Below are 57,321 nucleotides of genomic sequence, written 5' to 3'. Positions count from 1 at the left end.
CACGCTTCAGGTGCTGCCATTCGCCAAGGGCGCCCACTCAGCGGCCATGGGAAGCTTCGTGATCCTCGGGGGCGCCGAGCCCTCTTTGGACGTCGTGTACGTCGATATCCACGTCGGCTCGCTCTTCATGGAGAAGGACGAGGAACTGGAGCGCTACCGGGTCGCGTTCGACTACCTTCGCGCTCAGGCGCTGGACATGGCCTCGTCCTCCGCTCTCATCGAACGCGTCCGTGAGGAGATCTGATGCGCGAGCCCTGCATATCCGACAGAGACGGTAGCTGGTTCAAGTCCTCCTACAGCGGTGCCGGCAACACCGAATGCGTCGAAGCTGCATTCCGGCCAGGCTCGACCGCCGTGCGGGACTCGAAGTATCCGGGTGGGCCCGTGATCGGGGTCTCGCATCGCGCGTGGGCGGACTTCGTGGCGGCCGTGCGGGATGGGCGGCTGGACTGAGGTCCGTTTTCGCGAAGATCTGACCGGCTACTGCGTACGTCGATCTGACTGCCCTACCAAGGCCGCTTGCCCGGGGCAGGGGCTGCGGACGATCATTCCCGGATGAGAGCCGAGGTGCGGGCGTTCGTTGCCGATGGGCCGCTTCCCGGTGTGGGGGCGAGTGGGGAAGAGATCGACAGGCGCGTCGAGCAGCTTGATGCGATCTCCAGACCGGTCACGACCCAGGAGGCCAGGGCTCTGGCTGATTGCTTTGGGCCGGACGATTGCCATGGCGTCGCCTGGACGCTGGCGCATCTCATCGAGACGGGCCCGAACCCCGTCCTCCCGTCAAGCCCGAGCCGGACGCCAACGAATGGCGGGACCGTCTCTGGACGCGGGCCGTGAATGCGGGCCTCGTGGAGGAAGGCTGACGGGTCGGCGACGGCTCCCCGCGTCTGCTGCGTAGGGTCGGGGCCAGGAGATCCTTGGAGTGGGAGGTAGCGGGATGGCTGGAGTGCCGGCGGGGGTTGTGGCTGCGGGTGGGTTGGTCGGGGGGTACGGCGTGGCTCGGTGGACCGAGAGGCGGCCCTTGGGTGGGGTTGCCCTCGCGGCCGCCGGGGCGGTGGCCGCTCGGGGGTGGCGGGAGAAGGCGGGGAACGGGACCGCCGCCGCGCTCAGTGCGGCGTACGTCGCCGCGTTCGCCGGGTCGCACCCGCTGGCGAAGAAGATCGGGGCCTGGCCGTCCGTCTTCGCCGTCGCCGGTGGTGTCGCCCTCGTGTCCTGGGCCCTCGCCGATCGGCGGTAAGGGCCCCGGGTCGTATGGGTGGCTCAGGCGGGCGGGGCTTGTTGCCCGCCCGCCGTCTTACCGTCCGCCGGGCGGTTCGCGCCCGTCCCGCCGCCTTCCGGTCAGTCCTTACGGCGCCCGTCCCGACGTCCTCCCCGCTTTCGGTCAGTCCGACGCCGACGTCAGCAGGTCCAGTTCCGGCTGGGTCAGCTTGAGGTCGACCGAGGCCAGGAGGGCGGGGAGCTGGGCGGTGGAGCTGGCGCTGGCCAGGGGGGCCGCGACCGTGGGTTGGGCCAGGAGCCAGGCCAGGGCGACCGTGGCGGGTTCGGTGCGGTGGTTGGCGGCGACGTCGTCCAGGGCGGCCAGGACCTTTTGGCCGCGCTCGGTCTCCAGGTACTTGGCCGCGCCCGTGGAGCGGGGGCTGTCGACGGCCGTGCCCGGGCGGTACTTGCCGGTGAGGAAGCCGGACGCCAGGGAGTAGTACGGGATCGTCGCCAGGTCGTGGCGGGCGGCGACCTCGGACAGCTCGCCCTCGAAGGTGTCGCGCGATACCAGGTTGTAGTGCGGCTGGAGGGCGACGTAACGGGCGAGGTTCTCGCGGGTGGAGAAGGCCAGCTGGGCCTCCAGGCGGTCCGCGCCGACGTTGGACGCGGCGATCTCGCGGACCTTGCCCTCCCTGACCAGTTCGTCCAGGGTGGTGATGATCTCCTCCACCGGCACCGACGGGTCGTCGTAGTGGGTGTAGTAGAGGTCGATGTAGTCGGTGCGCAGCCGCTGGAGGGACTCCTCGACGCCCGCTTTGATGGCGGACGAGGTCAGTCCGCGCGGCTCCGGGACGCCGGCGCCCACCTTGGTGGCGAGGACGACGTCGGAACGGTTGCCGCGGGAGGCGAACCAGTTGCCGAGGATGGTCTCGGACTCGCCGCCCTCGTTGCCCGGTACCCAGGCGGAGTAGACATCGGCGGTGTCGATGAAGTTGCCGCCCGCCGCCACGTAGGCGTCGAGCACCCGGAAGGACTCGGCCTCGTTCGCGGTCCAGCCGAAGACGTTCCCGCCGAGGGAGAGCGGGAAGACGGACAGATCACCGATCTTCTGTGTGTTGTCAGCCATACATTTTTACAACGCGTGGCTGGGCGACGTTGTTCCGGCCGGCGGGCGTTCGTGAAGGGCGGCCCCGTCGGGACGTAAACCGGCGACCCTGGCGTCAAGGGGGGAGAGAGCGCCAGGGCCGCCGGGGTATCAGGGGTTCAGCCCGTGCTGGCGCAGCCAGGGCATCGGGTCGATCGGCGAGCCGCCGCCCGGCCGGACCTCGAGGTGGAGGTGCGGACCGGTCACATTGCCGGTGGCGCCGACGCGGGCGATGACGTCGCCCGTCGACACCTTGCCGGAGGTGACCACCATCGAGGACAGATGGCAGAACCAGAGCTCGGTGCCGTCGCTCAGGGTCAGCACGATGCGGTAGCCGTACGAACCGGCCCAGCCCGCCTGGGTGATGGTGCCGCCGTGCAGCGCCTTGACCGGGGTGCCGGTCGGGGCGGCGAAGTCCTGGCCGGTGTGGTCGGCCGACCACATGTCGCCCGCCTGGCCGAAGCTGGCGGTCAGGGTGTACGAGCCGACGGGGAGGGTGTACGCGGCGGCGAGCCTGGCCTGGCGCTCGGCCGCGGCCTTCTTCTCGGCCGCCTCCTTCGCCCGCTGCTCGGCGGCCCGCTTCTCCGCCTCGGCCTCGGCCTTCCGCTTCGCGGCCGCCTCCGCGGCCTGGTCGGCGGCCTTGCCCGCGGCGGCCTTGGCGTCCTTGGCGGCGGCCTTCGCCGCGGCGGTGCGGCTGTCCTCGTCCGCCGCGTTCTGCTGGTTCTCGGCCTGCTGGAGGATGCGGGCGCGGAGCGCCTCGCCGGCGTCGGTGGTGCCGCGCTGCTCGTCCTCGCTGGTCAGACCGGCCTGGGAGAGCGGGGCGGCGGCGGTCTGCGCGTCGCTGCTGTCGTCCGACGCCCAGGAGCCGATGCCCGGCAGATCCTTGGCGGCGGGCAGGCCGGCCTTGACCTCATCGGCGACATGGCCGAGGTCCGGCATGGATATGGGGAGCGCCGGACGGTCCTTGGCGCTGGCCATACCGCCCGCACCGACCGCCGCGATCACGCCGACCCCGAGGACGGCGCCGCTGCGCGCCATGCTTCCACCCCGCTGCTTGGCCACGCGGTGCCGGCCGCGTACGGGAGCGATGGACTCCTCGGTGGGGTTCCACTCCTCCCAGGTCTCGGCCTCGAATCCGGCACCGGGGCCCTCGGAGTCGCCCTCATCCGCATAGCGGTCGTCGGTGGCGAACGCGTAGGGGTCGTCGGTGGCGAACGCGTAGGGGTCGTCGGGGGCGAACGTATAGCGGTCGTCGGGGGCGAATCGGCCGTCCCCTGAGCTCATCCCGCCGCCGGCGTCGAAGCCGGGGCCGTAGGCGGTGGCGGTCCCCAAACCGCCTCCCCGTGTGCGATACGGGGCCTCGTCCAGGACAGACCTGTTGGACGCCACGGAGGCGCACTCCTTTCCTTCCCTCTCGCCTACCGGGTTAGCTGACGGGTTCGGAGCAGGAAGGTCTCCTACGGGTCAGGTTCGACCCGATTCACCCCAAGGTTGTTGGTTCCCCGGTTCCCTTGGTGCTGCTGGTGGTGCGGTGCTGCCGCTGTGCGTACGGGATTCGGCGACGGCGCACGGTGCCGCCCTTGCGACGGTTGTGACGACCGCGCTGCGTTATCGAACGTTAATAGAGAGCGCGATGTGATTCCAAGCTGTTCCGAGGAATCCGCGCACCTTTGGCATGAACTTAGCGCTCAAGAGGGGACAGATGGGGGCGAGTCAACGCACTGGGCAAGAGTTGGCAAAACCGCATACGGATCGATCGTGCGCCAATTGTTATGCGGAGGGGGCTCGGTCGGTTACGCACGGTGTTCGGTGCGGTGCGGTGGATCGGCCGGTCGGTCGGCTATGACGGCGCGGGGGTCGGGCTGTCGTTCCCCCCGTCGTTCCGCCCGTCGTTCGCCCCGTCGTTCGCCCTGTCCTTCGCCCCGCCGTTGCCTCGCCCGTCGCCCCGCGCGTCGCCTCGCCCGTTGCCGCGGGCCGGGGTCCGTCGGACCGCCAGCAGCGCCATGTCGTCCGGCGTCCCGCCACCCGTATGGCGCTCGACATCGGCCACCAACGCGTCCAGCAGCTCCTGCGGACCGGCGAAGCTGCGGCCGCGCAGCCGCTCCTCCGGGTCGTAGAACTCGCCATGGCGGTCCCGGGCCTCCGTCACCCCGTCCGTGAACAGCAGCAGCGTCTCGCCCTCCGCGAACGCCAGCTCCATCACCCGGTCCGGCCAGCCCGCCAACTCCCCCATCCCCACCGGCAGCGCCGACGTCTCCGGCTCCAGGGCGCGCACCGCGCCGTCCTCCTCCAGGAGCAGCGGCGGCGGATGGCCGCGGTTGATCAGCCGCAGGGTGGAGCCGCCGCGCGGGATTTCGGCCACCACGGCCGTCGTGAACCCCTCGACCACCTCCAGGTCGGCCCGCCGGGCGCCCTCGCGCTGCAGCGCCCGCTCCAGGCGGCCCACCAGCGCCTCCAGGGTCGTCTCCTGCTCCGCCGCCTCCCGGAAGCAGCCCAGGAGGATCGCCACGACCTCCACGGCCCCCAGCCCCTTGCCGCGTACGTCCCCGACGGTCAGCCGTACGCCGTGCGGGGTGTCCTGGACCGCGTACAGGTCACCGCCGATCGCCGCGTACTTCTCCGCCGGCACGTAGCGCGCGGCGACCTCCAGCCCGGCGAGCCGGGCGGGCGGCGCGGGCAGGACGGCGCGCTGGGCCGCCTCCGCGACACCGCGCGCCGAGGCGAGCCGGTGGTAGCTGCGGCGTACGACGCGGTTGATCACCACCGCCAGCACGGTCACGGTCGCCACCGTGATGATCTCGGTGGCCGCCTGGGTCGGGTCCCTGACCCCGTGCAACTCCGCCAGCAGACACGTGGTGAGGACGGCGATGACGGCCGTGACGATGGTCTGACGCAGCGGTAAGAGCGCCGCGGCGACCAAAGGGGCGGCGGCGAAGAAGGGCGATGCGGTGTAGCCGGGCGGGGCGGCCAGGTCGAAGGCGATGCCGCCGAGGATGAGGATGGCGGGGACCAAGCGGGCCATACGGCGACCCGGGGGCTCGTTGTCGCTCTCATCGACCGGAGCGGGCCCCGCGGTGGGCCCGGCGGGCGCGTCGGCGGCGGCACCGGCCGGGGCACCGGTGCCGATGAGCGTACGGGCGTGGGTGGTGGGGCGGCGGCGGGCGACCGGGCGGGTCAGCCGGGACCAGGCCGTACGCCGCTCCGTACGGCCCTCCGTACGGGCGCCCGTACGAGCCCTGCTCCCTCGCACCCGCACCGGCTTCTCTCGCTTCCCTGGTCCGCGTCCCGCCGCCGTCACGGCGTCACGGCCTTGCCGCCATGGCAGCGTCACGGCCTTACCGCCGTCGCGACGTCACGGCCTTACCGTCGTCACGGCGTCACGGCCTTACCGCCGTCGCGACGTCACGGCCTTACCGTCGTCACGGCGTCACCGTGGTCACCAGGCTTCCGGCTGACGGGCCGCCAAGCGAGCCGGTGTCGGCCAAGCGGGTGCTGGACGGGTGGGGATGCGTGCCGGGCACCGTACGAGGGCGTCTCGCAGCCCCAGCGCAGACGCCATACGCCATACGCCATACGCCATACTTCATGCGCCATGTCATACGTCATGCGTCATGCGTCATGCGTCGGATGTCGCGCGTACGTCAGAGGTCGACGCCCAGCGCGCGGGCGTGGCGGTCCGCCGCGAGCTCCGCCGAGACCTCGTCGAGGTACACCTCGCACACCAGCCGGCCGTCCCGGGTCAGATTGTGCTCCAGCTCCCACAGCACGATCTCGTCCCCTCCGGCGAGCAGGAAGGCGTGCTCATAGAAGCGGCACCAGGTCGCGTCGGGACCACCGGAGCGGCGCCGGGGCTTGGGCGCGAGGGCGATGTCATGGGCGAACGCGGTGGCCAGCAGCCGTACGGTCTCCTCGCCCGGCCGGTCGGGGTTCTCCGCGCGGCGCAGGACGCGACGGGCGTGGTCGGCCGAGTTGTCGGCCACGTACGCACGGGAGTTCTCCACCGGCTCGGCCGTGTGCAGCAGCTGGTCCGGGAGCCACAGCGGTAACCCGTCGAGCTCCTCCCAGCGGGTGCCGCCGAGCCGCTCATGGACGCGGCGCTCGGCCAGCGTCAGGGCGTCCTCGTCCGCATACAGCTCGTACAGCGGGCGGCCTCCCTCGCCCGTGTTGTGCTCCAGTTCCCACAACAGCAGGCTGCTGCCGTCGGCGAGCAGGAAAACGTGCCGGTAGGTGCTGTACCCGAGCTGGCCGCACCGCTCATTGCACTGTCGACAGGACCGCAGCTCGGACTGGTGCATCAGGGCGCTGCGCGCCTGGGCCAACACCGCCTCGTCGATCTCGAAGCCGTTCTGCGCACGGGCGAGCAGCCCGTCCATCAGCTCGGCCGGGGTCCCTTCCCCTCGTGAGTGCCCCATGCCTCTCCTCCCGCCTCCCGGCGTTGATTCGCCGCGCCCCCCCGGGCGACCACTTCGCGCACTTAGCGTAGCGGCGTGAACACGCGCCGCGCTGCGGTTCGGCGAAGCTGTCGGTGTGACCGTGCCTCACTCACCCCTGCGTCGTAGAGCCTGGATGTATCACTCGTCCGACCGGTCGAACAAGCCCGTGGGGCGAGGGCAGGGGCGGGGGCGGTGCGACCCGGCCGGTCGGCGCGGCGCCACCCCCCGGCCGTCCCCCGGCCATTCCGCATCTGCCCCCCGGTCATCCCGCGGCCGCTCCCCAGCCATCCCGTGGCCGCTCCCCGGCCATCCACCAGCCGTCCCCCGCCGCCCCTCGGCCATCCCCGGCCGCCCGACAGCCGCCCTCCTCCCCCTCCCCCCTCTCATAAAAGGGGCTCAGATTCCGCTGAGCCAAATGGCGCTCGCATTGGTCCCCCTTAGCAGGATTCTCGGATAACACGCACCGGAAGAGCCGCACTATGCCGGACGGGTGAAGCTGACTGGCGGCCCGAAGCCTTAACTGATGAGCTTCGTTGTGTCATGCGTCCGTGAATTCGCGGAGCAACCCAGACGGAGGATTTAAGTGAACATCGGCAAGAAGGCAGTTCTCCTGACCGCGGCCGCCGGCGCTCTGGTCATCGGTGGCGCGGGCGGTGCCCTGGCCAACAACAACGACGACTTCATCGCGCAGTTCAACCACTGTGACACGTCCACCGGTGCCACCACCAACACCGGCGGCGCCGCTCCGACGGGCGACATCAACCTCGGCTCGGACTGTGTCAACTTCACCAACGGCAGCGGCTCGGTCGTCCAGGCCAACAAGTGCGACACGTCCACCGGCATCACGCTGATCACCGGCGCCGCCGCCCCGACGGGCGACACCAACATCGGCTCCAAGTGCGCGAACATCGCCGTCAACGAAGACAGCGGCCGCCACTGAGTCGCTGACCCTTTCATGGTGTTCCCGCCCGCGGTAACACCATGAGGCATCCCCCCGTTGGGAATCGCGGCCCTGGAAGCCTCCCTTCCAGGGCCGCTGCCATGAAAGAGGCTTTCGGCGACGGTGCTGAGCGCACCGTATCCGAAGCCCGATTGGAGGCTCTTTATGCACAAGCGCAAAAGGACGGCGCTTCTAGCGGCGACCGTGGGCGCGCTGCTCATCGGCGGTGCGGGCGGAGCCGACGCCACCGAACCCGGTCCCAGCCGCTCGGGCGGCGCCAACGGCGGGACACAGAGCAATCGCTGCACCACCAGTTCCGTCATCGGCCCCATTACCGTGGCGGCCGGCCCGACCGAGATCAGCAATCAGACCGACTGTGTCAACACCGCCGAGTCGGGTGTGACGACGCAGGAGAACCGCTGCCGTACCCACTCCGTCATCGGCCCGATCACCGTCGCGCTGGCTCCCGGATCCGAAATCAAGAACGGGACCAACTGCGTCAACGTCAGCGAGTCGGGAGGGGTCACGAAGCAGACGAACAAATGCCGCACCACCTCCGTGACGGGCCCGATCACGATCGGCCCCGGCTCCGAGATCACCAACGAGACCAACTGCGTCAATGCCGCCGGCGCCGACCCCAAGAACGAAAATCAGGGGAAGAGCGCGAACGGGACGAAGAGCGGCAAGAGCGGTGGCCAGGGAAACCGTCAGCGGTCCTGAAACACCGAATTCCGGAACCCGCCACCGAGCTCCGGAAGCATCCGCTCACCATGAACGCGGCCTTGGGGGAAATTCCCCCCGGGGCCGCGTTCATTTTTTCGTTTCCATCGACGACTGAATATACCTTTACTGTGGCGTATGGGTGATGCTTCCGATACTCCCGGATCCCGACTTGCGGAAACCTCGTTCAAGAGGTGTCTGCGGAATTTTCGCGGAGAACCCGATATGGAGGCACCAGAACAATGCAGATCGGCAAGAAGGCAGCTCTCATGGCCGCGGCGGCCGCGGGCACAATGGTGGTCGGCGGCGCCGGTAGCGCGAGTGCCCATGGCCTCTTCCCGCAGTCCAGCGGGGCTCAGCGAAACCTCTGTGACACGTCCACCGGCACCACCACCAACACCGGCGGCGCCGCTCCGACGGGCGACATCAACCTCGGCTCGGACTGCATCAACTTCGCCAGCGGCTTCAACGCCACGCCCATCCAGGCCAACGACTGCGACACGGCCACCGGCACCACGCTGATCACCGGCGGCGCCGCCCCGACGGGCGACACCAACATCGGCTCCAAGTGCGCGAACATCGCCCTCAACGAGCCGGAGCCGGTCGTCATCGTGCACAAGGAGGCGCCGAAGAAGGAGCACAAGGCGAAGGAGCAGCACAAGGCCAAGAAGCACCACAAGGCCAAGTCGGAGCACAAGGCCAAGGAGCCGCACAAGAAGGACAAGTGCGAGCACAAGGTGAAGAAGCAGCACAAGGTCAAGGTCAAGGCCAAGAAGAAGGACTGCAAGCACTGACGGTCGGTCGAGCAGGCGGTCAGGCACGCACGCGGCGCCCCCGGAAGCGCGACTTCCGGGGGCGCCGCGGCGTTCAGCCTCTTTCTTCAGCCCCTTTCTTCGGCCTCTTTACTTCAGCAGCTTTTTTCAGCAGCCCGCGAGGGCCGGTACGCACTGGTTCGGGTTGTTCCCGGTGACCGTGGTCGCGGAGAGCGCGATCGAGCCGCCGTCGGTGAAGATCCCGCCGCCCTGACCGCCATTGGCCGTATTACCGGTGACGGTGTCGCCGATCATTTGCGTGGTGCCCGCGTGCTGAAACACACCGCCGCCATTCAGCGTGGCGGTATTTCCGTTCACCGTGGTGGCCTGCACGAGCAGCGCGCTGCCCATATTGGCGATACCGCCACCGAAACTGCCGGCGGTGTTCTCGGTCACCCGGCTGCCGTTGATCGTGAGATCGCCGATGGCGGTGGAGATGCCGCCGCCCTCGAAGTTGGTGGTCTTGTTCCGCGCGATCCCGACGGCGCCCAGCAGCGTCGTTCCGAAGTTGCTGACGCCACCGCCCGAGCTGTCCGCGGTATTGTCCGAAATGTTTCCGCCCGAGACGCTGAGGGTGGCCGACGTATTGATGTGAATACCGCCGCCGTCCCCCGCGGAATTCTGCGTCACATCCGTGCCGGAAAGCACCGCCGAGCCCCCCGAGGCGATCTCGACGCCTCCGCCGACGTTGCTCGCGGTGTTGCCCGTGACCGTGGACTGGATCAGCCGCAGCGAGCCCCCGTCGAGGATGCCGCCGCCGTCGGTGCCCGCCCCCGAGGTCGCCCGGCCGCCTGAGAAGGTCACGCCGTTGACCGTAAGGCTTCCGCCGGGCGCGATCTCCGCGATCCGGAAGTCCGCCGCGGACGCACTGCGTCTGATGGTCGCCAGGGTCCCGCTGATGGTCACGTCACGGGTGATGAGCGGCAGTCCGTCGGCGCCGTTGGGACCGGTGAACGCCGCGGAGCCCAGCGTGTAGACACACCCCGTGGTCAGGGCGACGGACCCTCCCGAGGGCGAGCTGTTGGCCTCGCTCACCGCGTTGACCAGCGCCGCCGCGTCCCCGCAGGGCACCGGAGCCGCCTTCTCGCCCTCCGTGCCGCCGCCCCCCTTTCCTTCGGCGGACGCCGGAGCGGAGACCGCCCATGCCGATACCGCCAGCGCCATGACGGGGATCAAACCCCGGATCGTTGTCGCGAGTCGCACGAGGAGTCTCCTTACGCGTTTCCGAGCAGCGGACCAGACGCAGCAGGTTCAGGCTCTGCGCTCGAGTACCGTTCGGCATCCGCTCAAGCGCCGGTCGAGTGAGACTCGATCTTCCGTACGACGGGAGTGAGAACCCCCCGGTCCCAGGCCGCGGAAGACAGCGCGACGGGACCCGCGGGAACGATGAAACCGCAGGTCGCCGATGGCGCCTGCGGTTTCCGAGGTGGGTCATCAGGGGCTCGAACCCTGAACCAATGGATTAAAAGTCCACTGCTCTGCCAATTGAGCTAATGACCCGCACCCCCGCAGCATAGCTCGGCGAGGGGCCAACACCCGAGCCAATACCCTCCGGGAGCGAAAGGCCGTGCAACAGCGTGGTGTTGCACGGCCTCCAGCACGGCCCGATGAGCCGTTGCCCACGGCCCGATGAGCCGGTCGCTCACGACCCGATCAGGCGTCGCGCACGGCCCGATCAGCCGTTGCGCTTCCAGCGCGGCTTGTCGGCGCGGCGGTCGAAGGACCGGTCGTGCGAGCTGTGGGAGCGCTCGTACGGACGGCCGCCGGTGGCACCGCCCCGGTGGTCGTCACGACGGCCCGGGCGGTCGTCGCGACGGTCCCGGTTGAACGGACGGTCCCCGCCACGGTGGTTGTGGTCGCGGCGCTCGAAGGAGCGGCCGCCACGGTCGTTGTTGTCCCGGCGGTCGCGGCCGAAGCCACGGTCGTCGCGGCGCTCGTACGGACGGCTGCCGCCACGGTCGTCCCGGCGGTTGAAACCGCCACGGTCGTCCCGGCGGTCGTCCCGCCGGTCACGGTTGAACCCACGGTCGCGGCCGAAGCCACGGTCGTTGTCCCGACGGTCCCGGTCGCGGTCCCGGTCGCGGCCGAAGCGGTCGTCACGACGGTCGTCCCGGCGGTCATCGCGCCGGTCGCGGTTGAAGCCACGGTCGCGGTCGCCGTCCCGGCGGTCGTACGAACGGCCACCCCGGTCGTCACGGCGGTTGAAGCCGCCGCGGTCGTCCCGGCGGTCGTCCCGCCGGTCACGGTTGAACCCACGGTCGCGGTCGCCGTCCCGGCGGTCGAAGGAACGGCCGCCCCGGTCGTCCCGGCCCCGGTCGTTGTCCCGGCGGTCGTACGAGGAGCGGCGCGGCGCCTCGCCGTCACCCGCGCCCTCGGCGCCCTCCGCGGCCCCCGCGCCCTTCACGGCGGGCACGGTCGCGGGCTCCGCCGTGCGCTGCGCGGGCAGCGTCACAGCGGCGGCCTCGGCCACCGTCTCCGCCCCGGCCTCGGCCCCGGCCGCGGGCTCCGCCGGTGCCACGGTCTCGCCGCGCTCGCGCGCCGCCCGCGCCGTCAGACGGTCGGCCTCCTCGCGCAGTTCGACCGCGCGCCGCTGCACCCGCTCCAGCTGCCGGCTGAGGTCCTCCGCCTCGCGCTCGGCCTGCTTGGCCGCGTTCGAGGCCGCCTCCGCCTGCACCTCGGTGAGCGAACGCGCGCCCGTGATCCGTGCCACATCCTCGTCGAAGGCTCCGCCGCCACCGACGATGTGACGGGAGGCGTCGACGCCCGCGTCCTCCATCAGCCGGAAGATCTGGCGGCGCTGGTGCGGCAGGGCCAGCGAGACGACGGTGCCGCTCTGGCCCGCCCGGGCCGTACGGCCGGAGCGGTGCAGATAGTCCTTGTGGTCGCCGGCCGGGTCCACGTTCAGCACCAGGTCGATGCCGTCGACGTGGATACCGCGCGCGGCGACGTCCGTGGCGACGAGCACATTGACGTACCCGTCCTTGAAGTCGGCCAGGGTGCGGGTGCGCGCACCCTGCGTCATACCGCCGTGCAGCGCGTCGGCGCGTACGCCCGCGTCGCACAGCTGCTCGGCGACGCGGTCGGCGCCCAGCTGGGTCCGTACGAAGATGATGGTGCGGCCCTTGCGCGCCGCGATGGCGGCGGTGACCGGCGCCTTGTCCTTCGGCTTCACGACCAGCACATGGTGGGTCATGGTCGAGACGGCGCCCGCGGACGGGTCCACCTCGTGGGTGACCGGGTCGACCAGGTAGCGCTTGACCAGGGTGTCGATCTCGTTCTCGAGCGTCGCGGAGAACAGCAGCCGCTGTCCGCCCCGCGGCACCAGGTCGAGGATCTCGGTGACCTCGGGCAGGAAGCCCATGTCGGCCATCTGGTCGGCCTCGTCGAGGACCGCGATCTGCACCTTGTCCAGGGACGCGGCACCGCGCTCGATGATGTCGCGCAGCCGGCCCGGAGTGGCGACCAGGATGTCCACGCCGCGCTCCAGGGCGTAGATCTGATTGCCCATCGAGGTGCCGCCGCAGACGACCTTGAGCTTGAGGCCGAGAACATCGCCGTACGGCTGCAGCGCGTCGCTCACCTGCATCGCGAGTTCGCGGGTCGGGGTGAGGATCAGCCCACGGGGACGCTTCTTCTCGGTGTGGCCGCCGGACAGCGTGGTCAGCAGCGGAAGGCCGAACGAGAGGGTCTTGCCGGAGCCGGTACGGCCGCGGCCGAGGATGTCGCGTCCGGCGAGGGCGTCGGGGATGGTCGCGGCCTGGATCGGGAAGGGCGTGGTGACGCCGTTCTGCGCCAGCTTGCGGACGATCTGCTCGGGGAGGCCGAGGTCGGCGAATGTGATGTCGGGCGCCTTAGGGGTCTCGGGGGCTTCCGTGGCGGCTTGCGCGTCCTGCTCCGACGGCTCGAACGGCTCGGCCGGGGCGGTCAGCTGGCTCGTCTCGCTCGGCTCCTCGTGAGCGGGCATGACGGCGTGATCAGTGGAAACGGACATGCGAAATGCGAAACCTTCCGGAGTCTCGGCACGCGCCCAAACTCCGTGTGTTGTCGCAAACGACCGCCTCTATGCGGTCAGCCACGGGATGGCAAGGAACGCGCCTCGCGGCGCACTTCTACGAGGCGCCGGGCAAATGGGATCAAACGATCTACCACCATACGCACCTCCACCCCTCAAGAGCAAATTCACTCCATCCGCGCAGGCCGGCGACGACAGGGCCCTGTCCCGCGGGCCTGTCCCGTGGGCTTACCCCGTGGTCCTGTCCCGCGGGCTTATCCCGCAGGCTGGTCCGGCGAGGAGGCCGGGGCGGTCGGGGGCTCGGGGTCGGTCGGCTTCGGGTCCGGCGCGCTCGGCGGCGGGCTCGACGGCCGGGGCGCGGGCGGCGCGTCGGACGGGGTGGCGCCGCCCGGCTGCGGCGGGGCGGAGGGGGCCGGATGCTGGTGCGGGGCACCCTTCTCACCGGGCGGGGCGGAGGGCCCGGCCTCGGGGTCGGTCGCGGACGCCGAGGCCGACCGGTCCTCGCCGTCCTTCTTCTTCCCCTTCTTACCCTTCTTCCCCTTCCCGTCCTTCTCGTCCCGGTCGGAGTCCGCGTACGGCCGCCCCCTGCCGTCGGAGCGCACCACGGCGCCGCCCGTGTCCGCCGCCTCGCCCTTCTGGTGGGAGCCACGGTGTTTGTCCGGCCGCTCGGGGTCGTCGGAGATGCTCATACAGCCGCCCAGCGCCATGGCGACGGCGACGAGCGCCGCGACCGCCGCCGCCCCGCGCACGGCGGCACGGGGTGCGTGCCGGGAGCTGCGGGCGGACCGCGCGGTCCGGGAGCCCCGGGCGGCCCGTGGGGAGCGGGGGGAACGGGCGGAGCGGGCGGGGCGCGGAGCGGGGGATCCGGGCACGGGGGATCCGGGCATGCGCGGGACACCTCCAGACGACAGGGATGTGACGCCCTGCCCAACTGGCCCCGCCCCGCCCAGGACACGCATGCGGTACGGGCCCACCCCCTCGCGTGGACCGCGCGTCCGGCGTCGGTCGTAGGCGGGGGCGGATGTGGGCGGATATCGGCCGACGGACCTGGGGCCGCCGAACGGGGTCAGCCGTACCCGAGCGCGTGCAGCCGCGCGTCGTCGATCCCGAAGTGGTGCGCGATCTCATGGACCACGGTCACCTCGGTCTCCTGGACGACGTCCTCCCGGGTCTCGCTCAGCCGCAGCGTCGGCCCCCGGTAGACGGTGATCCGGTCCGGCAGGACGCCCGCGTACCACTCACCCCGGTCGGTGAGCGGCGTCCCCTCGTAGAGCCCGAGCAGCTCGGGATCGTCCGTCGGTGGCTCGTCCTCCACGAACACGGCGACGTTGTCCATGAGCCGTGTCAGCTCCGGCGGGATCCGGTCCAGCGCCTCGGCGACCAGTTCCTCGAACTCCTCGCGCGTCATCTCCAGCACGAGGCCATTGTCGGGCAGCCGGGCCCGGAAAGGAGCCGTCGGCGCCAAGCTATCCGCGCCGGACGCCTCCGGATGTCTCCGGACGCCTCGGAGGACGCCTCTGGGGACACCTCGGAGGACGCCTCCGGCCGCCCGGCGCACCGCCCCGCCCGGCGCACCGCCTCCGGCCGCCCGGCGCACCGCCACCGGGCGCGGGCCCACCGCCGCGCCGCCCCAGGCATACGCCCCCGCGCGCCCAGCATACGCCCCCGCGCGGCCGGGCATACGGGACCAATGGCCCGCGAACCGCTCCGGCTGCTCCGTGCCACCGCTCAGCGCGCGGGCACCGCGGCCGTCTCCCCTCTTCGCCGCTTCCGCCGCTCTTCCCCTCACCGCTTCCGCCGCCCTTCCCCCCGCCACTTCCGCCGCCCTTCCCTTCGCCCCTTCCGCCGCCCCTCCCCTCACCGCTTCCGCCGCCCCTCGCAGACCCCCTCCCCCGCCGCTTCCTTCGACCCCACGGGGCTCGACCCCACCGCGCGCCGCCGCCCCCTCGTCCGCGCCACCGGGCTGGCCGCCGTGACCGTCCTCGGCGCCTGGATCGGACTGCTGGTGGTCGGCAGCGTCCACATCTCCGTGGGCCCGATGGACACGCGGATGGCGCTGCGGCCGTCCCTCACCGGCGGCACCAAGATCAACGTGGCCCCGCTGGGCTCGCTCGAGCTGAACAGCCACCACGCCCCGCTCCGCCTGGACGTGGACGTGGACCGGCTCGACCCCATCCGGTCCCAGTCCCTCGTCGACCACCCCGAGCGGCTCTCCGGGCTGCAGGAGGAGGTCGCGACCGATGTCACCCGCGGCACCCTCGGCCTCGCGGTCCGCTCCTGCGTCGCCGTGGTCTTCGGCGCCACCGCGCTGGGCCTGGCGGTCTACCGCCGCCCCCGCCGGGCGCTGGCCGCCGGAGGGCTCGCGCTGACGCTGCTGACCGCCTCCGGCGGCGCCGTCTACGCGACCTGGAACCCGAATTCCGTCCTGGAACCGCGCTACTCCGGGCTGCTCTCCAGCGCCCCCTCGGTGGTGGGCAACGCGCGCAGCATCGTGACCGACTTCGACGTCTATCAGCGGGAGTTGGCCCGGCTGGTGACCAATGTCACCCAGCTCTACGAGGCGACCTCGACGCTCCCCGCGTATCAGCCCGATCCGACCACCATGCGGGTGCTGCACATCTCGGACGTCCATCTCAATCCGGCCGCGTGGCACATCGTGCAGTCGCTGGTGCGGCAGTACAAGGTCAGCGTGATCCTCGACACGGGCGACACGATGGACCACGGCACCTCCGCCGAGAACGGCTTCCTCGACCCCGTCTCCGACCTCGGCGCCCCCTACGTCTGGGTGCGCGGCAACCACGACTCGGCGTCGACCCAGCGCTACCTGGCCAAGCGCAAGGGGGCGCATGTGGTGGACAACGGCGACGTGATCTCCGTCGCCGGGCTGCGGATCGCGGGCATCGGCGATCCGCAGTTCACCCCCGACCGCTCCGCCGCGGCCGCCGGTGACGCGGCCGAGCACAGCGCCGGACGGCGGCTCGCCGAGGCGATCCGGGACCGCAAGGCCGCCGGCGCCCCGGTCGACATCGCCCTCGCCCACAACCCGATCGCCGCCCGGGAGACCGACGGCACCGTGCCGCTCGCCCTCACCGGCCATGTCCATCACCGCCGTACGGAGGTGCTCCCCGGCGGCACCCGGCTGATGACCGAGGGGTCGACGGGCGGCAGCGGGCTGCGCGCGGTGGACGACGGCACACCGGACACGGTGCAGGCGTCGGTCCTCTACCTGGACCGCGACACGCGACGGCTCCAGGCGTGGGACGAGATCGATCTGGGCGGTCTGGGCCTGGCGAAGGCCGAGGTCAGCCGTCATCTGCCGGCCGAGAACCGCCCGGGCGCGACACCGACGCCCACCACTCCGTAAACCGTTTTGGCGAACCTCGCCGGCATCCCATATGCTTCTCGCGTCCCCGAAAGCGCCGCAAGGCGCCCAGGTGGGCCATCGGCCCTCATCGTCTAGTGGCCCAGGACGCCGCCCTTTCAAGGCGGTAGCACGGGTTCGAATCCCGTTGGGGGCACCACTTTCTTTGAGTCACCGCAGGTCGAAACGTACCTGCTGGTGACTTTTTTCGTATGCGCGGCCGGCACGGCGGGCCCCCAGAACTCCCCAGCCCCCGGCTCCTGCGACTCCCCCGGCTCCCCCGGCTCCCCCGGCTCCCGGAATGTCTCCGTCCCCGAAGCGGTTGTACGTACCCGACGGCACCCGACCTCGAGGGAGCGCAGATGACCGTCCAGGACATCGACCGGGCGAGCTTCGCCGAGGAGTGGGAGCGCTGGCACCGCGCCCATGAGCAGGCACTCGCCGACCCCCACGGATTCCTCGCGATCACCAGCCTGCGCTGGCTGAGCCCCGAGCCGACCCGCTTCGAGGACGCCCCCGGGGCCTGGTCCAGCGGCCCGGAGGGCGTGGTGGTCGAGCTGGCCGACGGCGAGGAGCTGACCATCGACGGCACGGCGGTGCACGGGCGGTACGTCTTCGGAACGATCGCCGAGCGGGCCAGCCTGTACGCGGGGTACGGCGACGCGGTGATCGAGGTCGCCAAGCGCGGCGGCCACGACATCGTCCGCCCCCGACACCCCGGCAACCCCCTCCGCACCGACTTCACCCACACCCCGGCCTACGCCCCCGACCCCCGCTGGCTCCGCACCGGCCGCTACCTCCCCTTCGACGAGCCGCGCGCGATCACCGTGGGCGCCGTGGCGGAGGGTCTGGAGCACGTCTACGACGCACCGGGCCAGGTCGAGTTCGAGCTGGCCGGCGAGACGTTCCGGCTCACCGCCTTCAACGGCAAGCGGCCCGGCAGCCTGATGGTGCTCCTCACCGACGCGACCTCCGGCGTGACCACGTACGCCGCGAACCGCTCCCTCCAGATCGACGCCCCCGACGAGGCCGGCCGCGTCACCCTCGACTTCAACCGCGCCACCAACCTCCCCTGCGCCTACACCGACCTCGCGACCTGCCCCCTGCCGCCCACCGAGAACCGGTTGCCGGTCGCGATCGAGGCGGGCGAAAGGATCCCGCTGGAGCGCGGCGGCCGCCCCTGACCCGGGCCGGGAGCGACGTAGTCCCATCACGCCCCACCGCTCACCGACCAAGGCCCGGCCCGCCCGGTGAGCGGTCAGGACGGGGCCGGAGGTCTGATACGCTGATCCAGCGACATCGACGCGGCGGAGAGAAATCAAGGCCCCGATTCGAAGATCGCAAGGAGTGCGAATCCACCGCGGGAAATCCCGTTGGGAGCGCACGCCACATGTGCGAGACTCGTGCTCGTACACGCAAGGTCCTGTGGAGCAGTTTGGAGTGCTCGCCACCCTGTCAAGGTGGAGGCCGCGGGTTCAAATCCCGTCAGGACCGCTGCGGCTGGGTAGCTCAGTTGGTACGAGCGTCCGCCTGAAAAGCGGAAGGTCGCCGGTTCGACCCCGGCCCCAGCCACCGCAGCCCTCACCAGGGCACACGCCCTCTCCGAAGATCATCGGAGAGGGCGTTTTCGTGCCCGTGACATCACCTGGTGGACGCCCGGCGGGGCAGCACTCCGGGCTCTTGCAGTGCGCGTCCCATTCGTGCTTTCAGCACTGGCACTCGCCCAGGCTCAGCAGACGCGAGCTACGACATCGTGGAACTGCGACGGCCATTTCCAAAGCCCTCCGCACCGGTTCCCCTCGCTGAACAGGCAATTCAAGACTTTGCCAAGGTTGCCTCCAAAGCCTGGCTGCCACAGTCGTGCCTGACCGAGCCCCTCGCTGGGACGGACAGAGCCGTCTCCGCGCCCAATGGAGGTAACCATGCAGACACGCCGTCTTCTGGCCGGTGCCGGCGCCGCCGCAGCCGTCGCACTCGGCCTCGTGGGCACGCCGAGCGCCCAGGCCGCCACCACCAACGCAGCCGCTGTCACGTGCGGCAACGCGTACTGGCCGCACACCAACGACGATCCCTTCGGCGGCAGAGTGAGCAAGTCCTCCCCCGCCGCCATCCACACCGGACCGTACGGCGACTGCACCACAGTGGGCTATGTCTCTCCGGACGCCTGGGTCGAGTACGACTGCTACGTCACGAACGACCTCGGCCACACCTGGACGTGGGTCAGAGACGAGAACAACAGGAGTCTCGGATGGATCTACAACAAGTACCTGGAGGACGGGGGCTCCAACTTCCGCTGCGGCTGAGCCGGAGGCAGCGGGTGCGGCCCGACGGGTTGCTCCGTCGGGCCGCACCCAGGACCGTCTCTCTGACCGTCCGTGAATGGCCGGCTACGGCCAACGACGACGGCTCAGAAACCGCTCTGTCCGCGCTCACACACGCGCGTACCCGTTCGACCCGGCCCCAGCCACCACCCGCACCAGGGCGAAGCCCCCTCCCGCTGCACTTCAGTTCAAGAGGTCGTTGCAGCACCCCGATGTAGGGGGACGCGATGGACTTCGAGATCCGGAAGGACCGGAGACCGCAGGGGCCGAGGAAGCTCCTGAAGGAGCGTGAGCTCTACCTTTCCCTTGTGGATCAAGGGATGAGCAACACGCAGGCCAGCCGGATGGTGGGAGTGCATCCCCGGACCGGTCGGGAGTGGCGTTACGGACGGCCCGACGGCCGGGTGAAGAGACCGCGACCGCGGGCGCAGGACGCGCCGGCGGTCGCGGTCCGCTCCGCGAAGACGCGGTTGATCGAGGTCCGTGGCGACTCGCGCTATCTCGGCGAGGACGAGCGGATACACATCGCCGACCGGCTGCGCGAGAAGGCCACGATCCGGGCCATCGCGGCCGAGCTGGGCCGCAGCGCCTCGACCATCAGCCGGGAGATACGCCGCAACCGCCACCCGCTCAACGGCCAGTACCGGCCGCACGCTGCGCACGCCCGCGCACGGGCCCGGCGGCCCCGCCCCAAGGGCGGGAAGATCGCGGCGTGTCTGCTGCTGCGTGACACCATCCAGTCATGGCTGGGACTGAAGTGGAGTCCCGAGCAGATCAGCCGGAGCCTGCGCCTGCACTTTCCCGGCCAGACGGAGATGCACGTGTCGCACGAGACGATCTACCAGGCCCTCTACGTCCAGGGCCGGGGCGAACTCCGCCGCGAACTCACCAAGGCCCTGCGGACCGGCCGCACGCTGCGCAAGCCCCAGCGCCGCCCGGACCAGCGGATCCCGCGCTTCCCGGCGCCGATGGTGATGATCAGCGAACGGCCCGCCGAAGCCGCTGACCGGGCTGTCCCCGGGCACTGGGAGGGAGATCTCATCATCGGCAAAAACAACGGCTCAGCGATCGGCACCCTGGTCGAGCGGACCACCCGCTACGTGATGCTGGTCCACCTGCCCGGCACCCGCGACACCCTCACCGTCCGCGACGCGCTGATCGACACCGTCAGCACACTCCCGGCCCACCTGCGGCGCTCACTGACCTGGGACCAGGGCTCCGAGATGGGCCCGCACCACCAGTTCTCCATGGCCACAGGCATGCCGGTCTACTTCTGCGACCCCTCCAGCCCCTGGCAGCGCGGCTCGAACGAGAATACGAACGGGCTGCTGCGACAGTACTTCCCCAAGGGCACCGACCTGTCCCGGCACAACCGCGAACACCTCGACGCCGTCGCTGCCGAACTCAACGGCCGCCCACGCAAAACGCTCGGCTGGGAAACCCCAGCCGAGCGCCTCGCTAAGCTACTGACAACAACCGCATGACCAACGGTGTTGCCACGACCCCTTGAATTCGCCTCCATCCGGAGGGGGCTTCTTCAATGCCTGCCACGCCCACGGGGGAACGCGTGTCCCGCATGAACGATCAGACGTTGGCGCAGATCGCGAAGACGCTGATGCCCACGTTGTCGGTGGTGGTCTGGCGGCCCAGCCCGATCCAGCCCCGTGCGTCATCGGTGGGGAAGCTGCCGACGAGGATGGCGGTGTCGCCTCGGGCCTCGGCGCCGCCGCCGATGACCTTCTTCCCCTCCGGGCAGTACACCGTGCGCCGCTGGAAGTTCGGGACGTTCTCATTGGGCAGGGTGACCACCTCGTAGCCGGGCACGCCCTCGCCGGGGTGGGGGGCCGCTTCGTGGGAAGCGGTCGCCTCGGAGCCATGGGAGGCTGTCGCGTCGGAACCGACGGAGCCGGTCGCCCCGGAGTGGGCGGAACCCGTCGCCCCGGAACCGATGGGACCCGTCGCCTCGGAGCCCTGGGACTCGGTCCCCTGCGAGCCCTGGGCCATGGCCCCTTGCGAGCCCTGGGCCATGGCCCCCTCCGTGCCTTGGCCCATGGGCACCTCGGCGCTGTAGGAGCCGGTCGTCTGGTCGTCGCCGTCCTGTGTCGCCGACGCGACGCCCGGCGTCAGCGCCATGGTCAATGCCGCGGCGGCGATGACGAGCCTTCCACGCATGTGTGTCTTCCCTTCGTCACGGGCCCCTGGACGGGACCGACATCGTGAAGGCGTGACCGGACGAAACGGAGAGTAAGGCGCGAAAGTATGCAAATCCCACGAACGTGGGACGCGTGAGAGGCGTACGGGTGCAGCTCTCCCGAGCGGCCGGAAGTCGCCGGTTCGCGACTTGTCCCGGTGAGCGGAACACCGCCATTCCCGCCATGAGAACCAGCGGCGAACAATCCCCGAACACACCCGAGCCGCAGGTCCTGATCCCATTCGAAGCGGCCATTGGAGAGCCGACATGGCAGACGTGAAGGGCACCCCGCGCGAAGTACGCAAGGCAGCGATCGCAAGTTTGTTCGGTAGCGCATTGGAGTGGTACGACTTCTTCCTCTACGGCACGGCCGCCGCGCTCGTCTTCAACTCCCTCTTCTTCCCGACCTTCGATCCGCTGGTGGGAACGATCGCCGCCTTCGGCACCAACGCGGTGGGGTTCCTCGCCCGGCCGCTCGGCGGCATCGTCTTCGGTCACTTCGGTGACCGGATCGGCCGTAAGTCGATGCTGGTGACCACGTTGGTGATCATGGGCGTCGCGACCTGTCTGATCGGTCTGCTGCCCACGTACGCCACCATCGGGGCCTGGGCACCGGTGCTGCTGGTGGCGCTGCGGATCGTGCAGGGCATCGCCGTCGGCGGTGAGTGGGGCGGCGGGGTGCTGATCGTCAGCGAACACGCGCCCAGCCACCGCCGCGGTTTCTACTCGGCCTGGAGCCAGACCGGGGTGGGGCTCGGGTTCGTCCTCTCCGCCTCCGCCTACGCACTCGCCCAGGCCGTGACCACCAAGGAGTCCTTCCTCGCCTGGGGCTGGCGCATTCCGTTCGTGGTCGGCATCCTGCTCACCGCCGTCGGGCTGCTGATCCGGCTCCGGATCATGGAGACGCCCGCGTTCCGGGAGAAGGAGTCGGCGTCGGCGTCGGCGTCGAAGAAGTCCGCCCCGCCGCTCCTCGATGTCATCCGCACCCACCCCAAGTCGATACTGATCGCCTTCGGGGCCCGGGTCGCCGAAACCGGTGCGAGCTATCTCTTCCTCACCTTCAGCCTCTCCTACGCGGCCGAGGTCGGGGTGGGCAAGGGGGTGGTGCTGGCCGCGCTCGTGGTGGGGATGCTGTTCGAGTCGTTCGCGATGCCGATGTTCGGAGCGCTCTCCGACCGCATCGGGCGCCGGCCGGTGTATATCGGGGGCGCGATCGCGGTGGTCGTCTGGGCCTATCCGTTCTTCGCGATGTTCGACTCGCGCAATCCGGTGCTGATCTTCGTGGCGATCTTCGTGGCGGTCGTGATCGGCCACGGGGCGATGATCGGCACCCAGCCGGCGTTCTTCACCGAACTCTTCGCCAGCCGGGTGGCCTACAGCGGGCTCGCCCTGGGGCATGAGCTGGCGTCGATGATCGTCGGCGGGTTCTCCCCCATCATCGCCACCGCGCTGCTCGCGTGGGCGGACGCGTCCTGGCCGGTCGCGCTGTTCCTGATGGCCATGGGTGCGGTCACCGTCTTCGCCGTGGCGGCCGCTCCGGAGACCAACCCGGCCGTCCGCAAGGACCGCAAGGACCGTAAGGACCGTAAGGACCGCGTAGACCGTAAGGACCGCGCAGACCGTAAGGACCGGGAGGCGCCCGAGGAGCCGGAGGAGGCCGAGGTGAAGTCCCAGACCGTCTGACGGGCCCGTCGGCCTCGTTCCCGCAGCGCTGCCCGGGTGTGCCGCACCCAGGCGGCGTGCGTCCTGGTTGACCCCCGCTGACCTGCGCAGACTCGAATCGGGAGCGAGACGAGGAACGGAGCGCCCATGTCTGGACGTCTGCACGGCAAAGTCGCCCTGATCACCGGGGCGACGGGAGGGATCGGCGCGGCGACCGCCGAACTCTTCGCGCGGGAGGGAGCACGGCTGCTCCTCACCGATGTGGCCCCGGAGCCCCTGAAGGCCCTGGAGGAACGGATCGAGGAGTCCGGCGGCGACGTGGCCTCGGCCACGCTGGACGTCGCCTCGGCGGAGGCGTGGGGCGAGGTGATCGCCACCGTACGGGAGCGCTTCGGCCGCCTGGACGTGCTGGTCAACATCGCCGGGATCCTGGACTGGCCCGGTATCGAGGGCACCGATGAGGCGTCCTGGGACCGCGTGATCGAGGTGAACCAGAAGGGCACCTGGCTGGGGATGAAGGCGGCCATGCCGCTGCTGCGCGCGAGCGGCAGCGGATCGGTGATCAACACATCCTCGGTGCTGGGGCTGGTGGGCAGCGGTGCGGCGGCCGCGTACCAGGCGTCGAAGGGCGCCGTCCGGCTGCTGTCGAAGACCGCGGCGGTCGAGTACGCCCGCGACAACGTACGGGTCAACTCACTGCACCCGGGGGTGATCGCCACTCCGATGATCCAGGACCTCCTGGACGAGCAGGGCGATCAGCAGCCGGACATCGTGCGCACGCCGATGGCCCGCGCGGGCCGGGCGGACGAGATCGCACCGGCGATGCTCTTCCTCGCCGGCGACGAGTCGTCGTTCGTCACCGGCTCGGAGCTCGTGGTCGACGGCGGGCTCACCGCGCACTGACGACCGCCGCGTCTCGTTCGACGGAATTGTCCGTTCCCGCCGTACGCTGGGCGGATGACGCGGCTGATCGTGGCGGGCGGAGGAGGCGGGGACGCCGTTGCCGCCGCGGTGCTCGACCGGGCCCTGTACGGGCGCGGGACGGCCGAGGACCGGGCGGTGGTCCTGACGTACGCCTGGGACCGGCTGCTCGTCGACCCCGTCCCCGGGCCCCGGACAGCGGCCGACTTCACCGGTCTGCGGCCGCTGACGCCGAGCGTGTACGCCGTGCCCGAGGACGCGAAGCCCGTGGCGCCGGCCGGGTCCACGCTGCCCCGGCTGGCCGCCGAGCTGCCGCACACCTTCGCCCTGCTCGACCCCCACCACGGCGTGGAGGGCATGGTCAGGCAGTTGGAGGAACTGATCGAGCACCTGGCCCCGGCGTCGATCGACCTGCTGGACGTGGGTGGCGACATCCTCGCGCACGGCGATGAGCCGACCCTGCGGAGCCCGCTCGGGGACGCGCTGTCGCTCGCCGCGTGTGCGCAGGTGAACGCGGAGATCCGGCTGCTGGTCGCCGGACCCGGGCTGGACGGGGAGATTCCGGTGGAGGCGCTGCACGAACGGCTGGAGCGGGTGGTCCATGCGCTGACCGCCGACGACGTCGCGCCCATCGGGCCCGTCATGGAGTGGCATCCGTCGGAGGCCACCGGCATGCTCACGGCCGCGGCGCGGGGGGTGCGCGGGCTGTGCGAGGTGCGGGACGCGGGGCTCACCATTCCCCTGACGGACGACGGGGCCGTGGTCCATGAGGCGGATCTCGACACCGCGTTCCGCCGGAACCGGCTGGCCGGAGCCATCGCCGACACCACCGGACTCGCCGGGGCCGAGCGGCACTGCCGGGAGATCTGCGGCTACTCGGAGATCGACTACGAGCGCGAGAAGACCGCGCGATTCGGGGCGGTGCCCGAGGAGCCGTTCCGGCCCAGGGCCGTACTCGCCGGGGTCGCCCGCTTCGCCGAGGAGGCCCGCGCCCGCGGCGTCAGCCACACCACCTTCCGCCGGCTCACCGAGGTCCTCGGGCTGAGCGGGGTCCAACGCGCCGATCTGCGGGCCCTGCTGATCGGGACTCAGCCCGAGCGGTACGACGCCCCGCTGTGGCGGCTGTGATCCCCCGGATGGGGTATAGTTGATCTCGCAACGCCGCCCCGGAGGGCGGGAGTTGATGCGTCGGTCGTCTAAGGAAAGATACTCGTCTCCAAACGAGGGATGTAGGTGCAAGGCCTGCTCGGCGCTCCTTGGAGAAAGCCCCTCCCCTGATCACGGGGGAGGGACTTTTGTTTTCCCCTCCCCGCCCCTCCCCGCCCCTCCCCGCCCCTTCCCGTAACCAGGGGCTTCGCCCCTGGACCCCGGGGGCCTGGGGCGAAGCCGCACCGGGCCGCGGAGCCGCATAGCGATGCGGCGGACACCCGCTCGAACCACCCCCCCTCAGCACCGCGTCGGCGTCGCCCTCGGCGGCCGCCCGCCCGGATGGCGGTGGCGCCAGGTCCAGAAGACCACGGCCGACAGCACACACCAGGTCACCAGCACCAGGAACGGAAAGGCGTGCTGGTGGGCGCGGAAGTAGATCGCCGTGTGCTGGGCGTTGACCGAGGCGCCCGGCGGGAGCCAGCGGCCGACGGTGCCGAGGAGGGAGGGGAGCAGGGGCCAGGAGACGGCGCCGCCGGATGAGGGGTTACCGAGGAGCACCATCAGCCCCCAGGTGGGGATGAGCGCCCAGCGCCCGAAGAGAACGTTGAACATGGAGAACACCAGCCCCGAGGTGAACATCGTCAGCGCCAGGATCGCCCAGGACTCCGGGAAGGGGAGCCGGAGCGCGCCCAGCCCCTGGTCGACGATCACCGCGATGGTGAACCCACCGAGCAGGGCGTACGCGATCATGAAGGCGATCCGCTCGGCCGGATTGAGCTCGGAGGCGTTCACGCTGAGCTGGATGGCGCCGAGGAATCCGATGATCGTGGCGGCCAGCGAGATGTAGAAGACGGCCAGACCGCGTGGATCGCCGGGCTGCAGCGGTTTCACGTCCTTGACCGTGACCGGCACCCCGGACACCCGGCCGACCTTGCCCGCCGCCTGGCCGAGCACCTGGGCGACGGTCGCGCCGGCCGCGCTCGCCACGTCCATCCGCACGCCGCGCCCGCGCACCTGGAGGACCGCGAAGACCCGCTGCTCCTCAAGGGACCAGCGGGCCTTGGCGTAGGTCGGGTAGGGATGCAGCCGGAGGGAGGCGTTCAGGGCCTGCTCCATCCCGGCGAGGAACCGGTTCAGCGGGGCGGCGCCGTGATCGGGGACCACGACGGCGGTGGGAATGTTACGGGGGGTGGGGTTCGCGAAGGCGTAGGTGTACGAGCCCGCGAAGAGCCCGGCCCCCGCGGAGATGATCAGCACGATGACGGTCGCGGGGAAGAAGGGGGACCGTTTGAAGGCCCGCCACCCCCATCGCGGTGATCGGCGTTCGGGCTCGGGGTCGGGGCGCTGCGCCAGGTCATCGGCCATGAGATCACGCTAAAGCGATGAGCCGGCACATATCGCACATATCGCGCCACGCGGCGCGGACGGAAATGGTTCGCCAGCCGTTTTCCGGAGGTGAGATCCTGGGATCCGTATGTCCACCACGCCTGCCCCCGCCCTGCCCGCCCTGCTGGAGCGGCTGCCCGAGCTGATGCTGCGCGACCAGCAGCGGCTGGGACGCCGGCTCGACGGTGCGCGCCGCATCCGTAAACCCGAGGCCCGCGCGGCCGTCCTCGGCGAGATCGCCGAGGAGATGACGCGTGCCGAGCTGCGGGTCGCGGACCGCCGCGCCGCGGTGCCGGCCATCACCTATCCGGAAGAGCTGCCGGTCAGCCAGAAGAAGGACGCGATCCTCGAGGCCGTCCGGGATCACCAGGTGGTGATCGTCGCGGGTGAGACCGGCTCCGGGAAGACCACCCAGATTCCAAAGATCTGTCTGGAGCTGGGGCGCGGCGTCAAGGGCCTCATCGGCCATACGCAGCCGCGCCGGATCGCGGCCCGCACCGTGGCCGAGCGCATCGCCGAGGAGATGCGCTCGCCGCTCGGCGAGTCCGTCGGCTGGAAGGTCCGCTTCACCGATCAGGTGGGCCAGGACACCCATGTCAAGCTGATGACCGACGGCATTCTGCTCGCCGAGATCCAGACCGACCGCGAGCTGCGCCAGTACGACACGATCATCATCGACGAGGCCCATGAGCGCAGCCTCAACATCGACTTCCTGCTCGGCTATCTGGCCCAGCTGCTGCCCCGCCGCCCCGACCTCAAGGTCGTGATCACCTCCGCCACCATCGACCCGGAGCGGTTCTCCCGCCATTTCGGCGACGCGCCGATCGTCGAGGTCAGCGGGCGTACGTACCCCGTCGAGGTGCGCTACCGCCCGCTGCTCGAGGAGGGCGGCGAGGACAGCGACCGCGACCAGATCACCGCGATCTGCGACGCGGTCGACGAGCTCCAGGCCGAGGGTCCGGGCGACATCCTGGTCTTCCTCTCCGGTGAGCGGGAGATCCGCGACACCGCCGACGCGCTGAACAAGAAGAAGCTCCCGGTCACCGAGGTGCTCCCGCTGTACGCGCGGCTGTCGCACGCCGAACAGCACCGGGTCTTCCAGAGACACACCGGCCGCAGAATCGTGCTGGCGACGAACGTGGCGGAGACCTCGCTGACCGTCCCCGGCATCCGCTATGTGATCGACCCGGGCACCGCCCGGATCTCCCGCTACAGCCATCGCACCAAGGTCCAGCGGCTGCCCATCGAGCCGATCTCCCAGGCCAGCGCCAACCAGCGCAAGGGCCGCTGCGGCCGGACCAGCGACGGCATCTGTATCCGGCTGTACTCCGAGGACGACTTCGTCACCCGCCCGGAGTTCACCGACGCCGAGATCCTGCGGACCAACCTCGCCTCCGTCATCCTCCAGATGACCGCCGCCGGCCTCGGCGACATCGAGAAGTTCCCCTTCATCGACCCGCCGGACCGCCGCAACATCAAGGACGGCGTCCAGCTCCTGGAGGAGCTGCACGCCCTGGACAGCAAGCAGAAGGACCCGCGCAAGCGGCTCACCCAGGTCGGCCGGAAGCTGGCCCAGCTGCCGGTGGACCCGCGGCTGGCCCGGATGGTGCTGGAGGCGGATCGCAACGGCTGTGTCCGCGAGGTCATGGTGATCGCGGCGGCGCTGTCCATCCAGGACCCGCGCGAGCGCCCCTCGGACAAGCAGCAGCAGGCGGATCAGCAGCACGCCCGGTTCAAGGACGAGTCCAGCGACTTCCTGGCGTTCCTCAATCTGTGGAGGTACGTCCGGGAGCGGCAGAAGGAGCTGTCCTCCTCCGCCTTCCGCCGGATGTGCCGCCAGGAGTACCTCAACTACCTGCGCATACGCGAGTGGCAGGACATCTACAGCCAGCTGCGCACGGTCGCCAAGACCATGGACATCCACATGTCCGAGCAGGACGCGGCGCCCGATCGTGTCCATCAGTCGCTGCTGTCCGGGCTGCTGTCGCACGTCGGCCTCAAGAACGCCGGAGGGGAGGGCGGCAAGGACGGCGGGAAGGACGGCGGGAAGAACGAGTACGTGGGCGCCCGCAGCGCCAAGTTCGCGGTGTTCCCCGGCTCGGCGCTGTTCAAGAAGCCGCCGCGCTGGGTGATGTCGGCGGAGCTGGTGGAGACGTCCCGGCTGTGGGCGCGGGTCAACGCGAAGATCGAGCCCGAGTGGATCGAGCCGCTCGCCCAGCACCTGGTCAAGCGCACCTACAGCGAACCGCACTGGGAGCAGAAGCAGGCCGCGGTGATGGCGTATGAGCGGGTGACGCTCTACGGCGTGCCGATCGTCGCCCAGCGGAAGGTCAACTACGGCCGGATCGACCCGGAGACCAGCCGCGATCTGTTCATCCGCAATGCCCTGGTGGAGGGCGACTGGCGCACCCACCACCAGTTCTTCCATGACAACCGCAAGCTGCTCGGCGAGGTCGAGGAGCTGGAGCACCGCGCCCGGCGCCGCGACATCCTCGTGGACGACGAGACGCTCTTCGACTTCTACGACCAGCGGATCCCCGAGCATGTGGTCTCCGGCGCGCACTTCGACTCCTGGTGGAAGCACAAGCGGCGCGAGGAGCCGGAGCTTCTCAACTTCGAGAAGTCGATGCTCATCAACGAGCGGGCGCAGGGCGTCACCAAGGACGCCTATCCGGACTCCTGGCGCCAGGGGAAGCTCAAGTTCAAGGTGACCTATCAGTTCGAGCCGGGGGCGGACGCGGACGGTGTGACCGTCCACATCCCGCTCCAGGTGCTCAACCAGGTGACCCCGGACGGCTTCGACTGGCAGATCCCGGGGCTGCGCGAGGATCTGGTCACCGAGCTGATCCGCTCGCTGCCCAAACCGGTCCGCCGGCACTACGTTCCGGCGCCCAACTACGCCAAGCGCTTCCTGGAAAGCGCTGTCCCCCTCCAGGAGCCGCTGACGTCGGCGCTGGGGCGGGAGCTGCAGCGGATGGTGGGCGTACGGATCGAGCCGGAGGACTGGGACCTGACGAAGGTCCCCGACCACCTGAAGATCACCTTCCGGGTGGTGGACGAGCGGCGCCGCAAGCTGGCCGAGGACAGGGACCTGGAGGCGCTGCGGCAGCGGCTGCGGCCCAAGACGCGGGCCGCGATCTCCAAGGCGTTCGAGTCCTCCAAGGAGGCCGAGGGGATCGAGCAGCGCGGCGGGCTGACCCGGTGGACGGTCGGCACGCTGCCGCGCACCTTCGAGACGCGCCGCGGCGGCCAGCCGGTCAAGGCGTATCCGGCGCTCGTCGACGAGGGCGCGTCGGTGGCCGTACGGCTCTTCGACACCGAGGCCGAGCAGCGGGCGGCGATGTGGCGGGGGACGCGCCGGCTGATCCTGCTCCAGCTCCCGGCCAGCCCGGCCAAGTTCGTCCAGGGCAAGCTCTCCAACCAGGCCAAGCTGTCGCTCTCCAGCAGCCCGCACGGCAGTGTGCAGGCGCTGTTCGACGACTGCGTGGCCGCGGCGGCCGACCGGCTGATCGCGGCCCGTGGCGGCCCGGCCTGGGACGAGGAATCGTTCCGCAAGCTCTTCGACGCCGTCCGCACCGACATCATGGACGCCACGCTGGACACCGTGCGCAAGGTCCAGGAGGTGCTGGCCGCCTGGCAGTCGTGCGAGCGGCGGCTGAAGGCCACCAGCAGCCCGGTGCTGCTGCCGTCGCTCACGGACATCAGGGAGCAGCTCTCGGAGCTCATCACGGCGGGTTTCGTGACCGCGCACGGCGTACGGCGGCTTCCGGACCTCATGCGCTATCTGGTGGCCGTGGACCGGCGGCTGCAGCAGCTTCCGGGCAACGCCGACCGGGACCGCGCCCGGATGGCGAAGGTGCGGGAGATGCGGGACGAGTACGCGTGGCTGCTGGAGCAGTTCCCGGCGGGGCGCCCGGTGCCCCAGGAGGCGCTGGAGATCCGCTGGATGATCGAGGAGCTGCGGGTCAGCTACTTCGCGCACGCCCTCGGCACGGCCTATCCGGTGTCCGACAAGCGCATCGTCAAGGCCATCGACGCGGCGGCGCCGTAAGCGTGTCCCGGGGGCTCCGGCGGCCCGCCGGGGCCCCGCCGGGCGCGAGTTCGACCGCACCCCCTGACCTGCTGTAGAGTCTGCATCGCAGCGCACACAGCGCGGCGCACGGCGGCGAAGCCGCAAGCGTCACTGTTGGTCCTGTGGAGCAGTTTGGAGTGCTCGCCACCCTGTCAAGGTGGAGGCCGCGGGTTCAAATCCCGTCAGGACCGCTTACCCGGAAGGCCCGGATCCAGATATGGATCCGGGCCTTTCGCGTCTTGACGGCTCTTGACGGCGCACCACACACAGAGGTACCCAAACTAAAAGGTGTGCGCGGGGGTGCGCGGGAGGTGCGGCGTATGACGACGTCCGCGAAGCATGAGACCAGGGCGCTGCTGCGCGCCCATCTGGCGGCCGCCGCGGGCAACCGCCACTTCACCCGGCACTGTCCGGTCTGCCATCGCCTGCTGCGGCTGGCGATGGAGCATTCGGCGGCCGACGAGGCGGGTGACAGGGCCGCATACGGGGATCATGAGGAGACGACGGCGGCCTCGCCACCGTCAACTCGGTAAGCCCTTACCGCAGTTGCCCTGTAGCGCAATCACCGGGCACAGGACAAGGGTTGGGGAGTGTGACGGGAGTCACCGAATGAGTTTCCGGAGTGAGGGAACTTACACCCCGCTCGCCATGGGTCAATTTAATATGTGCAATTGCACCCTCTGTCCGTGACCCTCGCGAGCCCCTCGAAAGCGCTCCGCGAGCTTCCCCGAGCCCCTTGCGGACCACCCCGCGCAACCCGAACGATGGCGCTTCCAGGGACACTTGAAACCCCCTGGAGGCACCCTCCGGAAGACCGCCCGCAGGGCATAAAAAGATCGCGCCGGACCCGGCGGAGTCCAGCGCGATCAACGACGCACCCATGTCGAGCGGTGGAGGGCCTGTTGGGGCAGGCACCCGTCGTGGTGGAGCTATACAGGCGAAAGCCGGGCTGGGGGGCCCGGAAATGCCCTGTTATGCGGTTTTTCAGCCCTCGCTGCGCTGCTGCGGGATGCCCGCAAGAAGAGCACGGACCTCCGCTTCGCGGTAGCGCCGATGCCCTCCGAGCGTTCGGATCGACGTGAGCTTGCCTGCCTTCGCCCAGCGAGTGACCGTCTTCGGGTCCACGCGGAACATCGTGGCAACCTCAGCCGGGGTCAGCAGCGGCTCGGCATCAGGGGTGCGAGCGGTCATGAGCGGCCTCCTCGGGAGAACCGAACCATCACGGTTCTTTCCTCTAAATTCTGCACCTTGACCCACGTTGCCCGAAATGGCGGACGCGGGCCGAGTCGGTTATAGGACGAACGGCTTGTCCTCGGCACTACAACTACACCATCTGTCCAGCCCCGTCGGCCAAACCGATGGAATTGCCCTCTCAGGTGACCAACCTCGACGGAAGCCGATGGACCATGCCATAACGGACTGTCACGCGGCCGTGACGATCAGTCACAACAGGATCAGGGGTCACCAGATCCGCCAAGGAGTGCAATACCGAAGAATCCGCCCATAGTTGGGCGGAAGGAGCCCCTACCGGACTCCTTGTCCTATTTTGACACGAGGATGGGTGATTACCGCAAGGCCCGAAGTCAGTGCTTTAGGTCACGATTGAGGCAATGGCCCGGATCGGGACCTACGTCCCCTCTGTTCCGGTGAACCGCTCAACCGGTCACCCGGCGCCCGGCCGGGCGGGCGTTCAGCTCGCGTTCTGCCGCCCGCGGACCACGCTCCAGCGGTCGGTCAGCCGCTCGTACGCGACACCCGCCCGCTCCCCGTCCCCGTCGCGCAGCGCCGCCAGGCCCTCCGCCACATCCGCGGCCGAATGGTCGTCCTCAAGCTGCCCGGCCGGCAGCGTGTGCACCAGACCGCCGTAGTCCAGCTCGACCAGCGACCGGGGGTGGAACTCCTCGAGCCACCGGCCGACGTCCACCAGCCCGTCGATCAGCGGCCCTTCGCCGAGGGCTTCCTTGAGCACTTTAAGGCCACGCGCCACCCGGCGCCTGGCCTGGACCATTGGGGTGCGGTAGCGGAGGATGAGACCTTCGTCACCCTTGGTGAACTCGCGCTCCTCGTCCCCGAAGAGCACGAACCAGCGCACCGGCACATGCCAGGTGGCCGAGCGGATCCACGGCCGGGCGTCCGGGTTGCGCTCCAGCCACCGCTCGAAGTCGGCCACCGCCTGCCGGCGCACCACCGGGGGCAGGGCCGCGTCCAGAAGGGGCCCGGGAAGGCGCTCCGGCAGCTCCTCCAGGGCCAGCCAGCCCCGCAGCCGGGTGCGCCACGGGCAGACACAGGTGACGCCGTCCACGAGCGCCACGAAGGCGTCCGCGCTCTCGTGCACCGGAACCGCCACCGGGGGCACCGGCAGCAGGTCCGCGAGCGAGCGGCGCAGCTCGTCCTGCGCGCCCGGCAGGTCGTCGCGCTTGGCATACCGCGCCCAGTGCGATCTCTCCGGCTCCGGAAACGCTGCCAGTGGCTCATAGACCCGGAGATACGCCGCGTACGGGACAATCACCGAAGACGCCAAGGTCACACGCGCTCCCTCAAGGCTGAGACCACCGCCAGGGGCTCCCTTACCCCCACCTGACGGCATCGTCCCATGCCCGGCATACGGACTCGTCGGGGACATGGCCGATCCCCCGGGCCCCCAGGGCTTACCCTCTTGCCCACGGCCCTCCCCACCAGCCAGGAGGGCGTCTACCCCGACCTATGGGAGTCACCACCGTGACCGACGTACGTCACACCGTCAGCGCCGACGGTCCGACGGAGAGTCGCGTGCCGAACCCTCTCTCACCGCTTTCGACACTGTTCCGCTCCGATCTCGGCGGGCATGAGCGGGTGCTGCTCTGCCAGGACCGGGAGAGCGGCCTGAAGGCCGTCATCGCCCTCCACTCCACCGCCCTGGGCCCGGCCCTCGGCGGCACCCGCTTCCACGCCTACGCCTCCGAGGAGCACCCCGAAGAAGCGGCGCTCCTCGACGCGCTCAACCTCGCCCGCGGCATGTCCTACAAGAACGCGCTCGCCGGGCTCGACCACGGTGGCGGCAAGGCCGTGATCCTCGGCGATCCCGAGGAGATCAAGACCGAGAAGCTGCTGCTCGCCTACGGCCGCTTCGTGGCCTCCCTCGGCGGTCGCTACGTCACCGCCTGCGATGTGGGCACCTATGTGGCCGACATGGACGTCGTCGCCCGCGAGTGCCCCTGGACCACCGGCCGCTCCCCCGAGAACGGCGGCGCCGGGGACTCCTCGGTGCTGACCGCCTTCGGCGTCTTCCAGGGGATGCGGGCGAGCGCCCAGGCGTCCTGGGGCGCGCCCACGCTGCGCGGCCGCCGGGTCGGCATCGCGGGGGTCGGCAAGGTCGGCCACCACCTGGTGGAGCACCTGCTGGAGGACGGCGCCGAGGTCGTGGTCACGGATGTGCGCACCGAGTCGGTGGACCGCGTACTGACCCGCCACCCCCGCGTCCAGGCGGTCCGGGACACCGAGGCGCTGATCCGCGCCGACCTGGACGTCTACGCCCCGTGCGCGCTCGGAGGCGCCCTGGACGACGCCACGGTGCCCGTCCTGACCGCGAAGGTGGTGTGCGGCGCGGCCAACAACCAGCTGGCCCACCCGGGCGTCGAGAAGGACCTGGACGGCCGCGGCATCCTCTACGCGCCGGACTACGTGGTGAACGCCGGTGGCGTCATCCAGGTGGCCGACGAGTTGCACGGGTTCGACTTCGACCGGGCCAAGGCCAAGGCGGCGAAGATCTTCGACACGACGCTGGCCATATTCGATCGGGCACAGACTGACGGCATCCCGCCCGCCGCGGCCGCCGACCGGCTGGCCGAGCACCGGATGGCGGAGGGTCATGACGCCTGAGCCGTGGCCGGGCAGATGCCACGGGCATGGGCCAGGGGGCGCCCGAGGGCCGCTGGAAGCGCCTGAGAGCGCCTGAGAGCGTCTGAGGAGCGGTGTGAGGCCGCGTGGACGGGCCGTGCGGGGCCCTTGCCGGAGGCCGCCGTACGGGGGGCGTGAGAGCCCCCCGGCGGCCATCGGGGAGAGATCCCTCACGGCCCGTCGGCGGGTCGGCGCACAAGACACGTTAAAATCGCAGCTGACCAGCGAGGAACGGGCTCCTCGCGGGTTCTGCCTCGTGGCACGTCGTGTGGGCGACGTACCGTATGGCCACAGAAGCAGGTACCGTTGAAGCCCTACGGACCGGTCTCTCTTCTGAGAGTCCGCTCCGATTTATGAACGTGAACGCGTGTCAAGACTCTGGGGCCGTCGAGCCCCGTCGTTGAGGGGGTCGAGCCATGGGGCGCGGCCGGGCCAAGGCCAAGCAGACGAAGGTCGCCCGCCAGCTGAAGTACAACAGCGGTGGGACGGATCTCTCACGCCTGGCCGAGGAGCTGGGCGCATCGCCAACGAATCAGCCGCCGAATGGTGAGCGGTTCGAGGACGATGAGCTGGACGACGACCCGTACGCACAGTACGCGGATCTGTACAACGACGATGAGGACGAGGACGACGAACAGTCGGATCCGTCCCCACAACGTCGCCGCGCCTGAACCACCCGTTCAAGGCGCTCGGCTTATCGCCGCACACCTCCACCGGTCCGGGGTACCCACCTCGGACCGGCTTCTGTGCTGTCCGCGCACCCGGCGCGGCCGTCTCAGCCCGCATGGTCACCGGTCAGCGTCACCGCTTCCGGGTCCCCGGCCCTGCGCTCGGTGATCTCACCGCTGACCCAGGCCTCGACCCCGCGGTCGGCGAGCGTGGTGAGCGCCACATCCACGGAGTCCGCCGGGACCACCGCCATCATGCCGACGCCCATGTTGAGGGTCTTCTCCAGCTCCAGGCGCTCGACCGAGCCGGCCTCGCCGACCAGCTGGAAGATCGCTCCGGGGGTCCAGGTCGAGCGGTCCACGACCGCGCGCAGCCCCTCGGGGATGACCCGCGCCAGGTTGTTGGCGAGCCCGCCGCCGGTGATGTGCGAGAAGGCGTGCACCTCGGTGGTGCGGGTGAGGGCCAGGCAGTCCAGCGAGTAGATCCGGGTGGGCTCCAGCAGCTCCTCCCCCAGCGTCCGGCCGAGCTCGGGCACCTCGCGGTCCAGCGCCCAGCCGGCCCGGTCGAAGAGCACATGGCGGACGAGTGAGTACCCGTTCGAGTGAAGTCCGGACGAGGCCATGGCGATCACCGCATCACCCGTTCGGATACGATCCGCGCCCAGCACCCGATCGGCCTCGACCACGCCCGTACCAGCCCCGGCGACATCGAAGTCATCCGCGCCCAGCAGCCCCGGGTGCTCGGCGGTCTCGCCGCCCACCAGGGCGCAGCCGGCCAGGGTGCAGCCCTCGGCGATGCCCTTGACGATGGCGGCGACGCGCTCCGGGTAGACCTTGCCGACGCAGATGTAGTCGGTCATGAACAGCGGCTCGGCGCCGCAGACCACCAGGTCGTCCACGACCATGCCGACCAGGTCGCGGCCGATGGTGTCGTAGACACCCATCCGCCGGGCGATGTCCACCTTGGTGCCGACCCCGTCGGTGGCGGAGGCGAGCAGCGGACGCTGGTAGCGGGCCAGGGCGGAGGCGTCGAAGAGCCCGGCGAAACCGCCGAGGCCGCCCACGACCTCGGGCCGGCTCGCCTTCTTCACCCACTCCTTCATCAGCTCGACGGCGCGGTCGCCCGCCTCGATGTCGACGCCCGCGGCGGCGTAGGTGGACCCGGACTCGGACATGACGTTGAGATCTTTCGTATCGGGGATGACGGGCAGGCGGCGCTCAGGGACGGCGCAGGGCGTCGGCGCCGCCGACACCGGCGGTCAGCGTCGTCACGCCGTCGGCGTCACCGCTGCTCTGCCCTTGCGTCTCGGACTCCAGGAGGTGCTTGCCCAGCAGCTCCGGATCCGGCAGCTCCATCGGGTACTCACCGTCGAAGCAGGCCCGGCACAGATTCGGCTTGGCGATGGTGGTCGCCTCGATCATGCCGTCGGTGGAGATGTACGCCAGCGAGTCGGCGCCCAGCGACTTGCCGATCTCCTCGACCGAGAGACCGTTGGCGATCAGCTCGGCGCGGGTGGCGAAATCTATGCCGAAGAAGCACGGCCACTTGATCGGCGGGGACGAGATCCGGATGTGGACCTCGGCGGCCCCGGCCTCGCGGAGCATCCGCACCAGGGCGCGCTGGGTGTTGCCGCGGACGATCGAGTCGTCGACGACCACCAGGCGCTTGCCCCGGATGACCTCCTTGAGGGGGTTCAGCTTGAGCCGGATACCGAGCTGCCGGATGGTCTGCGAGGGCTGGATGAAGGTCCGGCCCACATAGCTGTTCTTGACCAGTCCGGAGCCGTACGGAATCCCGCTGGCCTCGGCGTAGCCGACGGCGGCGGGGGTGCCGGACTCGGGTGTCGCTATGACCAGGTCGGCGTCGGCCGGGGCCTCCTTGGCCAGCCGGCGGCCCATCTCGACCCGGGAGAGGTACACGTTCCGCCCGGCGATGTCGGTGTCCGGGCGGGCCAGATACACGTACTCGAAGACACAGCCCTTGGGGCGGGCCTCGGCGAAGGTGGTGGAGCGCAGCCCGTTCTCGTCGATGGCGACCATCTCGCCGGGCTCGATCTCACGGATGAAGGACGCGCCCACGATGTCCAGGGCGGCGGTCTCGGAGGCCACCACCCAGCCGCGCTCGAGGCGGCCGAGGACCAGCGGGCGGATGCCCTGGGGGTCGCGCGCCGCGTACAGCGTGTGCTCGTCCATGTAGACGAGGCTGAAAGCGCCCTTGACCTTGGGCAGCACGATGGGGGCCGCCTGCTCGACGGTGAGCGGCTTGCCGTCCTCGTCCACCTGGCCCGCGAGCAGCGCGGTGACCAGGTCGGTGTCGTTGGTGGCCGCCACCTGGGTGGCCCGGCCGCCGTCGCGGGGCAGGGCCGCGACCAGCTCCGCCAGTTCGGCGGTGTTGACCAGGTTCCCGTTGTGGCCCAGCGCGATCGAGCCGTGGGCGGTGGCCCGGAACGTCGGCTGCGCGTTCTCCCACACCGAGGCTCCGGTGGTGGAGTAGCGGGCGTGACCGACCGCGATATGGCCCGTGAGGGAGCCGAGGGAGGTCTCGTCGAAGACCTGTGAGACCAGGCCCATGTCCTTGAAGACGAGAATCTGGGAGCCGTTGCTCACCGCGATGCCCGCGGACTCCTGTCCGCGGTGCTGCAGTGCGTACAGCCCGAAATAGGTGAGTTTGGCGACCTCTTCACCCGGTGCCCAGACTCCGAAGACGCCGCAAGCGTCCTGGGGGCCCTTCTCACCGGGGAGCAGGTCGTGGCTGAGTCGTCCGTCACCACGTGGCACGTCATCGAGTCTAGGCCAGTTCGGCGGTGCCTCCGAACGAGGGACCCGTCAGGAGGGCGTAAGTCACATTCCCCGCCCCCGCTCAGGACCCCCGGGACCCGCGCCCGACCTGCGTACGGCCGGGGGCGGGGACGCCCGTCCGAGGCGAGGATCACATCTCGGGCCGGTCAGCCGAGCACGGGCAGGTGGGCGGAGAGGTCGGCGCGGTCGCCGCTCGCGGTCAGCGGCCCGGACTCCAGGGCCTCGGCCCAGGTCAGACGGCCCGTGGCAAGGCGGATCCAGGTCGGCGGATCGGTCTCGACGACGTTCGGCGGGGTGCCGCGGGTGTGCCGGGGGCCCTCGACGCACTGGATCACGGCGAACGGCGGGACGCGGACCTCGACCGAGCCGCCGGGCGCCTTCGCCGCGAGGGTGTCGGCGAGTACGCGGGTGGCGGTGGCCAGCGCCTGGCGGTCATGGGATGCGGGGACGCCGGTGGCGTCCGCCAGATCGTCGGCGTGGACCACGAGCTCCACACAGCGGGTGACCAGGTAGTCGTCCAGCCGCATCGCCCCGACCCGGGCGGCCAGCAGCCGGTCGGCGGGCGCGACGGCGGCCACCTCGGCGAACCGGGTCTCGGCGCGCTCCAGCAGTGCCCCCGGTGCCGCGTCCGCCGCGAGGGCGCGGGTGTCGTCGTCGATCGGCCCCGAGTGCCCCGCCACCGCCGACGCCCAGCCGGTGACGGTGATCTCGCGCGCGGGCGGCGCGGGCCGCTCCAGGAGCCGTACGACGGACGTCACGGCCATCGCCAGATGCGCGATCAGCTCCCGGACCGTCCAGTCGCCGAGCCGGGTGGGGGCGTCCAGGGCGGCCTCGTCCAGCCCATCGGCCGCCTTCCGCACCTGCCGGAGCTGCGCGATCACGGCGGTCCTGGTCTTGGCGGGGTCATAACTGCGGGCACGGGCACGAGGCGGCATGGCGCCGAGCCTACTTCCAGCGAGTGAGCCGAAGGGGCGCGCCGCTGTCGAAAGGGAGAGCGCGCGGAGACTCCGAGGAACGAGGAGTCGAGCACGGTCGACCGTCGACAGTTTAAGGCGCCCCGGAGGCGAGCCGGGCCCAAAGAGTGTCGACAGCCCCACGGGCCGGGCGGAGGATGGAAGGAAGGGGATAGAGAGGTATCGATCAGGACGAAAGGTGTGAATGACCATGGGCGAGCACCCCGATGCCGCCGTGGTGCGCCGCGCCGCCACCGCGTTCCAGCAAGGCGACCTGGACACCCTCGCCACAACGCTGACGGCGGACGTCGTCCAGCATGTGCCGGGTGACCATATGCTCTCCGGGCACCACAAGGGCCGCGACGCGTGTCTGCAGCTGTACCGCACCGAATACGAGGAGACCGGCGGCACGCTGCGGGTCGATGTGGAGACGGTCATGCCCGACGGGCGCGGACACGTGATCTCCGGCCAGCACTGCCACGCCGAGCGCGGCAACCGCACGCTGGACATGAAGACCGGGCTGTTCTTCACCATCGTCGGCGGGAAGATCAGCGACATCGACTACTGCGTCGAGGACATCGACGCCGCCAACGCCTTCTGGGGGAAGTGATTTCCCCGGCGCCCGCACGTGGCCCCGCCCACCAGGGCGGGGCCACATGCCGTCAGGCGTGCGCTCAGGCCAGCAGCCCCGGAATCGTCGCCTCGTACGACTCCCTCAGCTCGGCCAGCGGGATGGAGAACTGCCCCTGGACCTCGATCGCGTCGCCGTCGACCACGCCGATACGGGCCGCCGGCAGCCCCCGCGCCCCACACATGTCGTTGAAGCGGACCTCCTCGCTGCGCGGTACGGCGACGATCGCCCGGCCCGCGGACTCGGAGAACAGCAGGACAAAGGGGTCCAGACCGTCGGGGACGACGATCCGGGCGCCGTTGCCGCCGCGCAGACACGACTCGGCGAGCGCCTGGATCAGACCGCCGTCGGACAGGTCGTGGGCCGCGTCCACCATGCCGTCGCGCGATGCCGAGATCAGGATCTCGGCGAGCAGCCGCTCCCGCTCCAGGTCCACCTTGGGCGGCAGTCCGCCCAGGTGGTCGTGGATCACCTGGGACCAGGCCGAGCCGCCCAGCTCCGCCGCGGTGTCGCCCAGCAGATAGAGCAGCTGGCCCTCCTCCGCGAAGGCGATCGGGGTGCGGCGGGCCACATCGTCGATCACGCCGAGGACGGCGACGACCGGCGTCGGGTGGATGGCCACCTCCCCGGTCTGGTTGTACAGCGACACATTGCCGCCTGTGACCGGGGTGCCCAGGGTCAGGCAGCCGTCCGCGAGCCCGCGGGTGGCCTCCGCGAACTGCCACATGACCGCGGGGTCCTCCGGCGAGCCGAAGTTGAGGCAGTTGGAGATGGCCAGCGGCTTGGCACCGGACGCGGCCACATTGCGGTACGACTCGGCGAGCGCGAGCTGCGCCCCCGCGTACGGGTCCAGCTTGGCGTAGCGGCCGTTGCCGTCCGTGGCGACGGCCACACCCAGGCCGGTCTCCTCGTCCACCCGGACCATGCCGGAGTCCTCGGGCTGGGCGAGGACCGTGTTGCCCTGCACGAAGCGGTCGTACTGATCCGTGATCCAGGACTTGGACGACTGGTTCGGGGAGGCGATCACCTTGAGGATCTGCGCACGCAGCTCCTCCGCCGTGGCCGGGCGCGGCAGCTTGCCCGCGTCGTCGGCCTGGAGCGCGTCCTGCCACTCGGGGCGGGCGTAGGGGCGCTCGTAGACCGGGCCCTCGTGGGCGACGGTCCGCGGCGGGACGTCCACGATCTGCTCGCCGTGCCAGTAGATCTCCAGCCGCTCGCCGTCGGTGACCTCACCGATGACGGTGGCGATGACGTCCCACTTCTCGCAGATCTCCAGGAAGCGGTCGACCTTCTCCGGCTTCACGATCGCGCACATGCGCTCCTGCGACTCGCTCATCAGGATCTCCTCGGGGGAGAGCGAGGAGTCGCGCAGCGGCACGGTGTCGAGCTCGACCCGCATCCCGCCGGAGCCGGCGCTGGCCAGCTCGCTGGTGGCGCAGGACAGGCCCGCGCCGCCGAGGTCCTGGATGCCCTCGACCAGGTCCTCCTTGAAGACCTCCAGGGTGCACTCGATGAGCAGCTTCTCCTGGAAGGGATCGCCGACCTGGACGGCGGGGCGCTTGGTGGGCTTTGAATCGTCGAAGGTCTCCGAGGCCAGCACGGAGACGCCGCCGATGCCGTCGCCGCCGGTGCGGGCGCCGTAGAGGATCACCTTGTTGCCGGTGCCGGACGCCTTGGCGAGGTGGATGTCCTCATGCTTCATCACTCCCACGCACAAGGCGTTGACCAGTGGGTTGCCCTGGTAGCAGGGGTCGAAGACGACCTCGCCGCCAATGTTGGGCAGGCCCAGGCAGTTGCCGTAGCCGCCGATGCCCGCGACCACGCCGGGCAGCACCCGCTTGGTGTCGGGGTGGTCGGCGGCGCCGAACCGCAGCGGGTCCATCACGGCCACCGGGCGGGCGCCCATGGCGAGGATGTCGCGGACGATGCCGCCGACGCCGGTGGCCGCGCCCTGGTAGGGCTCGATGTACGAGGGGTGGTTGTGCGACTCGACCTTGAAGGTGACCGCGTAGCCCTGGCCGACGTCGACCACGCCCGCGTTCTCGCCGATGCCGACGAGCAGGGCGTCGCTCTCGGGGGCCTTCTCGCCGAACTGCCGCAGATGGACCTTGCTCGACTTGTACGAGCAGTGCTCGGACCACATGACGGAGTACATCGCGAGCTCGGCGCCGGTGGGGCGGCGGCCCAGGATGGCGCGGACGCGCTCGTACTCGTCCTGCTTGAGACCGAGTTCGGCCCAGGGCTGCTCGGCCTCCGGGGTCTGCGCCGCGTGCTTGGTGGTGTCCAGGGTCATGCGCTGACCAGCCTCTTGAGGATCGAGGTGAAGAATCCGAGACCGTCGGTGCGACCGGTGCCGATCAGCGGTTCGACGGCGTGCTCGGGGTGGGGCATGAGGCCGACGACATTGCCCGCCGCATTGCGGATACCGGCGATGTCGCGGAGCGAGCCGTTGGGGTTGAGCTCCTGATAGCGGAAGACGACGCGGCCCTCCGCCTCGAGTTCATCGAGGACGCGCTCTTCGGCGACATAGCGGCCGTCGATGTTCTTCAGCGGGATGCTGATCTCCTGGCCCCGCTCATAGGAGCACGTCCAGGCCGTCTCCACGTTTTCCACTCGCAACTTCTGATCACGGCAGATGAAGTGCAGATGGTTGTTCCGCAGCATCGCACCGGGGAGGAGATGGGTCTCGGTGAGTACCTGGAAGCCATTGCAGATGCCAAGCACCGGCATACCGGCCTTCGCCTGGTCGATCACCGACTCCATTACCGGGGAGAAGCGGGAGATCGCCCCGGCCCGCAGATAGTCGCCATAGGAGAAGCCGCCCGGCAGGATCACCGCGTCGACCTGCTTGAGGTCCTTGTCGCGGTGCCACAGCGGTACGGCTTCCAGCCCGGCGGTGCGGACCGCGCGCTGGGTGTCGCGGTCGTCGAGGGTGCCGGGGAAGGTGATGACTCCGACGCGTGCGGTCACGACTCCGCCTTCACGGCGGTGGCGTCGGCGCCCTCGCCGACCTCGACCTTCACGGAAAAGTCCTCGATCACGGTGTTCGCCAGAAAGGTCTCGGCGATCTGGTGGATACGGGCGAGGGCGGCGTCATCGACCGGGCCCTCCACCTCGAGTTCAAAGCGCTTGCCCTGACGGACGTCGGCGATCCCCTCGAAACCGAGGCGGGGCAGTGCTCGCTGCACCGCCTGGCCCTGGGGGTCGAGGATCTCCGGCTTGAGCATGACGTCGACTACGACGCGTGCCACTGGCACTCCCGGTGGTGTGGTGCTGGTGCGTAAGGCGGTGCCCAAGCGTACCCCGGGCAAAAATCTACGCGAGTAGATATGCAAGGGTTCGGTCACGTTTAAGCATCGTCGGCGGCAACCGACGGGGAAAGGTCGGGGAAAAACGTATGGTCCCGATCGCGGCGTGACACGCGGATGGAATTACCGGGGTTCACAATGCAATGCCAGTCGCTGTACAAATGAAAAAGCATCGTTGGACACAACTGGACAGCTGACATCTTTGCACGTCAACGCAACGATGCAGCCCGAAAGGACCGATATCCGTGGCGCAGCGCGTAGTAGTCACGCTCTCCGACGACCTCGAAGGAGGCGAAGCGGAAGAGACGGTCGCGTTCGGACTCGACGGCAAGTTGTACGAGATCGACCTCAACTCTGCCAATGCGTCGAAACTGCGCGACGCCCTCGCGCCGTACGTGGAGGCCGGCCGCAAGCGGGCCCGCTCGGGCAAGACGTACCGCCGCACCGCCGTCGCCCCGGATCCGGCCGCGGTGCGCGCCTGGGCCCGGTCGAACGGCATGGAGGTGCCTCCGCGCGGCCGGATCCCCAAGAAGGTCTACGAAGCCTTCGACGAGTCGGCCTGAGACACCCGTTCAGCCGAGTTGCACACCACCCCGGGTGATCCGCTAAAGTCTGGAGCACGCCGAGGGGCGAGGCCGAAAGGCCGAAACCCCGAGGAAGACACCATGCGGGTGTAGCTCAGTAGTAGAGCGCCCCCTTTCCAAGGGGGAGGCGCAGTGTGCGATCCCTGTCACCCGCTCTCATCGTCTATCGGCCTCGCGTTGACGAGGATCAGGTAGAGTGATGCACGCGCCGATCGGTGAAAGCCGGTCGGAGGCATGCGGACGTGGCTCAGTTGGTAGAGCATCACCTTGCCAAGGTGAGGGTCGCGAGTTCGAATCTCGTCGTCCGCTCCAGATCTGAGGCGCCGGTCGATTCGATCGGCGCCTCAGTCGTTTTGGGGCGGCTCCGAGCCGCTTCACCGCCGCCCGGAGCGGCATCGGAGCGGGCTCGATGGCCGGGGTGGTAGTTCACCGGTCGAGGGTTTGGTTATAGTAGAGGCGCGTCGAACCGGAAAAGTCCGGCGCAGGCGGACGTAGCTCAGTTGGTAGAGCGCAACCTTGCCAAGGTTGAGGTCGCGAGTTCGAGCCTCGTCGTCCGCTCAGGGAACGCAAGGGCCCCGGCCGATCGGCCGGGGCCCTTCGTCGTTCTTCCATGCCCTGATCCTGGCCTCCGGGCTACTTCCAGCCGGTGCCGGTCAGCAGCTCGTAGGCCTCCGCGTACTTCGCGCGCGTCCGCTCCACGACCTCCGCCGGAAGCGGGGGCGGCGGCTGCTCGCCGGCGCGGTCCCAGCCGGAGGCCGGAGAGGTCAGCCAGTCGCGGACGTACTGCTTGTCGAAGGACGGCTGCGCATGGCCGGGCTCCCACTGGTCGGCGGGCCAGAAGCGGGAGGAGTCCGGGGTCAGCACCTCGTCGGCGAGCACCGGCTCGGCGCTCTCCACGCCCAGGGTCGCCTCCGCGTAGCCGAACTCGAACTTGGTGTCGGCGAGGATGATCCCCCGGGCACTGGCGATCTCCCGGGCCCGGTTGTAGACGGCGAGGGTGGCCTGGCGCAGCTGGGCGGCGGGCTCGGCGCCGATGCGGTGGGCCACCTCCTCGTACGCCACGTTCTCGTCGTGCTCGCCGACCTCGGCCTTGGTGGCCGGGGTGAAGATCGGGGAGGGCAGCTCGGAGCCGTCGGTCAGCCCCTCGGGGAGGGCGATGCCGCAGACCGTACGGGTCTCGCGGTACTCGGCCAGGCCGGAGCCGGTCAGATAGCCGCGCGCCACGCATTCGACCGGGACCATCCGCAGCGACCGGCACACCAGGGTCCGGCCCTCCCAGTCGGCGGGGGCGCCGGGGGGCAGCTCGGTGGACAGGACGTGGTTGGGGACGAGGTCGGCGAGCAGATCGAACCACCAGAGGGAGAGCTGGGTGAGGATCTTGCCCTTCTCGGGGATCTCGGTCGGCAGCACCCAGTCGTAGGCGGAGATCCGGTCGCTGGCGACCATGACGAGCTCACCGCGCTCGTTCCGGTAGAGGTCGCGCACCTTGCCGGTGTGCAGGTGCTGAAGGCCCGGAACCTCGACCGGCTCGGGCTTCTCGACGAATCCGGACACGCTTCCTCCTGGTGTTTTTGTCCAAGCCCCCTCGATTCTGCCGCACCGAACGGCGGCGACCTGCGGCGGGGCGCGGAGCCGCAGGGGTGCGGCGGTCCGGGTTCCGCTTCCGGCCGGTTCGAACACGTCGTACGAGGAACTCGTGTGACAGGACACATACCGGGACACGTACGGGGACGGCGGTGAGGGAGGCGCGGGATGGCCGACGCGGCGATCGTGGGCAGCGGGCCCAACGGACTCGCTGCCGCCGTCACCCTGGCCCGCGCCGGGCTGCGGGTGGCGGTGTACGAGGCCGCCGCCGACATCGGCGGCGGGCTGCGCGGCCGGCCGCTCTTCGACCCGGAGATCGCCCATGACATCTGCTCGGCGGTCCACCCCATGGCGCCCGTCTCCCGCTTCTTCCGCGAGTTCGGCCTGGCCGCGCGCGGCGTTGAGCTGCTGACGCCCGAGGTCTCCTACGCCCATCCGCTGGCCGGCGGCCGCGCCGCGCTCGCCCACCGCGATCTGGGGACCACCTGCGCCGGGCTCGGCCCGGACGGGGAGCGCTGGCGGCGGCTGATGGCGCCGCTGGTGCGGCACAGCGAGGGCGTGGTCGACTTCGTACTCTCCGGGCAGCGCGCCCTCCCCCGCGATCCGGTGGCACCGCTGCTGCTGGCCCCCCGGATCCTCGTCCACGGCACCCGGCTCGGTGCCGCCCGCTTCACCGGTGAGGCGGCGCCCGCCCTGCTCACCGGGGTCGCCGCCCATGCCGTGGGCGAACTGCCCAGCCTGGCCGGCGGCGCGGTGGCGGCCCTCCTCGGGCATCTGGCCCACGGGCCCGGCTGGCCGCTGCCGCGCGGCGGCAGCGCCCGGATCGCCGAGGCCATGGTGGACGACATCACCGCGCACGGCGGCACCTTCCACACCGGGCGCGCGATCGGCGACCTCGGCGAGCTGGACGGGTATCGCGCGGTGCTGCTCGACACGGGTGTCCCGGGGCTGCTGGACATCGCCGGGCGGGCGCTGCCCGACCGCTATGTCCGGGCGCTGCGGCGGTTCCGCTACGGCCCGGCCGCCGCCAAGGCCGACTTCCTGGTCGGCGAGCCGATCCCGTGGGCCGACCCCGCCGTGGGCCGCGCCGGGACCGTACACCTGGGCGGCAGCCATGCCGAGCTGGTCCGGGAGGAGAACCGGACCGCGCGCGGGGTCCGCAGCCGGGCGCCCTTCGTCCTGCTCGTCGACCCGGCCGTCACCGACCCCGGGCGCGCCCGGCCCGGCAGGCGGCCGGTGTGGGCCTACGCCCATATGCCGAACGGCGACGACACCGATCCGGTGGAGCTGATCCGCTCCCGGATCGAGACGTACGCCCCCGGCTTCGGCGACACGGTGCTGGCGGCGCGCGGCATGTCGGGGCGGGATCTGGAGGCGTACGACCCGAACGACGTGGGCGGGGACATCGGCTCGGGCGCGATGACGATCCGGCAGAGCCTCGCCCGGCCGGTGCCCCGCCTCGACCCGTACCGCACCCCGCTGCCCGGCCTCTTCCTCTGCTCATCGGCGACCCCGCCGGGGCCGGGGGTCCATGGGATGTGCGGCTACCTGGCGGCCTTGTCGGCGCTACGACATCGCTTCGGCATCCGGAAGCCGCCGTCTCTGGCCCCGGTGGCGTAGGTGGTGCCCGACCGTGCCGCCTGCGGCGGGCTGTTCCCCTCCCCGCCCCTTCCCGAAACTGGGGCTCCGCCCCGGACCCCGGCCGGGCGACCCGGATGCGTGCGGGTGTCCGCCCGGCCATCCGCCGCGTCGGTGTACCGACCGCGATCAGCCCGCCGGAACGGGCGTTCATGGCGGCGACGGCCGACTCGTCGATCCCCGGGGTCCAGGGGCGGAGCCCATGGTTCGGGAAGGGGCGGGGAAGGGAAAGGCCCACCCGCCGGGCACCGGCTCACCCCCGCTTGCAGATCCGATCCAGCAGATTCGCCGTCGCCCGCTGAACTCGCTCATCCGTATGCCCCGGACGGTCCAGCGCGGGCGACCACGCGAACGTCCCCGACGCGAAGACCAGCGCACCGCTCGGGGCCCGGTACAGCGACGTCTCCTGGTGGCGGATGGCCCCCTCCGCGTCCTCGTACGGGGAGTGGGCCAGGAGGATGCGGCGGAGGTGGTCGGGGAGGGCGGTGCGGGGGAAGTAGCGGTCGGCCTCGCCGGCGACCAGGCCGGGGATCTCGTCGCCCTCCTCCGCGCCCGTGGCCTCCCAGAGCCAGTGGCCCGCGTTGCGCACGATCAGCGGGCTCGGCTCGGGCACCCGGCCCGCGTACTGGATGCCGATGAGCTGCTGCTCGGGCGCGGTCTCGCGCCAGAGTGCCGAGCGGCCGGGGCCGCGGCGCTTGCGGCAGGTGAGCAGCCGGGCCGGGCCGGAGGGCGAGGCGGCGAGCTCGACCTGCCAGTACATGGTGTTCGCGGAGAGGAAGACCAGCGAGGTGCCGCTGTCGCGGGCCGCCTCCACGGTGCGGCGCATCGGCGCCGACCAGTACTCGTCGTGGCCGGGGAAGACCAGCCCCCGGTAGCGGGTGGGGTCGACGCTGCCCGCGTGCAGGTCGCGCATCTCGGCGTAGGCGAGGTCGTAGCCGTAGCGCTCGGCCCAGCGGATGAAGTCGTACGCGTGCCCCACATGGAGGGGCAGCCCCGCGCCCGCGTACGGCCGGTCGAAGGAGACCGTGGTGGCCGCCTCCGACTCGCCCAGCAGCTTTCCCCGCTGATCCCAGGCGTGGTACAGGCTGGCGCCGGTCCGGCCGTCCTCCGGGTAGAGGTTGTACGCCTGCCAGGTGAGGTCCGGGAGGACGAGGAGGAGGTCGGCGGGGCGGCTGTCGCGGACGGTGAACGGGATGTGGCTGCGGTAGCCGTCCAGGGTGGTCAGCACCGCGACATACGCGCCCAGCTTCCAGTACGAGGGGATCTGCATCCGCCAGGACAGCCACCAGTGGTGGCAGGAGACGGTGCGGTCCGCGGTGAGCGGGGGCGGCTGGACGATCCCGGACAGCCGGGGGCTGGTGGTGATCTTCAGCGCGCCGGTGCCGTCGTAGTAGCCGATGCGGTAGATGTCCACGCTGAACTGCTGGGGCGGGTCCACCGTGATCCGGAAGTCGATGGCCTCGCCGGGGGCCGCCGCCGAGGTGGAGGGGAAGCCCTTGATCTGCCGGTGGACGTCATCGGCGGTGCGCGGGCCGGGAATCCTGGCGGGACCCTTCGCGCCGATCAGCTCGGTCGTCCGCGCGTCGGCCCCGGAGAGATGGACGTGGTCGACGTACCACGGGACCACCCGGCCGGTGTCGTCGAAGTAGTTCTCACTGTCGCGCAGCCAGGGCAGCGGGCCCTGGCCGAAAGGATCCGTCACCGCGTGAGCGAGCGCTCCCGACTCCCAGCGCCGGATCTGGTCCGTCCCCACAACTGCTCCCCTCCCTGCGTACCCGGCGGCGCCACGCCTCGCTGTCCTCGCGCACCGCACCGCCGCGGGTCCGGCCTTGTGGGCCGGGCTGCGGGGCCGGTCCTGCGGTTCGGGCCGGTTGGGCCGGAACTCCTGGGCCGGGCGACAGCGACCGGTCCAAGCACATCACATTGCGCACCCACTCCGTCACCGATAGTCGCCAAATTGCCGGAACAGACACCGAACGCGCGACAAGGGTGGACATAGGAGCGGTATTCGCCGGACTCCGCACCGCTAGACCAGCCGGACGGGCTTCTCCGGGCGGACCCCCACCTCACCGAGCCAGGCGCGCAGCGGCCCGTCGTCCCCGTCCTCCACCAGGCTCAGCACCGGCTGCGCCAGATCGGCCCGCCGCCGCCCGCCGACGAACAGCGCGGGCCCGTCGAGCCAGTCGAGGCCGGGGGCCGCGCCCGCGGTGTCCACGGCGGCGCAGCAGACCATGGCGGTGACGTGGTCGGCGAGCAACTCCCGGCCGGTGCGGGGCGGCTGGAGCGGGAACGCCGGGGCGAAGCCGTCGATCCACGGGTCGCCGCCGGAGCCGCCCGCGGGCCCCTCGGCCCCCGCCGCGCGGCCCTGGCCGTGCGCCCGGGTGGCGGCGGCCTCCTCCCGGGCCACCTCGACGCTGAGCCGGGCGGCGAGGCGGGGGGCGCCGCTTCGGGAGCCACCGTCGGTGCCGCCCTCGGAACCACCGTCCGCGCCACCGTCCGCGCCGCCCTCGGAGCCACCGTCCGCGCCGCCGTCGGAACCGCCGGCGGGCCCGGTCGGTGCGGCGGTGAGCCGGTCGATGACCCGGGCCAGGGTGGCCGGGCCCGGCCCGCTCGCGCGGGCCGGGGCGGGGGCGGCGCCGACGGGCTCGTGGGCGTCGTCCCGCTCGTCCAGGAGCCGGTTCAGCCGGGCGGCCTCCTGCCGCCACTTGCGGTCCACGACCTCCTCCGGATACGCGCCCCAGTCGACCGGGGACCAGTCGGGCCCCGGCTCCGCCGGGCCGCCGTGGAAGAGACGGGCGGCGAGCAGCGAGGTGGCCTCGTCCATCACCCCGGGCTCCTCCAGCAGGTCGCAGGCCGGGCGCTCGCTCAGCCGGGAGGTGAACCCCTCGGCGAGCCGGTCGCGGCGGGAGAGCTCGGTGAGCGCCGAGACCACGCCCGCGTCCAGCCGGGAGGGCCAGCGGCCCATCCGCCAGGCGGGCAGCGCGACCCGGGTCAGCAGCCGGTCCCAGCCCGCGTAGGCGAGGCCCACCTGCTCCTGGGCGACGATCCGCAGCCCGTAGTCGACCGTCTGGGCCCGCTCGGACGCGGCCGCGGCGACCGCGCGCTCCATCTCGGCCGCCTGGTCCCGGCAGCCGCGCAGCAGCAGCCGGGCGACCCAGCCGACGAAGCCGAAGGCGGGCCTGCGCACCGCCGCCACCAGGGCGGGCGCGGGCCCGGACGACGGCTCGCCGCCGCGGGCCGCGACGGCCACGGCGGCGTCGAGACCGCGCACGAAGCGGCGGGCGGAGGCTATGTCGGGGTGGACGGACGGGCCGGTGCCCGCGACCACCGGGGCGAGCAGGGCGCGCAACTCGGCGACCCGCATCCACCACAGGAACGGCGAGCCGATCACCAGCACCGGCGCCCGCGGGGCGCGCCGCTCGGGGCGGTCCGCGACCCGGTCCGGGCCCGCGGCGGGGCCGGACCCTCCGGTGCCGCGTACCGGGCGGGGCTCCTCGACCGCGAGGGCGCCGCGGTCCCGGCGCTCCTGACGGTGGGCGTGCGCCGGATGCGTACGGTCCTCCAGCCAGCTGTCGCAGTCGGGGGTGAGCGCTATGGCCGAGGGCGCGGGGACCTCCAGGCGCTCGGCCAGATCGCGTACCAGCTGATAGAGGTCGGGCGCGGTCTCCTCGGCGATGGGCACCGTCGGGGTGAGCGCGGGCCTGGCCCGGACGACCACGGCGGCCACGGCCGCCGCCAGCAGCAGGACCACCAGGGCGCCCACGGTCACCACCCAGCGCAGGGCCGTCCAGCCCTCGTCCTGGGAGCCGCCGATGCTGCCGGTGGCGCTTCCGGCCAGCAGCACGACGGCGGCGGCGGCCGGGAGGAGTGCGACCGCGAGCGCGGTGCTCCGGATGCGTAGTACCGCGAGGGCGCGGGCACGCGCCTCCAGGGCACCTGCTTCGGGACCTGCCACGGTTCTCATCACCCCCTACTGTCCGGCCGGTGTTTGAACAGCGGACGACGGCGGCGTTGTTTCCTTCCCCACCCACTGTCGCACCGGCCACCGACTCCGCAATGCCGGTGGGCCAGTTGCCGCACCTCGCCTGAGCGGCACACTAGTTGGGGGCCGGGCGTGCGTCAGCAGGATGCGGAACCGCTCACCCAATGGAATGGCCTTGGGCAAAACCGGGAACTTCGCGATGGCGACGCCAGGCCCCGTGTGAACAGGCGGAAACGGCCTCCCGACCGTTCACCGGCCCGCTCGAACCCCCGGTTGAGACACTTCTTACAGCGTCTCTCGGCGAACCCTTGGCGTCTCCCGGCGAACCTTCGGCGTCTCCCGGCGAACCTTCTACGAATCCGCCTCGGCGGCCGCCTTCGCCGCGATGTCCGAGCGGTGGTGGGAGCCCTCCAGGCCGATCCGGCCCACCGCGCGGTACGCCCGCTCACGCGCCTTCACCAGGTCGGAGCCGGTCGCGGTGACGGAGAGCACCCGGCCGCCCGCGCTCACCACCTCGCCGGACGCGCCGTCCCGCTTGGTGCCCGCGTGCAGGACGTACGCCTTGGGGCCGTCCTTCTCGGCCACCTCGTCCAGCCCGGTGATCGGGTCGCCGGTGCGGGGGGTGCCCGGGTAGTTGTGCGAGGCGACGACCACGGTCACGGCGGCGCCGTCGCTCCAGCGCAGCGGCGGCTCGGCCGCCAGACGGCCGGTGGCGGCGGCGAGCAGCACCGCGGCCAGCGGGGTCTTCAGCCGGGCCAGGACCACCTGGGTCTCCGGGTCGCCGAAGCGCGCGTTGAACTCGATCACGCGCACGCCGCGCGAGGTGATCGCCAGGCCCGCGTACAGCAGCCCGGAGAAGGGCGTGCCGCGGCGGCGCAGCTCGTCCACGGTGGGCCGGCAGACCGTGGCCACGACCTCGTCCACCAGGGCGGGATCCGCCCAGGGCAGCGGGGAGTACGCGCCCATGCCGCCGGTGTTCGGGCCCTCGTCGCCGTCGTGGGCGCGCTTGAAGTCCTGGGCGGGCTGGAGCGGGACCACGGTCTCGCCGTCGGTGATCGCGAAGAGGGAGACCTCCGGGCCGTCCAGGAACTCCTCGATCACCACCCGGCCGCAGGCCAGCGCGTGGGCGCGGGCGGCCTCGACGTCCTCGGTCACCACGACGCCCTTGCCCGCGGCGAGGCCGTCGTCCTTGACGACGTACGGCGGGCCGAAGGCGTCCAGCGCCTCGTCGACCTCGGCGGGGCTGGTGCACACATAGGCGCGGGCGGTGGGCACGCCCGCCGCCGCCATCACGTCCTTGGCGAACGCCTTGGAGCCCTCCAGCCGCGCGGCCTCCGCGGACGGCCCGAAGGCCGGGATCCCGCGCTCGCGCACGGCGTCGGCCACCCCCGCCACGAGCGGGGCCTCCGGCCCCACGACCACCAGGCCCGCGCCCAGGGAGGCGGCGAGGTCGGCGACGGCTGCACCGTCGAGCGCGTCGACCGCGTGCAGCTCGGCCACCTCGGCGATGCCGGCGTTGCCGGGGGCACAGTGCAGAGCGGTGACGTCGGGGTCGAGGGAGAGAGCGCGGCACAGGGCATGTTCGCGGGCGCCGCCGCCGATGACGAGGACCTTCACGACAGGCAGCCTATTGCCTGGGGCGGCAGGCGCTGCGCGGTGGGGGCCGCGTGCGAGCCCCTGCGCCGTGAGCGGGGGCACTCTTTTGGGTGAGGAATGGGCGGTCCTATACCCGATGGGGCAGCCCCTACGGGCTGAAATCCGGTGACCGGGTCCTCGTGGCCAGCCGTTCGGCGGTAGGAATGGTGGTCGCGCGCCAGCCGCGCGCAGGAGAAACGCCGCCGCAGAGGGAGTCGCACGGTGAGTCAGCCGGAGATGCAGCCCGAGGGGCTCCCTCGGCAGGAGGGCGCGAGGATCCAGGGCGACCTGCTCGGCCGACCCTTCCCGCACGGCGACTGGGGGGAGCCGGCGGAGCGGCTCGACGAGTTGTACCAGTGGGTCGAGGAGGGCGCGCTGGAGGTCGCCGGGTGGTACCTCGCCGACCGGGTGTGGAAGCGGCGGGCAGCCCGGGTGCTGCGGGTGGGGGCCGCGGTGGCGGGGGTCGTGGGGGCCGTACTGCCGCTGCTGGACCTGAACGGGACGCTGGACGGCGGCGCCGGATGGGGCGCGCTGGCGCTGCTGCTGGCGGTCGCGTGCGTCGGCGGCGACCGGTTCTTCGGGCTGACGTCCGGCTGGATGCGGGACATGGCCACGGCGCAGGCGGTGCAGCGGCGGCTGGAGGCGCTGCAGTTCGACTGGGCGTCGGAGAGCGTGCGGGAGGTGCTGGGCCCGACCGAGGGCACCGCGAGCGAGGCCGTGGAGCGGTGTCTGTCGGTGCTGCGGCGGTTCTGCGAGGACGTGTCGGAGCTGGTGCGGGCCGAGACGGCGGGCTGGATGGTGGACTTCGGATCCGGTTCGGCGCCGCTGGTCACGCAGTCGCTGATGGCCCAGGGCTCCCGTCCGGACAGCGGGAGCCCCGCGAACCGCTTTCCGCTGCCGCCGGGCCCCGCCCGGCCCAATATGCCGCGGCAGCGTCCTCCCGAGCCGCCCCGCTGATGACGGCCGCGGGGCCTCCCGGGGACGTTGGTCAGCTGAAGACGATCATCGAGCCCTGGCCCAGGCTGCGCGTCGCCGCCGCGTGCAGGCCCAGCCACACATGGCGCTCCCGGGCGAAGGGGCTGTCCTCGTACGGGACCGACGCCGCCGGCTCCTCCAGGCTCGTGGGGCGGGCCGGGGGCGCGGGGGCGGCCGGGGGGTTGGACGGGTCGATGCCGAGCGCCGGGCCGACCGCCTCCAGCTCGCGCAGCAGCCCATGGCTGGAGCCCAACGGGCCGCCGCCCTCAAGGAGTTCGTCGTTGGACAGCGGACTCTGGAAGTCGACGGGGACGTACGCGCCCGCGTGGTCGTAGTGCCACACCAGATGCGACTGCTGGGCCGTGGGCTCGAACATCTCCAGCAACTGCTCGTAGTCCCCGCCGAGTTCGTCCACCGGCGTCACCGCGAGCCCGCACAGCTGGAGCAGATAGGCGCGGCGGAGGAAGTGCAGCGCGTCGTAGTCGAAACCGGCCACCGGCGCGACATCCCCGGAAAGACCCGGCATATAGCTGAAGACGGGCACGGGCGGCAGACCGGCATCACTGAGCGCCTTGTCGTACGCGGCGATCTCTTCGGCGAAGGGGTTGTCGGGGCTGTGGCACAGCACATCGACGAGGGGGACCAGCCAGAGGTCACATGCCACGCGATCTCACTCTCGTATCCGTACGGTCGATGGTCGGCCCAGCGTAATGCCCCACGTACGCGGCGCGAAGAGCGCGGGACGCCCGCCCTGGGGGGCCGGGGCCCGTGGATCGGATGGAGTTCGCGAAGAGTTCAGGAGGAGATCAGGGGGAGTTGACTTCCGGCTCGGCCCCCGCCCGGCTCTGCGAGCGCGTCTCCTCCCCCGTCACCAACCGCTCGATCAGCGCACGGAAATGCGTGTTGTACGCCGCTATGAGCCGCTCCGAGTCATGGGGATCCCCCCGGGTGACCGCCGCCGTGAGCTCGCAGTGCCCCGTCCACAGCAGGCCCCGCAGATCGGGTACGCGCCGCAGGTACGGCACCGTGAACACCCAGGTCTGCACCCGCAGCCGCTGCAGGAAGTCCGACACGTACGGATTGCCGACCAGCCCGCAGATCTCCCGCCAGAAGCGCAGGTCGTAGCCGATGAGGATGTCCAGGTCGCCGGAGCGGGCGGCCCGCTCGGCCTCCTCGGCCCGGCGCCGCACCGAGGACAGCGCCTGCGGTGTCATGGCGTTCAGCGTCTGCTCGACGTAGTGCCGGAAGACGCCCTCCACCACCATCGTGCGGGCGTCCACCATGTGCCGGAAGTCGCCGATGGTGAACTCGTGGACCCTGAAGCCCCGGTGCTCCTCGACATCGAGCAGCCCCTGGGAGCACAGGTCCAGCAGCGCCTCCCGGACGGGGGTCGCGGAGACGCCGTACTGCTGGGCGATCTCCTTGACGGTGAACTGGCGCCCCGCAGGGAGCCTGCCCGCGAGCACCTCGTCACAGAGCGCGTCGGCGATCTGCTGCCGCAGGGTGTTCCGCTTGACCGGGCTGGTGCCGGGCACGGGCATCGAGGACCGTCTCCTTCCACGGCCGTCGGTGTAAGAAAGCGGACGGCCCTCGCATCACGATATGCGAGGGCCGTTGCGCGGAACACGCAGAGTGCGGCCATGGTCTACACCGGGCAGCCGTCGGGCGGTGGTCGGGCGGCCGCCCAGGGGCAAACGGGCAGCGCCGGGAAGCCGGTACCGGCGGCCGCTACGAGGTGTGCGCGTCGGCCGCGTTCAGCGCCTCGTCCAGGATCGCCAGACCCTCCTTGGCCTCGGCCTCGGTGACGGTGCACGGCGGCACGACATGGGTGCGGTTCATGTTCACGAAGGGCCACAGACCGCCGCGCTTGCAGGCCGCCGCGAAGTCGGCCATCGGCTGGTTGTCCGCTCCGCCCGCGTTGTACGGCACGAGCGGTTCGCGGGTCTCCTTGTCCTTGACCAGGTCCAGCGCCCAGAAGACGCCGAGGCCGCGCACCTCGCCGACCGAGGGGTGGCGCTCGGCGATCTCCCGCAGCGCGGGGCCGATCACGTTCTCCCCGATCGCGGCGGCGTTCTCCACGATCCCCTCGTCCGCCATCGCGTTGATCGTCGCGACGGCCGAGGCGCAGGCCAGCGGGTGGCCGGAGTAGGTGAGCCCGCCCGGGTAGGGGCGCTGGTCGAAGGTCGCGGCGATCTCGGCGGAGATCGCGACGCCACCGAGCGGCACATAGCCGGAGTTGACGCCCTTGGCGAAGGTCAGCAGGTCCGGGGTGACGCCGAAGTGGTCGGCCGCGAACCAGTGGCCGGTGCGGCCGAAGCCGGCCATGACCTCGTCCAGGATGAACACGATGCCGTAGCGGTCGCAGATCTCCCGGACCCCGGCCAGATAGCCGGGCGGCGGGACCATGATCCCGGCGGTGCCGGGGATGGTCTCCAGGATGATCGCTGCGATGGTCCGCGGACCCTCGAAGGCGATGGTGTCCTCGAGGTGGCGCAGCGCGCGTTCGCACTCCTGCGACTCGCTGTCCGCGTGGAACGGCGAGCGGTAGAGGAACGGCGCCCAGAAGTGCACCACGCCCGCCGAGGCGGTGTCGGAGGGCCAGCGGCGGGGGTCGCCGGTGAGGTTGATCGCGGCGGCGGTGGCGCCGTGGTACGAGCGGTAGGCGGAGAGCACCTTGGCGCGGCCGGTGTGCAGCCGGGCCATGCGGACCGCGTTCTCCACCGCCTCGGCGCCGCCGTTGGTGAAGAAGATCTTGTCGAGGTCGCCGGGGGTGCGCTCGGCCACCAGCCGCGCCGCCTCGGACCGCACGTCCACGGCGAAGCCCGGCGCGATGGTGCACAGCTTCGCGGCCTGCTCCTGGATCGCGGCCACGACCTTGGGGTGCTGGTGGCCGATGTTGGTGTTCACCAGCTGGCAGGAGAAGTCGAGGTAGCGGTTGCCGTCGTAGTCCCAGAAGTACGAGCCTTCGGCGCCCGCGACGGCGAGGGGGTCGATCAGGCCCTGCGCGGACCAGGAGTGGAAGACATGCGCACGGTCGGCGGCCTTGACGGCGGCGCCGGCCGCGTGGTCGGGGCTGGGCTGCACGGACACGTTCGTACCTCGGATCGCTCGCGGGTCGGGGCGGCACCAGGGTACGGACCCCGGCCCCGCGCCCGGCACCGACAGCCTGTCCGGGTTTCGGGTCGTACGCCGACATCCTGCCGGGCGGCGGTGGCCCGGTGGGCGTCGCCGGTGATCGGGGTACGGCTGTCCGGATTTCGCCCCCTGCGGTCCCCTCCGGAGCTCCCGGATTCCGTCCCCCGGCTCGGGAGTGACGGTTCTCCGGCTCGGGAGTGACACAGGACGGATACGGAACCGATAACGGATCGTCCGCGTCGTCCACTTCGCTCTCGGCCGCCCTTATTCTCTCCGGGGGGCTGATCAGGGGGATTCACGGGGAAGGGACGATCGACGCATGGAAGAACTGGGGGCCGAGGACCCTCGCTGGATCGGTGAGTACCGGCTGCTCCGGCGTCTTGGCGCGGGTGGCATGGGCCGGGTGTTCCTGGCTCATTCGGCACGCGGGCGCACGGTGGCGGTGAAGCTCGTCCAGACCGAGCTCGCCCAACAGGCCGAATTCCGGCGGCGGTTCAAACAGGAGGTGCGGGCCGCACAGCGGGTCGGGGGCGCGTGGACCGCGCCGGTGCTGGACGCCGACACCGAGGCCGCCACCCCGTGGGTCGCCACCGGCTACATCGCCGGTCCCTCCCTGCACGCGATCGTCGCCGAGTCGGGCCGGCTGCCCGAGCGGACCGTCCGCATCCTGGCCCACGGCCTGACGCAGGCGCTCCACGACATCCACGACGCCGGGCTCGTCCACCGTGACCTCAAACCGTCCAACGTCCTGGTCACCATCGACGGTCCGCGCGTCATCGACTTCGGTATCGCACGGGCGCTGGAGACCGTCACCGACGGCATCCTCACGCGCAGCGGCGCGGTCGTCGGATCGCCCGGCTTCATGTCACCCGAGCAGGTGCGCGGCGAGCGGGTCACCCCGGCCAGCGATGTCTTCTGCCTCGGCTCGGTGCTCGCCTACGCCGCCACCGGACGTCAGCCCTTCGGTACGGCCGACAGCGGGGTGCACGCGGTGATGTACCGCATCGCCCAGGAGGAGCCGGACCTGGAGGGGCTGCCGGAGGGGCTGCGGGACCTCGTCACCGACTGCCTGAAGAAGGTCCCGGACGACCGGCCCTCGCTGGAGGCGCTGCTGGAGCGTACGGCCGGGGCGGACGACGACGGCGAGCCGTGGCTGCCGGGCACGCTCGTCGCCCAGCTCGGGCGGCACGCGGTGCAGTTGCTCGAGGTCGAGACGCCCGCCGGGCCGG

At 71.0% G+C, this 57,321-nt stretch carries 47 protein-coding genes, 8 tRNA genes and 1 riboswitch (1 of these 56 only partly in view); of the genes, 29 read left to right on the top strand and 26 right to left on the bottom strand.

The annotated features are described in order from the left end of the window. The 3 genes from NP777_RS38825 to NP777_RS38815 all read left to right on the top strand — a co-directional run. On the top strand, window positions 1-244 hold the 3' portion of the coding sequence (locus NP777_RS38825; protein WP_256654880.1) for a helix-turn-helix domain-containing protein. 602 nt of this gene lie to the left of the window's left edge; the window shows 244 of its 846 coding nt (coding positions 603-846); its start codon lies beyond the left edge, outside the window; the stop codon is at window positions 242-244. After that, on the top strand, window positions 244-453 hold the full coding sequence (locus tag NP777_RS38820) for a DUF397 domain-containing protein (protein ID WP_256654879.1): 210 nt from the start codon (window positions 244-246) through the stop codon (window positions 451-453). Before NP777_RS38825 ends, NP777_RS38820 begins: the two co-directional genes overlap by 1 nt. A gap of 484 nt (window positions 454-937) precedes the next feature. Then, window positions 938-1,237, top strand: a complete 300-nt coding sequence (locus tag NP777_RS38815) for a hypothetical protein (RefSeq protein ID WP_256654878.1) — start codon at window positions 938-940, stop codon at window positions 1,235-1,237. 144 nt (window positions 1,238-1,381) lie between these two features. On the opposite strand, the gene NP777_RS38810 is transcribed toward NP777_RS38815, so the two are convergent. The 4 genes from NP777_RS38810 to NP777_RS38795 all read right to left on the bottom strand — a co-directional run bounded on the left by NP777_RS38810 (window position 1,382) and on the right by NP777_RS38795 (window position 6,756). Continuing rightward, a complete protein-coding gene (locus NP777_RS38810; RefSeq protein WP_256654877.1) occupies window positions 1,382-2,326 on the bottom strand; it encodes an aldo/keto reductase in 945 nt (314 codons plus the stop codon). 129 nt (window positions 2,327-2,455) lie between these two features. Next, entirely contained in the window at window positions 2,456-3,733 is a 1,278-nt protein-coding gene (locus NP777_RS38805; RefSeq protein ID WP_256654876.1) for a M23 family metallopeptidase, read from the bottom strand. Between the two features lie 11 nt (window positions 3,734-3,744). Then, a riboswitch (cyclic di-AMP (ydaO/yuaA leader) is annotated at window positions 3,745-3,880 on the bottom strand. A gap of 304 nt (window positions 3,881-4,184) precedes the next feature. Further along, window positions 4,185-5,600, bottom strand: coding sequence for a PP2C family protein-serine/threonine phosphatase (locus NP777_RS38800; RefSeq protein WP_256654875.1), 1,416 nt, complete (start codon window positions 5,598-5,600; stop codon window positions 4,185-4,187). Between the two features lie 385 nt (window positions 5,601-5,985). Next, window positions 5,986-6,756 carry a DUF6227 family protein gene (locus NP777_RS38795; RefSeq protein ID WP_256654874.1) on the bottom strand — a complete coding sequence of 257 codons (771 nt, stop codon included), beginning with the start codon at window positions 6,754-6,756 and terminating at the stop codon, window positions 5,986-5,988. Between the two features lie 604 nt (window positions 6,757-7,360). On the opposite strand from NP777_RS38795, the gene NP777_RS38790 reads away from it, so the two are divergent. The 3 genes from NP777_RS38790 to NP777_RS38780 all read left to right on the top strand — a co-directional run bounded on the left by NP777_RS38790 (window position 7,361) and on the right by NP777_RS38780 (window position 9,231). Next, window positions 7,361-7,717 carry a hypothetical protein gene (locus tag NP777_RS38790; RefSeq protein ID WP_256654873.1) on the top strand — a complete coding sequence of 119 codons (357 nt, stop codon included), beginning with the start codon at window positions 7,361-7,363 and terminating at the stop codon, window positions 7,715-7,717. A 204-nt stretch (window positions 7,718-7,921) separates the two neighbouring features. Next, window positions 7,922-8,437: a hypothetical protein gene (locus NP777_RS38785; protein ID WP_256654872.1), complete on the top strand. Its 516-nt coding sequence runs from the start codon at window positions 7,922-7,924 to the stop codon at window positions 8,435-8,437. Window positions 8,438-8,679: 242 nt separating this feature from the next. Continuing rightward, entirely contained in the window at window positions 8,680-9,231 is a 552-nt protein-coding gene (locus tag NP777_RS38780) for a hypothetical protein (RefSeq protein ID WP_256654871.1), read from the top strand. A gap of 126 nt (window positions 9,232-9,357) precedes the next feature. Here the strand turns inward: NP777_RS38780 and NP777_RS38775 are convergent, their stop codons facing one another. The 5 genes from NP777_RS38775 to NP777_RS38755 all read right to left on the bottom strand — a co-directional run bounded on the left by NP777_RS38775 (window position 9,358) and on the right by NP777_RS38755 (window position 14,678). Beyond that, window positions 9,358-10,452, bottom strand: a complete 1,095-nt coding sequence (locus NP777_RS38775; RefSeq protein ID WP_256654870.1) for a right-handed parallel beta-helix repeat-containing protein — start codon at window positions 10,450-10,452, stop codon at window positions 9,358-9,360. Between the two features lie 224 nt (window positions 10,453-10,676). Then, window positions 10,677-10,749 (bottom strand) — tRNA-Lys (locus NP777_RS38770). A 175-nt stretch (window positions 10,750-10,924) separates the two neighbouring features. After that, a complete protein-coding gene (locus NP777_RS38765) occupies window positions 10,925-13,240 on the bottom strand; it encodes a DEAD/DEAH box helicase (protein WP_256654869.1) in 2,316 nt (771 codons plus the stop codon). A 275-nt stretch (window positions 13,241-13,515) separates the two neighbouring features. After that, window positions 13,516-14,148 (bottom strand): hypothetical protein, encoded by a 633-nt coding sequence (locus tag NP777_RS38760; RefSeq protein ID WP_256654901.1) that lies wholly within the window; start codon window positions 14,146-14,148, stop codon window positions 13,516-13,518. A gap of 179 nt (window positions 14,149-14,327) precedes the next feature. Beyond that, window positions 14,328-14,678 carry a metallopeptidase family protein gene (locus NP777_RS38755; protein WP_037953306.1) on the bottom strand — a complete coding sequence of 117 codons (351 nt, stop codon included), beginning with the start codon at window positions 14,676-14,678 and terminating at the stop codon, window positions 14,328-14,330. A gap of 273 nt (window positions 14,679-14,951) precedes the next feature. Here NP777_RS38755 and NP777_RS38750 point away from each other — a divergent pair, with 273 nt between their 5' ends. From NP777_RS38750 to NP777_RS38720, 7 genes are all read left to right on the top strand, one after another. Next, window positions 14,952-16,625 carry a metallophosphoesterase family protein gene (locus tag NP777_RS38750; RefSeq protein ID WP_256654868.1) on the top strand — a complete coding sequence of 558 codons (1,674 nt, stop codon included), beginning with the start codon at window positions 14,952-14,954 and terminating at the stop codon, window positions 16,623-16,625. 81 nt (window positions 16,626-16,706) lie between these two features. Continuing rightward, window positions 16,707-16,782: transfer RNA gene (locus NP777_RS38745), tRNA-Glu, on the top strand. Between the two features lie 202 nt (window positions 16,783-16,984). Beyond that, complete coding sequence (locus NP777_RS38740; RefSeq protein WP_256654867.1) at window positions 16,985-17,806, top strand: DUF1684 domain-containing protein; 822 nt, start codon at window positions 16,985-16,987, stop codon at window positions 17,804-17,806. 235 nt (window positions 17,807-18,041) lie between these two features. Beyond that, window positions 18,042-18,116 (top strand) — tRNA-Asp (locus NP777_RS38735). Between the two features lie 4 nt (window positions 18,117-18,120). Then, a tRNA-Phe gene (locus tag NP777_RS38730) sits at window positions 18,121-18,194 on the top strand. 350 nt (window positions 18,195-18,544) lie between these two features. Next, entirely contained in the window at window positions 18,545-18,925 is a 381-nt protein-coding gene (locus NP777_RS38725) for an SH3 domain-containing protein (protein ID WP_256654866.1), read from the top strand. Between the two features lie 362 nt (window positions 18,926-19,287). Then, window positions 19,288-20,427: an IS30 family transposase gene (locus tag NP777_RS38720; RefSeq protein WP_391858663.1), complete on the top strand. Its 1,140-nt coding sequence runs from the start codon at window positions 19,288-19,290 to the stop codon at window positions 20,425-20,427. Between the two features lie 100 nt (window positions 20,428-20,527). Here the strand turns inward: NP777_RS38720 and NP777_RS38715 are convergent, their stop codons facing one another. Then, the gene (locus NP777_RS38715; protein WP_256654864.1) at window positions 20,528-21,115 is read right to left on the bottom strand and encodes a hypothetical protein; all 588 of its coding nucleotides are present in this window, start codon (window positions 21,113-21,115) and stop codon (window positions 20,528-20,530) included. A 286-nt stretch (window positions 21,116-21,401) separates the two neighbouring features. On the opposite strand from NP777_RS38715, the gene NP777_RS38710 reads away from it, so the two are divergent. From NP777_RS38710 to NP777_RS38700, 3 genes are all read left to right on the top strand, one after another. Further along, window positions 21,402-22,817, top strand: coding sequence for an MFS transporter (locus NP777_RS38710; protein WP_256654863.1), 1,416 nt, complete (start codon window positions 21,402-21,404; stop codon window positions 22,815-22,817). A gap of 126 nt (window positions 22,818-22,943) precedes the next feature. Continuing rightward, window positions 22,944-23,699 (top strand): SDR family NAD(P)-dependent oxidoreductase, encoded by a 756-nt coding sequence (locus tag NP777_RS38705; protein WP_256654862.1) that lies wholly within the window; start codon window positions 22,944-22,946, stop codon window positions 23,697-23,699. Between the two features lie 54 nt (window positions 23,700-23,753). After that, window positions 23,754-24,845, top strand: a complete 1,092-nt coding sequence (locus tag NP777_RS38700; protein WP_256654861.1) for a DUF1152 domain-containing protein — start codon at window positions 23,754-23,756, stop codon at window positions 24,843-24,845. Window positions 24,846-25,163: 318 nt separating this feature from the next. Here NP777_RS38700 and NP777_RS38695 read toward each other — a convergent pair whose 3' ends face one another. Beyond that, window positions 25,164-26,231 (bottom strand): ABC transporter permease, encoded by a 1,068-nt coding sequence (locus NP777_RS38695; protein ID WP_256654860.1) that lies wholly within the window; start codon window positions 26,229-26,231, stop codon window positions 25,164-25,166. Window positions 26,232-26,340: 109 nt separating this feature from the next. Here NP777_RS38695 and hrpA point away from each other — a divergent pair, with 109 nt between their 5' ends. From hrpA to NP777_RS38680, 3 genes are all read left to right on the top strand, one after another. Beyond that, a complete protein-coding gene (hrpA, locus tag NP777_RS38690; protein ID WP_256654859.1) occupies window positions 26,341-30,303 on the top strand; it encodes an ATP-dependent RNA helicase HrpA in 3,963 nt (1,320 codons plus the stop codon). A gap of 137 nt (window positions 30,304-30,440) precedes the next feature. Beyond that, window positions 30,441-30,515 (top strand) — tRNA-Asp (locus tag NP777_RS38685). A gap of 129 nt (window positions 30,516-30,644) precedes the next feature. Continuing rightward, entirely contained in the window at window positions 30,645-30,857 is a 213-nt protein-coding gene (locus NP777_RS38680; protein WP_256654858.1) for a DUF6274 family protein, read from the top strand. A 451-nt stretch (window positions 30,858-31,308) separates the two neighbouring features. Here the strand turns inward: NP777_RS38680 and bldC are convergent, their stop codons facing one another. Together bldC and NP777_RS38670 are read right to left on the bottom strand one after the other, a co-directional pair. Next, the gene (bldC, locus tag NP777_RS38675) at window positions 31,309-31,515 is read right to left on the bottom strand and encodes a developmental transcriptional regulator BldC (protein WP_020869672.1); all 207 of its coding nucleotides are present in this window, start codon (window positions 31,513-31,515) and stop codon (window positions 31,309-31,311) included. A gap of 499 nt (window positions 31,516-32,014) precedes the next feature. Next, window positions 32,015-32,851, bottom strand: coding sequence for a hypothetical protein (locus tag NP777_RS38670; protein ID WP_256654857.1), 837 nt, complete (start codon window positions 32,849-32,851; stop codon window positions 32,015-32,017). A 176-nt stretch (window positions 32,852-33,027) separates the two neighbouring features. Here NP777_RS38670 and NP777_RS38665 point away from each other — a divergent pair, with 176 nt between their 5' ends. After that, window positions 33,028-34,182 (top strand): Leu/Phe/Val dehydrogenase, encoded by a 1,155-nt coding sequence (locus tag NP777_RS38665; RefSeq protein WP_256654856.1) that lies wholly within the window; start codon window positions 33,028-33,030, stop codon window positions 34,180-34,182. 434 nt (window positions 34,183-34,616) lie between these two features. Beyond that, window positions 34,617-34,871, top strand: a complete 255-nt coding sequence (locus NP777_RS38660) for a DUF3073 domain-containing protein (protein WP_037953290.1) — start codon at window positions 34,617-34,619, stop codon at window positions 34,869-34,871. Between the two features lie 104 nt (window positions 34,872-34,975). Here NP777_RS38660 and purM read toward each other — a convergent pair whose 3' ends face one another. From purM to NP777_RS38645, 3 genes are all read right to left on the bottom strand, one after another. Beyond that, on the bottom strand, window positions 34,976-36,043 hold the full coding sequence (gene purM / locus NP777_RS38655; protein WP_256654855.1) for a phosphoribosylformylglycinamidine cyclo-ligase: 1,068 nt from the start codon (window positions 36,041-36,043) through the stop codon (window positions 34,976-34,978). A gap of 43 nt (window positions 36,044-36,086) precedes the next feature. After that, window positions 36,087-37,646, bottom strand: a complete 1,560-nt coding sequence (gene purF / locus NP777_RS38650; RefSeq protein WP_256654854.1) for an amidophosphoribosyltransferase — start codon at window positions 37,644-37,646, stop codon at window positions 36,087-36,089. Window positions 37,647-37,813: 167 nt separating this feature from the next. Beyond that, complete coding sequence (locus NP777_RS38645) at window positions 37,814-38,602, bottom strand: sterol carrier family protein (RefSeq protein WP_256654853.1); 789 nt, start codon at window positions 38,600-38,602, stop codon at window positions 37,814-37,816. A 229-nt stretch (window positions 38,603-38,831) separates the two neighbouring features. On the opposite strand from NP777_RS38645, the gene NP777_RS38640 reads away from it, so the two are divergent. Next, window positions 38,832-39,230: a nuclear transport factor 2 family protein gene (locus NP777_RS38640; RefSeq protein ID WP_256654852.1), complete on the top strand. Its 399-nt coding sequence runs from the start codon at window positions 38,832-38,834 to the stop codon at window positions 39,228-39,230. 64 nt (window positions 39,231-39,294) lie between these two features. Here NP777_RS38640 and purL read toward each other — a convergent pair whose 3' ends face one another. Genes purL through purS form a run of 3 tightly spaced genes read right to left on the bottom strand, consistent with a single transcriptional unit; the run spans window position 39,295 to window position 42,508 of the window. Further along, on the bottom strand, window positions 39,295-41,544 hold the full coding sequence (gene purL / locus NP777_RS38635; RefSeq protein WP_256654851.1) for a phosphoribosylformylglycinamidine synthase subunit PurL: 2,250 nt from the start codon (window positions 41,542-41,544) through the stop codon (window positions 39,295-39,297). Further along, window positions 41,541-42,221: a phosphoribosylformylglycinamidine synthase subunit PurQ gene (gene purQ, locus NP777_RS38630; RefSeq protein WP_256654850.1), complete on the bottom strand. Its 681-nt coding sequence runs from the start codon at window positions 42,219-42,221 to the stop codon at window positions 41,541-41,543. The genes purL and purQ overlap by 4 nt, the downstream gene beginning before the upstream one ends. Further along, window positions 42,218-42,508: a phosphoribosylformylglycinamidine synthase subunit PurS gene (purS, locus tag NP777_RS38625; RefSeq protein ID WP_370467175.1), complete on the bottom strand. Its 291-nt coding sequence runs from the start codon at window positions 42,506-42,508 to the stop codon at window positions 42,218-42,220. Before purS ends, purQ begins: the two co-directional genes overlap by 4 nt. A gap of 296 nt (window positions 42,509-42,804) precedes the next feature. On the opposite strand from purS, the gene NP777_RS38620 reads away from it, so the two are divergent. The 4 genes from NP777_RS38620 (at window position 42,805) to NP777_RS38605 (ending at window position 43,701) form a co-directional block, all read left to right on the top strand. Beyond that, a complete protein-coding gene (locus NP777_RS38620; RefSeq protein WP_256654849.1) occupies window positions 42,805-43,122 on the top strand; it encodes a histone-like nucleoid-structuring protein Lsr2 in 318 nt (105 codons plus the stop codon). Between the two features lie 104 nt (window positions 43,123-43,226). Next, window positions 43,227-43,298 (top strand) — tRNA-Gly (locus NP777_RS38615). An 81-nt stretch (window positions 43,299-43,379) separates the two neighbouring features. After that, window positions 43,380-43,455, top strand: a tRNA-Gly gene (locus NP777_RS38610). Between the two features lie 173 nt (window positions 43,456-43,628). Beyond that, window positions 43,629-43,701 (top strand) — tRNA-Gly (locus NP777_RS38605). Window positions 43,702-43,776: 75 nt separating this feature from the next. Here the strand turns inward: NP777_RS38605 and NP777_RS38600 are convergent. Beyond that, complete coding sequence (locus NP777_RS38600) at window positions 43,777-44,697, bottom strand: phosphoribosylaminoimidazolesuccinocarboxamide synthase (RefSeq protein ID WP_256654848.1); 921 nt, start codon at window positions 44,695-44,697, stop codon at window positions 43,777-43,779. 198 nt (window positions 44,698-44,895) lie between these two features. Between NP777_RS38600 and NP777_RS38595 the strand changes: the two genes are divergently transcribed. Continuing rightward, entirely contained in the window at window positions 44,896-46,347 is a 1,452-nt protein-coding gene (locus NP777_RS38595) for a phytoene desaturase family protein (RefSeq protein ID WP_256654847.1), read from the top strand. A 271-nt stretch (window positions 46,348-46,618) separates the two neighbouring features. Here the strand turns inward: NP777_RS38595 and NP777_RS38590 are convergent, their stop codons facing one another. From NP777_RS38590 to purD, 3 genes are all read right to left on the bottom strand, one after another. Then, complete coding sequence (locus tag NP777_RS38590; RefSeq protein WP_256654846.1) at window positions 46,619-48,118, bottom strand: N,N-dimethylformamidase beta subunit family domain-containing protein; 1,500 nt, start codon at window positions 48,116-48,118, stop codon at window positions 46,619-46,621. Window positions 48,119-48,391: 273 nt separating this feature from the next. After that, on the bottom strand, window positions 48,392-50,329 hold the full coding sequence (locus tag NP777_RS38585; RefSeq protein ID WP_256654845.1) for a hypothetical protein: 1,938 nt from the start codon (window positions 50,327-50,329) through the stop codon (window positions 48,392-48,394). A 369-nt stretch (window positions 50,330-50,698) separates the two neighbouring features. After that, on the bottom strand, window positions 50,699-51,964 hold the full coding sequence (purD, locus tag NP777_RS38580) for a phosphoribosylamine--glycine ligase (protein WP_256654844.1): 1,266 nt from the start codon (window positions 51,962-51,964) through the stop codon (window positions 50,699-50,701). Window positions 51,965-52,204: 240 nt separating this feature from the next. Here purD and NP777_RS38575 point away from each other — a divergent pair, with 240 nt between their 5' ends. After that, window positions 52,205-52,939, top strand: coding sequence for an SLATT domain-containing protein (locus NP777_RS38575; protein WP_256654843.1), 735 nt, complete (start codon window positions 52,205-52,207; stop codon window positions 52,937-52,939). 31 nt (window positions 52,940-52,970) lie between these two features. On the opposite strand, the gene NP777_RS38570 is transcribed toward NP777_RS38575, so the two are convergent. From NP777_RS38570 to NP777_RS38560, 3 genes are all read right to left on the bottom strand, one after another. Continuing rightward, window positions 52,971-53,621: a hypothetical protein gene (locus NP777_RS38570; RefSeq protein WP_216347293.1), complete on the bottom strand. Its 651-nt coding sequence runs from the start codon at window positions 53,619-53,621 to the stop codon at window positions 52,971-52,973. A 142-nt stretch (window positions 53,622-53,763) separates the two neighbouring features. Further along, the gene (locus NP777_RS38565; protein WP_256654842.1) at window positions 53,764-54,498 is read right to left on the bottom strand and encodes a GntR family transcriptional regulator; all 735 of its coding nucleotides are present in this window, start codon (window positions 54,496-54,498) and stop codon (window positions 53,764-53,766) included. A gap of 187 nt (window positions 54,499-54,685) precedes the next feature. Continuing rightward, the gene (locus tag NP777_RS38560; RefSeq protein ID WP_256654841.1) at window positions 54,686-56,047 is read right to left on the bottom strand and encodes an aspartate aminotransferase family protein; all 1,362 of its coding nucleotides are present in this window, start codon (window positions 56,045-56,047) and stop codon (window positions 54,686-54,688) included. A gap of 364 nt (window positions 56,048-56,411) precedes the next feature. On the opposite strand from NP777_RS38560, the gene NP777_RS38555 reads away from it, so the two are divergent. Next, a partial coding sequence (locus NP777_RS38555; RefSeq protein ID WP_256654840.1) for a serine/threonine-protein kinase occupies window positions 56,412-57,321 on the top strand: 910 nt, incomplete at its 3' end.

Origin of the sequence: Streptomyces rugosispiralis (genome assembly GCF_024505145.1) — a bacterium.
GTDB classification, from domain to species: domain Bacteria; phylum Actinomycetota; class Actinomycetes; order Streptomycetales; family Streptomycetaceae; genus Streptomyces; species Streptomyces rugosispiralis.
This window is presented reverse-complemented; position numbering and strand designations above follow the sequence as displayed.

What these genes read in the sequence shown, in the direction of transcription:
- NP777_RS38820 (WP_256654879.1), top strand. Translation starts at nt 244, where the DNA reads ATGCGCGAGCCCTGCATATCCGACAGAGACGGTAGCTGGTTCAAGTCC.
- NP777_RS38815 (WP_256654878.1), top strand. Translation starts at nt 938, where the DNA reads ATGGCTGGAGTGCCGGCGGGGGTTGTGGCTGCGGGTGGGTTGGTCGGG.
- NP777_RS38810 (WP_256654877.1), bottom strand. Translation starts at nt 2,326, where the DNA reads ATGGCTGACAACACACAGAAGATCGGTGATCTGTCCGTCTTCCCGCTC.
- NP777_RS38795 (WP_256654874.1), bottom strand. Translation starts at nt 6,756, where the DNA reads ATGGGGCACTCACGAGGGGAAGGGACCCCGGCCGAGCTGATGGACGGG.
- NP777_RS38780 (WP_256654871.1), top strand. Translation starts at nt 8,680, where the DNA reads ATGCAGATCGGCAAGAAGGCAGCTCTCATGGCCGCGGCGGCCGCGGGC.
- NP777_RS38765 (WP_256654869.1), bottom strand. Translation starts at nt 13,240, where the DNA reads ATGTCCGTTTCCACTGATCACGCCGTCATGCCCGCTCACGAGGAGCCG.
- NP777_RS38760 (WP_256654901.1), bottom strand. Translation starts at nt 14,148, where the DNA reads ATGCCCGGATCCCCCGTGCCCGGATCCCCCGCTCCGCGCCCCGCCCGC.
- NP777_RS38750 (WP_256654868.1), top strand. Translation starts at nt 14,952, where the DNA reads ATGGCCCGCGAACCGCTCCGGCTGCTCCGTGCCACCGCTCAGCGCGCG.
- NP777_RS38740 (WP_256654867.1), top strand. Translation starts at nt 16,985, where the DNA reads ATGACCGTCCAGGACATCGACCGGGCGAGCTTCGCCGAGGAGTGGGAG.
- NP777_RS38725 (WP_256654866.1), top strand. Translation starts at nt 18,545, where the DNA reads ATGCAGACACGCCGTCTTCTGGCCGGTGCCGGCGCCGCCGCAGCCGTC.
- NP777_RS38720 (WP_391858663.1), top strand. Translation starts at nt 19,288, where the DNA reads ATGGTGGGAGTGCATCCCCGGACCGGTCGGGAGTGGCGTTACGGACGG.
- NP777_RS38715 (WP_256654864.1), bottom strand. Translation starts at nt 21,115, where the DNA reads ATGCGTGGAAGGCTCGTCATCGCCGCCGCGGCATTGACCATGGCGCTG.
- NP777_RS38710 (WP_256654863.1), top strand. Translation starts at nt 21,402, where the DNA reads ATGGCAGACGTGAAGGGCACCCCGCGCGAAGTACGCAAGGCAGCGATC.
- NP777_RS38705 (WP_256654862.1), top strand. Translation starts at nt 22,944, where the DNA reads ATGTCTGGACGTCTGCACGGCAAAGTCGCCCTGATCACCGGGGCGACG.
- NP777_RS38700 (WP_256654861.1), top strand. Translation starts at nt 23,754, where the DNA reads ATGACGCGGCTGATCGTGGCGGGCGGAGGAGGCGGGGACGCCGTTGCC.
- NP777_RS38695 (WP_256654860.1), bottom strand. Translation starts at nt 26,231, where the DNA reads ATGGCCGATGACCTGGCGCAGCGCCCCGACCCCGAGCCCGAACGCCGA.
- hrpA (WP_256654859.1), top strand. Translation starts at nt 26,341, where the DNA reads ATGTCCACCACGCCTGCCCCCGCCCTGCCCGCCCTGCTGGAGCGGCTG.
- NP777_RS38680 (WP_256654858.1), top strand. Translation starts at nt 30,645, where the DNA reads ATGACGACGTCCGCGAAGCATGAGACCAGGGCGCTGCTGCGCGCCCAT.
- bldC (WP_020869672.1), bottom strand. Translation starts at nt 31,515, where the DNA reads ATGACCGCTCGCACCCCTGATGCCGAGCCGCTGCTGACCCCGGCTGAG.
- NP777_RS38665 (WP_256654856.1), top strand. Translation starts at nt 33,028, where the DNA reads ATGGGAGTCACCACCGTGACCGACGTACGTCACACCGTCAGCGCCGAC.
- NP777_RS38660 (WP_037953290.1), top strand. Translation starts at nt 34,617, where the DNA reads ATGGGGCGCGGCCGGGCCAAGGCCAAGCAGACGAAGGTCGCCCGCCAG.
- purM (WP_256654855.1), bottom strand. Translation starts at nt 36,043, where the DNA reads ATGTCCGAGTCCGGGTCCACCTACGCCGCCGCGGGCGTCGACATCGAG.
- NP777_RS38645 (WP_256654853.1), bottom strand. Translation starts at nt 38,602, where the DNA reads ATGCCGCCTCGTGCCCGTGCCCGCAGTTATGACCCCGCCAAGACCAGG.
- NP777_RS38640 (WP_256654852.1), top strand. Translation starts at nt 38,832, where the DNA reads ATGGGCGAGCACCCCGATGCCGCCGTGGTGCGCCGCGCCGCCACCGCG.
- purL (WP_256654851.1), bottom strand. Translation starts at nt 41,544, where the DNA reads ATGACCCTGGACACCACCAAGCACGCGGCGCAGACCCCGGAGGCCGAG.
- NP777_RS38595 (WP_256654847.1), top strand. Translation starts at nt 44,896, where the DNA reads ATGGCCGACGCGGCGATCGTGGGCAGCGGGCCCAACGGACTCGCTGCC.
- NP777_RS38585 (WP_256654845.1), bottom strand. Translation starts at nt 50,329, where the DNA reads ATGAGAACCGTGGCAGGTCCCGAAGCAGGTGCCCTGGAGGCGCGTGCC.
- NP777_RS38565 (WP_256654842.1), bottom strand. Translation starts at nt 54,498, where the DNA reads ATGCCCGTGCCCGGCACCAGCCCGGTCAAGCGGAACACCCTGCGGCAG.